Below are 57,671 nucleotides of genomic sequence, written 5' to 3'. Positions count from 1 at the left end.
ATAGACCGTGATTTTGTACTTAGCCCCGCATACGACCTAATTTGTACCCGTTTGCATCTTAGCGATTCGGACATGGCATTAAATGAAGGACTGTTCAGCGACGATTACGAGACCGACAGCTTTATAGCCAATGCTTTTTACGCTTTTGATGACTTTGTTGTTTTTGGACAACGCATTGGTATTCCCCAAAAAAGAGTTCAGACTCAACTGAGCCTTTTCCAAACAAACTACGAAAATGTACGAACCTTGATCAAAAACTCTTGGTTAAGTAGCAATGTTCAAGAAGCGTACTTGGCCTGCTACGAAGACCGATTGAAAAGGTTGAACTACGCTTTCAAGCAATAGACTTTATCTCATTTTTGCTCGTTTGGCCAAGTAAGCCGTCAAAATTTGATCTAAGCCTTTGGCAACATCGGCTTCGATGAAATCAATTTTATATTGTCCGCACTTGAGTCGAAGCTCTTGGTAGTATTTTTTGGCGGCTTCTTGGTATTGCTTTTTAACTTGTCCAGGCTGGATTCTCACCCGCTCACCCGATTCCAAATCAATAAACTCATACGGGCGGTCATCAAAAGCAAACTCCTCTTCGGTACGACGGTCCGTAACGTGAAACAGCAATACTTCGTGCATGTTGTGACGTAAATGCTGCATGGCCGAAAAAATTCTTTCGGCTTGATTTATGTCTTCAAACATATCACTGAAAATCACCACCAACGAGCGTTTGTGAATTTTCTCGGCGATTTCGTGCAGTACGTCTGCTACAGCCGTTTTACGGAGTTCTTTGGGCTTTTTGAGAACGTTTTCCAAATCCAAAAACACCTTATGAACGTGCGATGGAGTGGACTTTATTGGGGTTTGAACTTCTATTTTATCCGAAAACGTACACAAGCTTACCGCATCTTTTTGGCGCTGGAGCAAATTGGCGATACTTGCTGCCGCCAACACGCTGAACGTAATTTTATCGTGATTTGGCTCAGGATAATACATCGACGACGACGTATCGACCAGCAAATGACAACGTAGGTTCGTTTCTTCTTCGTAGCGTTTTACAAACAAGCGATCGCTTTTGGCAAAAACCTTCCAGTCGATATGACGGGTGCTTTCTCCCGTATTATACAGGCGGTGTTCAGCAAACTCAACCGAAAAACCGTGAAAGGGCGATTTGTGTAATCCCGTGATAAACCCTTCGACGAGCTGCCTCGCCAAAAACTCTAAATTTCCGTACTGTCTTACCGTTGCAATGTCAAATTTGCGAGCGCTCATGTCGTTAAAAGGTTTTTGGGGTGTGAAGCCAAGCAAGGATGTTTTAAGTTTACAGCCGTTGCAAGCACAAATATCGTGCTAATAAACTACATTATTTGGAGACTGTAAACTTAAAACGGAAGAAGGAAGAAATTTTACTTTAATTGGACAAAGCCCGCTCAATAATGTCACCTGTATCGGTGATCATTTCATTCTGACCCAGCAGCACCATTCCTTCCATCCCAACCACACGGAGGGTAACATTGGCAACGCCAGAGCCCAGAATTCCCAAATATTGTGCTGCCGAACGACTCAAATCAATCAGGCGAGTACGGTGGTACGGCCCACGGTCGTTGATGCGCACAATCACTGTGCGCTTATTGGAGAGATTTGTTACCTCCACCATGGTATTGAAAGGCAATGTACGATGCGCGGCAGTATATTCTTTCTGATTGAATGGCTCACCTAATGAAGTTTTCCGCCCGTTAAACATTTGTGCATAAAATGATGCTCTTCCTTGCTCTTCCTTCCCCAACAATTGGGCTGATGCTGGATTGACTTTGATCAGCGACAACAATACAAGTACATAAAAAGTGGTAGAATACATAGATTTGTTCGGGTTATTTTTCACCAAAAATGACAATTTGACTAGGAGTCCCCTTGAACGCATACTCAAAAAAATGCAACCTTTTTTGAGTTTAAGGGCTGAAAATTAAGCAAAAAACAAATACGAACTACGTTTTTTACAAATTGACATACAAACCCCAGCCTATAACAACGTAAAAACCAACAACTTTATTTTGAAAATATTTTGACTACCAACAACAAAAGACGTACTTTAGCGTTTGGTATAACTCTAAACCTCAAAAGGATAGTGGAAGACAAAGACAGAGAAAAAATCTACTCGAAACGCGTAAAGGCAGGGAAAAGAACTTACTTTTTTGATGTGCGTTCAACTCGTTCAAATGATTACTACTTGACGATTACAGAAAGTCGCCGTTTTCCGCAAGGAGATGGGTTTGCTTACGAAAAACACAAAATGTTTCTCTACAAAGAAGACTTCGATAAGTTTGTAGATGCCCTTCAAGAAACCGTAGCCCACATTAAAACCGAATTGATGCCCGACATAGATTTTTCTCAGTACGCCGTACGTGAAGAAGAAGACTATACAGGTAGCGATTTGAAGTGGGATTAATCACCCTTTCCTGACCTATCCTATGCCCTGCCTCTGGTTGCCCAGAGGCTTTTGGTTTTGTAGCCACCACAAAAAGCACTAATTTTGCTACCATTACTTATAATCGCCAATTAGTATTGTACGAATTACAACGAAAGGCTATCATCCGCCCGCACTAACATTCGTCAATCAATAATCGTAAATCAACTAATGTCTCTCCAATGTGGTATTGTCGGATTGCCCAACGTAGGTAAATCCACTCTTTTTAGCGCATTATCAAGTGCCAAAGCCGAAGCTGCCAACTATCCTTTTTGTACCATTGAGCCCAACGTCGGAGTAGTTGAAGTACCCGACGAGCGCATCACTGTCCTCGAACGCCTCATTAATCCACAACGTACCGTTCCAACCATCGTAGAGATTGTTGACATCGCAGGTTTGGTTCGAGGTGCCAGCAAAGGTCAGGGGCTTGGTAACCAATTTTTGGCCAATATTCGTGAGGTGGACGCGATTATTCACGTGGTTCGTTGTTTTTCGGACGACAACATTGTTCACGTAGAAGGCCGCGTCAACCCCGTCAGTGATAAAGAAATTATCGACCTAGAGCTTCAACTCAAAGACCTTGATTCTATTGAGAAAAAATTTGCTCGGGTAGAAAAAGCAGCCCGCGTAGGTGATGCTAAAGCCAAAGTAGAGCTCGAAATTCTGACACGCGTCAAAAATGCGCTTTTTCAAGGAAAAAGCGTACGTGCAGTCGGTTTGACGGACGATGAAAAAGCAGCTATTTCGGATCTTCAACTGCTCACCATCAAGCCCGTTATTTATGTGGCCAACGTGGATGAAACATCCATTCAGACGGGCAATGAGTACGTAGATCAGCTTAAAGCAGCAGTGGCCGAAGAAAATGCCGAAGTAATTGTACTTTGCGCCGCCATCGAATCCCAAATCGCTGAAATGGAAGATGCCGAAGAACGTGAAATGTTTTTGGGCGAATACGGTCTTACGGAATCAGGGCTTTACAAACTCATCCGTGCTTCATACGCTATTTTGAACTTGATTACCTACTTTACCGCAGGTGTCAAAGAAGTACGGGCTTGGACGATTCAGCGCGGCTGGAAAGCCCCTCAAGCAGCAGGAGTGATTCACACTGACTTTGAGCGTGGTTTTATCCGTGCGGAGGTTATCAAACTTCCCGATTACGAAAAATACAAAACCGAAGCAGGTTGCCGCGATGCGGGCAAAATCTCCGTAGAAGGCAAAGAATACATTGTACAAGACGGCGACATCATGCACTTCCGCTTCAATGTGTAGTCGGACTTGCTCATTTCATACAAAACCCCGACGAACTTGTGTCCGTCGGGGTTTTGTTTTTTAGTACTGTTGATGCTTGATTCGCTACGTACACGTAGCACCTAATCGACGACTTCTTTTTTTCTAAACAACGCCCGAAAAGTACCCGCCATGTGTATCACGTGATCAACCCGATTTTTGGCTTGACTGAGTACATGAATATTTACTTCTTGTTCGAGCAATTTGCCAAATGATGCCGATAACATATACATTTCTTCGACATTCACTGAAAAGTCATTCACCACAAACTTTTGAAATCCTCGGTCTTGTAAGTTGGCAAAGTAAAGGACAAGGCAAAAATTTTCACCCTCGAAGTACGAAATCACTTTGTCAACGTCAAACTTCTTGGGCATTTCGTGATGGTCAACCAGTGCATCAATAATTTCTTCTTCCTCATTGGTTATGTACAAATGAGGCGTTAGATAAACAGGTGGTTGATAGTTCATTTTACTTAATCTGATTATTGGAATACTTAGCTTTTCTACTTAGAAAACTATTGGAATGCGACAAAAATGGCACACACAAATCTATTTTCATAACTTTTTAAATATTTTATTGAATTATTTATATTTTATACTTAGTTGCGTTTTAATCTAATCCAAAGAAAAAAACGCCTATTTTCATTACTATTTCCTTTGACGACATCCAAGTTTAAAGGTATTTTCAAAAAAATGCCTTTTTATCTCCCTTTTTACAACTCATTTTTAGCAAAAAAATATTTTCACAAAAAGACAAAAAAGGACGCGTCGCCGCGTCCCTTATTCTATATATGATGTCTTATTGGTAAAAAATTACCGAGAAATATCAAGTACTTCAAATTCCATTGCCCCAGCTGGTACTTGGATTTGGGCTTTTTCGCCTACTTTCTTCCCCATCAAGCCCTTCCCAATGGGTGAGCCTGCTGAGATTTTTCCTTGTTTAAGATCTGCCTCTTCCTCTGCCACCAATGTATAGGTTACAACTGCATTGTTACGGCAGTTTTTAATTTTTACTTTTGATAATATGCTCACTTGCGATGTATCAATCGACGATTCATCCAAGACCCGCGCATTGCCTACTATTTCTTCTAATTTAGCGATTTTTGCTTCGTGTAAGCCTTGCGCATCTTTGGCTGCATCGTACTCGGCATTTTCGCTCAAATCACCTTTATCACGGGCCTCGGCTATTGCACGAGCTATTTCCTGACGGCCGCGTGTTTTTAAGTCCTGCAATTCAGCCTTGAGCTTATTGAGACCTTCTTCGGTGTAATATTGTAACTTAGCCATAGTGCTGTTGTGTACGTTAATTGTTTAGTATTATATATCTGTCCTATCAATTATTTCTTCCACTAAAGACAAAAAAAAAGAACGGTGAAATGACCGCTCTACTACAAATGGGGTAGCTCTGTCACTTCTTCCTAAAAGACCGAAAAGAATTGGTTGTGTCGGTTCATGGTCGAAATTTGAACCACAAAATTAGCAATATTTGCAACGGGAATCAAGACTACATCAGTTTGAATCCAAAAAATTACTCTAAAAATCATATCTAATAATCGACAAAACGATTTTCTCAGTGTATATGTCAAAGCTTCGAATCATTTTTATGGGAACTCCTGAGTTTGCAGTGAGTAGCCTTCAAAAACTTGTAGAAAGCGGGTGCAACGTGGTAGCCGTTGTTACCGCCCCCGACAAGCCTGCTGGGCGTGGGCTACAACTCACTCCTTCTCCCGTCAAACACTATGCGGTTTCTCAAGGTATCCCTGTTTTACAGCCTGAAAAGCTAAAAAGCCCTTCTTTTTTGGAAGAATTACGTAGCTACCAAGCCGATTTACAGGTTGTTGTGGCATTTCGTATGCTGCCAGAAGTTGTTTGGAACATGCCCCCCAAAGGCACATTCAACCTACACGCCTCTCTCCTACCTCAGTTTCGCGGTGCAGCGCCTATCAACTGGGCGATTATCAACGGAGAAACCGAAACGGGCGTTACTACCTTTTTTCTTGAACACGAAATTGACACAGGAAACATCATTTTTCAAGAAACCGAGCCTATTCACTACGAAGATAACGTGGGATCTTTGTACGAACGATTGATGCACAAAGGAGCGGAATTGATCGTTCGGACTGTCAATGCCGTAGAAGCAGGTAACTATCCGCAGTTACCCCAATCGCAAAGCGATGTACTCAAAGCTGCCCCTAAAATTTTTAAAGAAACTTGCGAAATCAATTGGAATCAGCCCACCGAAGCCGTTCGGAATTTTATCAGGGGGCTATCGCCTTATCCTGCCGCTTGGACTACCTTAAATGGCAAATTGTGTAAGATTTACAAAAGCTCAGTAGCAACACAGGAACCAACCGACAACGGTAGCCACTTATTTACGGACAACAAACACCTACTGCTTTTCAAAACTGCCGATGGTTGGTTATCCATTGACGAACTACAATTGGAAGGAAAGAAAAGAATGGGAATTGAAGAGTTTTTAAGGGGCACCAAAGTAACGATTGCCTGAGCTCTTTCCAAGAATATCGACTTCCCAAAATGACAAAAGCCGCTACTTGACAGAGCGGCTTTTGTCGTTGATAAACGCAACTGATATAAAAACGCCGCTCAGGTAGAAAAAGTTTTAGCTTTGAAAAATAATCTCACTATTTTTCATATTATTGCATAAAATCAACAAATGTTGATTTTCCTCGAAAAAAGTGGCAGATATATGCTCCAACAAACCATCTACGAAGTACGAATTACCTACATCGGTAGCCTTACAGGTCTGCGCGAACGAGAGCCATTTGTTTGCTATTTTTCAAACTTAAAGAAGACTGTAGAGAATTTGACAGCCCAACTCGCCCTCAACGGTTGGCCCCTAAAAATCAATTACACGGCAGTCTATCGCGGGCTTAAAATGAAGAATAAATACCACTGCGATTTTGAAGTAGCAGGGTATAAAGTGTTTAGGATTTCGATTACTCCTTGCGTACTTAATCCTGTTCTCACAACCCTGGGGATCGACGAAATGCCTGCTTATAAGAAGTGATTTGTTCTTATCTATGATGTCACGCATTAAAAAAGTAGCCTCAGCGAGGCTAAATCTTAGTAGGAAAAAAGGGGTAAAGGCCATCCCAAAGCCCCATCGGGGTGACATCTTTCACCGAACGTCGGCCACCCCGATGGGGCTTTGGGGAGACATGGAGCATTCTTTCTACTAAGATGTAGCTCCTCTGGAGAAATAAAAAGTAAAGCTATATTTTAATGCATTCAACCTGATTAGGCAATGACTTTGAGTTCGAGGCCAAGTTTTTTCCCCTCTTCCACCATCAAACCAAACGCTTGTTCGTACTGATTAGGAATGATTCCATCAAGAATTGCCTCTCGAACGGCCGTTTTGATAATCCCCACTTCTGCCGAAGGTTTGAGGGCAAAGGCTTGCATGATGACCTCACCCGTAATGACGGGCTGGAAGTTCCGAATCTTGTCTCGTTCTTCGAGGTCGTATAATTTTTGCTCAACCTTGTCAAAATTGGCCAAATGCTTACGAACTTTATCGGGATTCTTTGACGTAATATCGGCGCGGCAAAGCGTCATTAATGCCTCTAAATCATCGCCTGCATCAAACAACAATCGACGTAAAGCTGAATCGGTAATTTCTTCTTTTGACAAGGCAATAGGACGTAGGTGAAGGCGAACGAGTTTTTGCACAAAGCGCATACTTTCGTTCATTGGCAATTTCATTTGGCGAAAAATGCGTGGGGTCATTCTGGCGCCCAATTCTTCGTGACCGTGAAACGTCCAGCCTACTTTTTTATCAAATCGCTTGGTAGCTGGTTTGGCAATATCGTGCATAATTGCCGCCCAACGCAACCATAGGTCGTTGGTATGTTTTGAAATATTATCAAGTACCTGAAGCGTATGATAGAAATTATCTTTGTGCCCCTTACCATCTTGGTATTCAGCCCCTTGCAGCTCTACAAACTCAGGAAAAATCAATTTTAAAATTCCCGCCTGATGCAGCAATTTAAAGCCATAAGAAGGGGTTTTAGCTAAAATAATTTTGTTGAGCTCGTCATTGATACGCTCCTTTGAAATGATGGAAATACGCTCAGCCATTTGCACAAGGCCGTCAAAGGTATCTGGCTCAATGTCGAAATTGAGTTGGGTTGCAAAACGGGCGGCTCGCATCATTCGTAGCGGGTCGTCAGAAAAGGTAATGCCAGGTTCGAGGGGGGTACGGATGAGTTTTTTCCGCAAATCACTCATCCCATTGAATGGGTCGATGAGGTCGCCATAGTTCGCTATATTTAAGCTGATACCCATGGCATTGATGGTAAAGTCACGGCGATTTTGGTCGTCTTGCAAAGTACCATCTTCTACAATCGGCTTTCGAGATTCACTGCGATAGGACTCGCGGCGCGCTCCTACAAACTCCACCTCAAGATCGTTGGTTTTCAGTTGAGCAGTACCAAAATTTTTGAATACAATTACCTGTACTCCAAGCCGTTCTGCCACTTTCTCGGCCAACTCCACGCCACTTCCAACACTTACTATATCAATGTCCTTGGAAGGACGATTCAGTATTAAATCACGCACGTATCCCCCAATAACATAAGCTTCAACACCCAGTTCACGGGCGCTATCGGCAATGACCTTAAAAAGGGAATTGGAGGCTAAAACTTCACTAAAATTCATTCGGATTGCTTTTGCAAACTGCAAAGATACTATTTCTTTAAACTTTCGCCCGTGAGTTGGTGTTCATTCAGGAAGAAAAAAAGTACCAATGGAAGAAATAATTAATAAAGTAGCCAATAGTGGGCTTGTTACCTTAGACTTAGAAGATTATTACCACCAAGGCGAGCGTGTAGTGTATGACCTCAAAGACAATCTTTTTATGGGGATGATTCTCAAGGAAAAAGATTTTCGTGAGTTTCTCAAAGGTCACGATTGGGCACAGTACGCAGGCAAAAACGTGGCCATCACTTGCACCGAAGATGCCATCATCCCAACTTGGGCCTACATGTTGTTGACGCTGCAATTGGAGCCTCATGCCAACACTGTCGTGTATGGAACACTCAACGACCTCGAAGAGAAGCTTTATTTTGATGCCATTACCCGCATTGATGTGGAGGCTTATCGCGGTGTTCGCGTGGTGGTAAAAGGTTGCAGCAAACACCCCGTTCCGACGGCGGCTTACGTAGAATTGACGCGAAAATTACAACCTGTGGTACAATCGCTTATGTTTGGTGAGCCTTGTAGTACGGTTCCTCTTTTCAAAAAACCGAAAAACAAATAACACACGTTCTACAAAGGTCGGGCCTCTCCGAGGCAAAATTGCGAAAAAACAGCTTCGGAGAAGCTCAACCTTTGTAGCCAAAAAAGTTACACCTCTCCGAGGCAAATTATCAAAAACAGCTTCAGAGAAGCTCAACCTTTGTAGCCAAAAAAGTTACGCCTTTCCGAGGCAAAATTGTCAAAAAACAGCTTCGGAGAAGCTCAACCTTTGTAGCCAAAAAAGTTACGCCTTTCCGAGGCAAATTATCAAAAACAGCTTCGGAGAAGCTCAACCTTTGTAGCCAAAAAAGTTACGCCTTTCCGAGGCAAAATTGTCAAAAAACAGCTTCGGAGAAGCTCAACCTTTGTAGCCAAAAAAGTTACGCCTCTCCGAGGCAAAATTGTCAAAAACAGCTTCGGAGAAGCTCAACCTTTGTGACATTTGTAACATTTACCCAAAAACATACTGTGAAGCCAGCATGGCTTGGGCGAGTTTTAGGTCATCAATGGGCAAATTGACACCAAGCTGTGTTAATTCACTCACTACCAACTCAGTTGCCAAGTTACCAACAAGTTTATTGTCGGCCAAAGGGCAGCCCCCAAAACCACGCACCGTACTGTCAATTCTCCTCACTCCTGCTTTATAAGCTGCTTTCACTTTTTTAGGGGTATGCGACGATTTTGCGTGCAAATGAGCCCCAAATTCCACATTTGGGAATTTTTTCACCAAAAGTCCAAACAACGTCTTAATTTCATCGGTAGTACTTGAGCCTATCGTATCAGAAGGGGCAATGATGTTAATCCCTTGTTGAACCAACTTTTCGGTAAACGCCTCTACGATTTCGGGGCTGTAAGCATCGCCATACGGGTTTCCAAAGCCCATCGAAAGGTAAACCACCAATTCTTTACCATTTTTTTGGCATATATTCTGAATTTCTGCCACTTCGCCAAAAGCCTCAGCAATGGTTTTGTTCGTATTTTTTTGTTGAAACGTTTCAGAAACCGACAACGGAAAACCCAAATACTGAATTTGCCCAAATTGTGCCGCATCTTCTGCTCCACGAACATTGGCGACAATAGCCAGCAACTTGGTGGAAGTTGTCGATAAGTCTAATTTATCAATCACCTCAGCCGTATCACGCATCTGAGGTATCGCTTTGGGAGAAACAAAACTTCCAAAATCGAGCGTATCAAAACCTACCTGAAGGAGTTTATTTAAGTAATTTATTTTAGCGTCGGTCGGTACGAAGTCTCTTAACCCTTGCATCGCATCGCGTGGACATTCAATGAGTTTCATTTGATTTCTAGTAAATTATATGATAAAAAAACAGGTTGTAAGCAACCAACACCACAAATTTGCACGCTAAATTCGGACTTCCTTTTAGCCTCCACTCACGGGAGGAATCAGTACAATTTCATCGTTGGAATGGAGCGGTTGGGTATCGTCGGCATAGTCGGTATTGACAGCTACGCGCAGTGAAGCCAGTTTTTGAAAATCGGGGAATTGACCCACCAAATGGCTTTTCAAATCCGCCACTGTTGCTTCCTCTGGCAGTTGCAAGGTCAGTTCGAGTTGGCCAATGATCTCCTTGGCAATCCCAAACGCTAATACAGTTATTTTCATATTCAAGTTTTATTCCTAACGTAATTGCTCAATGACTCGTTTCAAACTCTCCAAATTGTGCGCAGGGGCATGTAAATCTAAATAGGGCAAAACCGCTTTTAACGCTTTCACTTCGGGGCGAAAATCGGGCGAACCAGCCAAAGGATTTAACCAAATCACCCTCCTCGCCTTTCGCCGAATTCGCTCCATATTTTTGGCCAAATCGTCCCCGTCACCCGTATCCATGCCATCGCTGACAATTAACACAATCGTCCGTGAATTTAGCTTTCGCATCGCATATTCGTCCACAAATTGCTGCAACATGGTTCCAATATCCGTCCCACCCGACCAATTGGGAACGCGTTCCGACAGATTTTCAAGGGCTTGGGTATAGTCCATTTCCTTTAAATCCTCCGTAATTCGTACCAATTTTGTACTAAATACAAAAGTTTCGATGGACTGATACAACGTCTGAAAGGCATACATAAATTGCACCCAAAAGCGACTGTATAAATCCATTGATTTACTAACGTCGCAAAGCAACACCAAACGAATTTTATTTCGGGCGGGTTTTCGGTGAAAAAGATCGATGATTTCCTCTCCTTTTCGAAAATTATTCCGCAAGACACGCCGCAGGTCCAACTGCCCACCGTTTTTGGTAATTTCATACCGCCGACTCATGGTTTTGGCCATTCGCTGTACCATTTGGCGCACCAAACGGCGAGCTTCGTGGAGGTCTTCGTCGGTATAAGATCCAAAATCTTTCAGCGTCAGAGGTTCTCCCAAACTATACGACGCCAACTCTTCGGTTTGCGATTGTTTATTGCCGTTTAACCAATTTTTGAGTGCCTCAAAAGCAGCTTCACCATTTTGTTTCGGTTTCTTCTTTTTCTGCTCACTTTCTTGGGCCTCGTCCTTAATTTTCGAATCAACTGCCTTGGATAATTCTTTCCAATACTTCGTGTATAATTCATCAAATTCGCGTAATTGCTTTCGGTTTTGGGGAAAGACGCTCCGCATCGCCAAGTAAAATTGTTCTTCTTCTCCCAACTGAATTTCGGCCAATGCTTTTAGGGCATCGGCTTCGCGTTCAGGGCCGACGGGTAAGCCTTTTCCCCTCAAAAAGCGGCTAAACGCCACCACGTGGGCCGACAGCTCAACTTGACGCTGAATGAGGTTATCTTTCATAAATTCGGCGGAACATATCTCGGGGTAATTCATCAAAACGCCCTTCCGTGAGCATCGGATTGAGTTGATAAGTCACTACAGCATCCGCATTGTCGAGGTCTTCACCAAAAAGCTCTTGCTCCATTCGTGTACTGTACTGCATTTTCACTTGAATGAGTTTGGCATCTAGCGGCTTACCCCATGCTTCATTATCTCCCAAAACCAATTGAATTTTTCGCCAGTCGTCGTAAAAATATTCTTGCAACAGCGGAATCACCTGAAAACGAAACAGTTCACACAAGCCCTCAAAAGTTTCTACGTTCAAAAAATACGCGTGGCCGATGACGTGATCACGATCGTGCAAAAACTCTATTCGTTCGTTGAGCGTCGTCAAAAGTTTTCCCACATTGGCATTTTCAATCACCTTTTCACTGAGGGCACCCACATCGGGCAAACATTCGTTAAAATAAAAACGACGACGTAGGGCGGTGTCCAACAAAGCAATCGAACGGTCGGCGGTATTCATCGTCCCGACAATGTACAAGTTGGCAGGAACCCCAAATTTTTCTTGCGAATACGGCAACGTAAGCCAAAGCTCATCGGTCGCCCCCAGTCGTTTTGAAGGCTCAATGAGCGTAATCAATTCTCCAAGCACTTTTGAGACGTTGGCACGGTTGATTTCATCCATCACCATAAGCACGGCGGGCGCTTGAGCAAACCGTTTTTGACGGCTTGCGGCCGAGTCAGCAATACAGCCTTCAAAACTTTGATAATCAGCGGCCCTCAACGCCTCCAAACATGCTTCGTAAAAAACGCCTTTGCGAACTTTGTACGTGATTTTATCACCAATTGTTTCGGGTCGAATCCCTTCTACAAACTCCTCATAACCAAACGATTGATGAAACGTCACTATCTTGTGCGGATACGACTGACACAATCGCTGTACTTCGTAGGTTTTCCCTGTTCCAGGCGCTCCGTAATAAATGTAATTGAGGGGAATGGTGGGGCGTTCGTTTCGCTTTTGATAAATTTCCGTCGGTTCAGCAACCACTCGCCCCATTGACGTATTTTTGGCGAACAATTCCGAACGAAACGCCTCATCCTCAGCAGCTTGATAAACTGCTCGATTGTGCGACTCACGGTGATTGGTTGCAGAGGCAATTTGTTTCAAATCCTGTAACGAATCAATCCAATATTGGACAATAGAATCGTTTTGAAGCAGATGTTTGTCTTGGTACTTGATTTTCCCCAACGCATAGTCTGCACTTCCCTTTTCTTCAAATTCTACATTTTTGTGTTGAAGTGCTGGTTTTGAGAGGTATTCTTTCTTAAAAAGCAGGCTTAACGTAACATTATTTTTCTTACCGCTAATTTGTAAAGCGGTGAAATTGTTCAAATTAGCAGTGATTTTGGGAAATTTTTCGCTTACCGTAAATGCAATTTGAGGTGAGTTTTTGGGAATATCCAAACTCTGTATCATTTCATTTAATAAGTAAAAAAAAAGCCGTACCGCATCGTCTTGGTGTATGCGTTTGATTTGCTTTACGACAATTTCCCGCTCCGTTAAGGTACTTTGCATAATATCAATTGAATTCTTACCCATTTGTTTATCCAAGTTGTACCTCCATTATCTCCATTTCTATAACACATAGTACACAATAGAATAGACACCTAGAAAACATAAGATGAATCTATGTAACCTATTGTGAAAAACCTAAATATTCTATGTGTTTAAGTACCGTGTTTGGTACAACCCTTTCTCCCTGCAAATTACAAAAGTCTCGAAATTTTGTCTAATGTGATGGTTTTATGAAGCAAATGTTAAAATAAACCCTGTGTGAGTCCGTTAAGGTATGCGAACGAAAGTTCTTATGTACAATTAGTCTCAATCCCGCTTGTAAACTTACTAGCGGGATTTTTGTTTTCGTTGAGAGGGTTAACTGGTTATTAAAAATCAGCAGGAAGTAGTTCTTTTAGCAACTGATTAATCGAAGATAATGAAGTCAAATCATCTTCTTCCAATTCGGCCATATCGAGGGTAAAAATGTTTGTACCAGGGGCTCTCCAAAGTCGATCCAACAACAACGACAGGTGTTCGGAGTTGCCATCACTGTACAAAATGCAGGCATCAGCTTCAAGAGAAGCTATCCACGTTTTTCGCCATTCATCGGCTTCTTGTTCGGGCGATAAATTTTCGAGCCTAAACAGGACGAAATGGGGCAAAAGCTGCGTTAATGCCAGTAAAACGGTTTCTTTGTAAGGCGAGATTCCAATAAAATTGATGATATGACGCATAAAATACTTGTTTTCCTTGGTTTGTGGGAATTATTAAACCTTGTTTCGGTAAATGTAAAAGCGCAGACAATAAAAAAAGACCGCTTTATTGCCAATCAAGGCGTAGTGACTTGGGTCGAAACCGTTGAAATTAAAGACATGGACACTCCCATTATCGTGGAAGCCATGGCCGAATCGCTACAAAAAAAGGGATTTATTCAGTTAGAAAGTACTAGAACCAACAATGTATTAACAGGCACACTTCTTAATGCGCCGTCGCTTGGTTTGGCAAAGGCAACTTTTCGCGTAGATATTTTATACGAAAGCTACATTGTCTCAGTAACAGCCATTACATTACTGCCTTCTACGCCCATTGAAAAGCTCATTTTAACACCTCAAAAACAGTTTGTTGAGACATTCTTACCCATTATTTCAAAGCTAGATGAAGCGTTAATTCAAACGTTTAGTATTAAGTTTTAGGCAAATAAAAACCCCGATAACTGACGCTATCGGGGTTTTTTGGTGACGAAGGCGAGATTCGAACTCGCACAGGCTAACGCCCACTACCCCCTCAAAGTAGCGTGTCTACCAATTCCACCACTTCGCCGTTCCCGTTGTTTGGGGATGCAAAAGTAGTGGTCTAAAATGATAATTGCAAATAGTTTTTTCAAAGAAATTATTTTTTTCAAATCAATTTCTTTCCCTCCCCAAAAGTTGTTCAATTAAGCATAGTCGCTTATATTGGGCTAAAATGAACCTTTTTTCCTCCATGCAACGTCGTAATTTCCTCCAAACCATCGCCGCTACTCCCGCCCTAATTCCTTCTTTGTCAAACCGTAATAAACCCACACTCAAACCGCCTCGGCTCAAAGCAGGCGATACCGTGGGGCTCGTTTGTCCAGCGGCTCCCGCTTACAGCAAACAAACGGTTCAAGTCATCGTCGAGTCCATGCAAGCCTTGGGTTTTAAGGTAAAGTTTGGCAAACGAATGTGGGAAAGGTACGGTTACTTGGCAGGAAAAGATGCCGACCGAGCAGCTGACCTCAACGACATGTTTGCCGATTCATCGGTACAAGCAATTGTTTGTGTCCATGGCGGCTGGGGATGTGCCCGATTGTTGCCTTTGCTGGACTATGACACCATCAAGAAAAACCCCAAAGTGTTGTTAGGTTATTCCGATGTGACCGCCCTACTGTTGGGCATCTATAGCCAAACGGGCTTGGTTACATTTCATGGGCCAGTAGGGGCAGTTAGTTGGAACGAATTTACCGTAGGCTACCTCAAAAAAGTCCTCATAGAAGGCGAAGCTGTACGATACGAAAACCCAAAAGTAGTAGGCGATAACCTCACGCAAGTCGCCGACCGAATTGACACCATCGTTGCAGGAAAAGCAAAAGGCCGATTGTTGGGGGGAAACCTAACGGTATTAAGTCATTTGTTAGGCTCTCCGTACGTACCCGACTGGAAAGGAAGCCTATTTTTCTGCGAAGACGTGGACGAAGCCCCCTACCGCGTTGACCGAATGTTGACCCAACTCAAACTGAGTGGTATCTTCGACGAAATGAGCGGTTTTATTTTTGGAAAATGTACCGAATGTGAACCTGGCAACGGAAGCTATGGCTCACTTACGCTCGAAGACCTGTGGTCAGACCATCTCCAACCTGCTCAGAAACCTGCCTTTTCTGGGTCGATGATTGGGCACATTCGCCAAAAATTCACCATTCCCGTTGGCATTGAAGCCGAAATAGACGCCACTACGGGAGTCATTCAGTTTTTAGAAAAAGCCGTGGTTTAAAAAAACATTTTTTATGCCGACAGGTAAGTACAGGATAAGTAAACAATTGCTTTACAAAAAATTTGCTAGGCAACCCATTCTATATCAAGCTATTTTTTATAAACCAACACCTTGAGGTACGCAACCGATTCGGAGCTATGGCAAGCCTTTAAAGAAGGCGATAGAGCCGCTTTTACCCAACTTTACAACCTTCATATCGAAGATTTGTTGAGTTATGGCTACCGCGTCACGTCCGATAGGCAACTCATCAAAGACAGCATCCAAGACCTTTTTTTACACCTTTGGCGCAGTCGTCAGAACTTAGCCGATACAGATAGTATCCGATTTTACCTCTACCGCTCGCTTCGAAACAGAATTGTACGAAATAGCGAAAAAAACAACCATTCCCCCATTGATTCCGCAGGGTTATTTGAAAATATCATTGGAGAATTGTCTTTTGAGGACGATTTGATTGCCAATGAGCAACTTAGCGAACAACACCAGCGGCTCAAACGCGCCATTCACCAACTTCCTCGTCGGCAGCAAGAAATCATCCAGCTCCGCTATTACCACGATTTCGGTTTAGATGAAATCGGTGACATGATGCACATCAACCCCCAATCGGTTCGCAACCTCCTCCACCGAGCCATCACCGAACTGCGGGAATGTTTTTCGGTCTGAAACAGCGTTTTTTTGAGGTTTCAAAAAAATAAATAAAAATATTTCAAGAAAAATGAGTACAAAACTAAACTACGCCGATTTAGGGGGTGAATGAAGAACTTATGAACACATCATACGCTTCCTATACCATTGAAGATTTTATCGCTGATGACTATTTCATTCAGTCGGTAAAACACCCTACGCCAGATTCTGAAGCCTATTGGGCCAATGTAATAAAGGAATATCCCCATTTGAATGAAAATATCCACAGAGCCAAATTGGGCGTGGAACAACTTTCCGTGGCAGCAAAGCACGAAGTTCCGTTCCACGAAACCCCTGCAATATGGTCGCAAATCGCTGAGGAACTGGAAGAACCGCCAAAACGTATAGTTGAAATCGTTCTAAATTTTTGGAAACCAGCCCTTGCGGCAGCGTCTGTTATTATAGCACTTGGTTTGGGCTGGGGATGGTACAAAAATGCCCACAAAGGCAAGTATGACCAGCTCATTTCAGCGGCACAAAGTCCACTTGAAGAAGTAGTGAATACTACCTCCACAAACCTGACAGTTAATATGCCCGACGGGAGTCACGCTATTCTAAAACCTGAAAGTAAACTGAGTTATACCAAATCATTCACGGGCAATATCCGCGAAGTATATCTTTCGGGCGAAGCTTTTTTTGACGTAATCAAAAACCCCAACAAGCCCTTCTTTGTTTACGCCAATGGACTGATTACCAAAGTATTGGGCACAAGCTTTTGGGTAAAAGCCTACGAGGCTGACAAACAAGTGACCGTACTGGTAAAAACAGGCAGAGTCTCGGTTTTTGCCCAAAAAAATACCCAAAACCCTGACCCCGAAACCAATGGGCTGGTCTTAACGCCTAATCAGCAGGTAGTTTTTGGTAAAGCAGATGAGCGATTGACCCGTAAATTGATTGAAAGGCCCGTGATTTTGTTGTCGCCCCAAGAACTTAAACAATTCTCTTTTACGAATGCCTCTGTCACCGACATTTTCACGGCCCTGGAGAAAGCTTACGGCGTTGACATTGTCATTGATGAAGAATTAATGGCCAACTGTACCCTCACCACCACCTTGTCCAACGAAACCCTTTTCGAGAAACTAGATATCATTTGTGAAGCACTTGAAGCCACCTACAAAGTAGTTGATGCTCAGGTTATTATCACAAGCAAAGGCTGTAACTAAACCAACTATCCGCTCATTTCAAACCCTTATCGCATGAATATAAAACTTGACTTGGTACACTAAAAAAAGCCGATAACGATTCCAGCGTTACCGGCTTTCAAAAGCCCTTTTGATGGTCTTCCAAACCACATCCGATTCCAGCGGATGTGAAAGGGTTGTTTTTGCTTTTCCTAATCACAAAAACCTTAGTAAACTAATGAAGAAAAGATTACAAATCCAAAAAAACCTGATTCGCCTTATGAAGTTCTCGCTAATACAATGCTGCATTGCGATGATTTTTGTGGGTGTCTCGCTCGCACGAGATGTGGTAGCTCAAGAATTATTGAGCCGTAAAATCAGCATTCAAATCGACAACCAAAGCATGTCCTCGGCGCTGGTTCTGATTGAAAAACAGGCAAATGTCAAATTTACCTACCGTCCTAAAATTGTTGAATCAACACAAAAAATTTCGTTAAATGCCACCAATGAGCCCCTCGCTCAGTTGTTGGACAGGCTATTTATTCCGTACAAAATCAAGTACAAAGTCATCAGTAATCAAATCATCTTGTCGAGGTTATCGGCCTCCTCTTCCAGTGAACTCAATACACCCACCGAAGAAAAGAACTTCGAGCCAAACCCGTCGTTAGAAGCGCTTGCTGATATTTCGGTTTCAGGGACAGTCGTGGATGATAAAGGCGGGGTACTTCCTGGCGTAAATATCTTTATAAAAGGTACGCAGAAAGGCGCAACTACCGACGAAAACGGCAAGTTTTCGATTGCCGTGCCCAGTGCACAAGCCGTATTGGTATTTAGTTTTGTGGGTTACAAACCTCAAGAAGTGATTGTGGGCAACCGTTCTTCTATCAATGTCACTCTTTTGACCGATGAAAAAGCCTTGGGCGAAGTCGTGGTTGTAGGGTACGGTTCTCAACGCAAACAAGACATTACCTCGGCCATTTCGGTCATCAATATGAAAGACATCGGCGAGCAACCTGCCAACAACATGAATCAGATGATTCAGGGACGGGCAGCGGGGGTCGTTGTCAAACAAAAAAGTGGTACACCTGGCGGTGCTTTTGAAGTGCGCGTGCGGGGTATCGGATCATTGGGTGCTGGTAGCGACCCACTGTACGTTATCGACGGATTTGCGGTGGGTACGTCGGTTGGTCAAAACCTCAACCCCAACGACATTGAAAGTATTTCTATCCTAAAAGATGCTGCCTCTACCGCGATTTATGGAGCGCGTGGCTCAAACGGGGTAGTGCTTATTACCACCAAAAATGCCAAAGAAGGCAAAGTTGACGTCAATCTTTCGCTTGATTACGGCATCCAAAACGTTCCCTCAACGCGCCGCGTAAAAATGCTTAACGGGGTGGAATTTGCCCAATTTAAGAAAGAAGTCTTTGAAGACGGCATCCGCTATTTTCAGAAAAGAGAACCAACACTTGAAGAAGTTCCCATTGGTTTCCGTTATCCTGAGCAAACCCAATATTCAACCGATTGGTTTGGAGCCATCATGCACAACAACGCACCCTATACCGATGCCAACTTAACCATTTCATCGGGAAAAGGGCCGCTTCGCTCCATGCTTTCTGTAGGTTACTATAAGGAAGAAGGCACCATCATCAATACCAACTACGACCGTTTGTCATTGCGTAGTAATATTGGTGGGCAAGTCAACAAATTCCTCAACGTGGGCGTGAACGTCAACGGAAGTTATACCAAACAAAACATTGCCAATACCGACGGCCGTAGCGCATTGGTGGGAGGGGCTTTGTTGATGGACCCGCGCGAACCTATCTATAATACAGATGGCTCGCTTCGTCCGTACATTGGCGGGGTAGATGGCGTTTTTGGCTTCCCTAACCCACTGTATGTGCTGAAAAATGTGCTTCGCCGACGCAACATCGCCGACATTTTGACCAGTGCCTTTGCTGAAGTTTCAATCATGAAAAACCTCAAGTTTCGGACATCGGCCAACATAAAACTCAATTATAACACCTTTAAAGAATACGTACCTTCGACCATCGGTTTGTCGGTGGCATCGGGTACGGCGGGGGCTCCTCCGCGCATTGCAACCGCCCAGGAAGTAGTAGAACAGTTGCAAAATTTATCTTTTGATCAGCTTCTGACGTATTCACCCCAAATTGGAAACAACCAAACCCTTGAAGCCATGGCTGGTTTTACGAGCCAACGCGAAATCTTGCGCGGAACTTCGGGTAGTGCTAACACTTTTCCAGATGATTTGGTGCAGTATTTGGGCGCAGGCTCAATCCGTGCTTCTAATTCTTACGAAAATGGTTGGTCACTGCTTGCTTACTTTGCGCGGGTCAACTATGCCTTCAAAGATAAATACCTATTATCAGCCTCATTTCGTCGTGAAGGAAGCTCTCGTTTTGGTGCTCAAAACAAATACGGAGATTTCCCTGCGGCTTCGGTGGGTTGGCGCTTGAGCGAAGAATCATTTATGCCTAAATTCTCTTGGTTGAGCGACGTAAAACTACGGGCAAGCTGGGGTGTAACGGGTAATAACAACATCGGTAACTACCCAAGTTTGGCTTTCGTGGGTGCCAACAACTATATTTTAGGCAATGCCTTCGCCCCTGGTAAAGTGATTAGCTCTTTTGCTAACTCTGGCCTAAAATGGGAAAAATCAAACCAATTGGACATCGGTTTGGATGTTTCGACTTTCAACAACAAGTTACTTTTTACCTTTGAGTATTATAACAAACTCACCAACGACATGTTGTTGCCAGTGTCTATCCCAGCGGTTTCGGGCTTTACAACGAGTTTGGATAACATCGGGAAAGTGCGTAACCGTGGCGTAGAAATTGGAGTGGACTTTCGCACCAGCCTTGGCGCTGTTAATTTCCGCACCAACGGGAACATCACCTTCAACCGCAGCCAAATCTTAGCCATCAAAGGCGTCAACGACATGCTTTGGTACGGTAGCTTCTACGGCGGCTACAACGTACAAAAAGTGGGTCGCCCCATCGGGATGATTTATGGCTACAAAAAATTAGGCATTTTCAATACCCAAGCAGAAATCGACGCGTGGGCAAAACAAGACGGGGTGATTCCTGGCGGAATGAAGTTTGCCGACACCAACGGTGACGGCGTAATTACCTACGATACCCAAGACATGGTAGAAATCGGCAACCCTAACCCTGCCTTCACATGGGCATGGACAGGCGCAGCAGATTACCGCAATTTCGACTTAAACGTATTGTTTGTAGGCGCTTATGACTTTGACATTTATCGCAACATCGAGGCTTCAACAATGAACATGGACGGCGTATTCAACGTGTTGGACAAAGCCAAAGACCGTTGGCGCTCGCCATCAAACCCAGGCTCTAATCCTGACGCCAAAAACTCACAAGGAGGTACCAACTACTTCAAATGGTCACGCGAGAGTAGCGAACGCTACGTCTATGACGGAACATATACGTGGCTGAAAAGTGTCACCTTGGGTTATACGTTGCCTAAGTTTAAGTCAGTGCTAAGTGGCGCACGGGTATTTGTGACGGCCAACAACTTGCTTTTGTTCTCTAAATACCCAGGCAACAACCCCGACGCTGGGGTACGCGGTGGTACTGAGCTCAACAACGACGATGAGTCGTATCCAGTGCCAAGAACGTGGGCAGTAGGCGCTAAGTTTAACTTCTAATCTTCACGACAATGAAAAAAATAACTTCTTTCTGTATTCTCTTTCTTGGTTTGGTGCAATGGTCGTGTAAGGATGATTTCTTGGTAACCACTGACCCTACCCGTATCGGAACGGACATTTTTTACAAAACCCAACCGCAGTTTGAGCAAGCCCTCAATGGGGTTTATGGCCAATTGCAAGGCATTACTAGCACGGCGTATATTTTTCAAGAATTTACTTCCGACAACACTACACTCGATTTTAACCCCCTCGACCGTGGGGGGGCTGCGGGTTGGGAAGCGTTTGAGTTTTCGACCGTCAACCCAGGCAATGGTGAAATCGCCAACCTGTGGAATATCCACTATGCGGCCATGTATAATATCAATTATGCGTTGGAAAAGCTAGAACCTGCCACCATCGACGCCACCGCGAAAAAGGAAATAGAAGGCCAGCTCAAGTTCATCCGAGCCTTCCACTATTTTAACCTAACGCGCTATTTTGGGGATGTTATTTTGGCAACCAAAACCCTCAGCAACCCCAACGAAGCGTTTGATTTGGTTCGTACTCCCCAAGCTGAAGTGTATAAGCAAATCGAAACCGACCTTAAAGATGCGGTAAATCTTCTTCCTGTTAAATATCCTGCTACGGGCTTGGGCCGTGTGACCAAGGGCGCTGCTTTGAGTTTATTAGGCAAAGTTTATTTGACCCTCAAACGCTACCCAGAAGCGGTAAGCACCTTGAAACAAGTGCTGCCGTTGGGTTATTCACTTTATGCCAACTACAAAGACAACTTTGACCCTGCCAAGAAAAACGGCGTTGAATCGGTATTTGAAGTACAGTATCAAGGCGGCAACGACTTGGGCGAACAAAGTAACTTTGTGTATGTGTTTGCGCCACGTTTGTCGCAAGGTGCCGTGACGGGCTTTGCCAATACAGCCCCAGCAGGTCGTAATATTCCAACCAACGACATGATTGCGGCCTACGAGACGGGAGACTTACGCAAAGATATTTCGCTTCAATTGGGCTATACCCTTAGCGGAAATTTTGTCGCAATTCCATTTGTAAACAAATACCGCTACCCACACACCATTACGGGTCGTTCGGACAACAACTGGCCTGTTCTCCGCTATTCGGATGTATTGTTGATGTTGGCTGAGTCTATTAATGAAGCCACTGGCCCTGACGCCGAGTCATTGGGTTACCTCAACCAAGTGCGTAAACGGGCAGGATTGGGCGAGTTAACTGGTCTTACCAAAGACGCTTTACGGGCGGCTATTCTCAAAGAACGCCGCGTAGAGTTGGCTTTTGAAAACCATCGCTGGTTTGACCTCCAACGCACCAAAACTCCCGCCGAATTGGCCGCTTTTATGAACGCCTATGCCGCCAAAGAAAAAGCCAATCCGACCGTATCGCGTGGAGGAATTGCCTTCAATGCGTTGGATTATGTTTACAGTGACTTTGAGTATTATTTCCCGATTCCAGCTCCGCAAATTTTGATTAACAGTAAGCTGACTCAAAATCCTGGTTATTAGGCAGCAGTACGTGGTGGTGTCGGTTACTCTTAACCGACACCAGAGTTTTCAGATTTGAGAATCTGAAAACACATAGTTGACGTATCAGATTTAAGAATCTGATGCCCTTAGTGATTAGATTTTTATTGTGTGTGAGTTTTTAAGTAGTACATAATTACTCCCCCATCGTATGTTGGGAAAACCCTTCATCGGTGGGGAGAGTACTCAGGTTCCACCCCCCTCTTTTCTAAATTAATATCGTGCAAGAAACAACAGAAACCTTCTGGCTTTGGCTTTTTTTAGGACGACTACACCCCTTGGTTGTCCACTTCCCAATCGGCCTACTCTGCGTGGCTTTTATACTAGAGCTTTTCGATTGGCGACGCAAATCCAACGAGCTTCAAGCAGGCATCAAAGCCTTGGTCTGGATTGGTGCAGGCAGTGCCGTCTTAGCCGCTATCTTTGGGCTATTTTTGGTCAATTTTGAAGATTACGGTGGCGACACAGTAAGCCTCCACCAATGGACAGGGCTGACAACCATGGCTTTATCACTGGCAGCAGTGTGGGCCTTGCGTACCCAAAAACAACAGCTTTTCCGTGGACTTTTAGGGGTAACTGTACTGGGGGTTACCGTGGCAGGGCATTACGGTGCGCTATTGACCCACGGCGAAACCTACCTTACCGAAGTGCTACCTTTTAATAAATCCTCAGAAAACGAACCTTCTGGCGGTACAAACTTTACGTTCGCCAGCAATGGTCAACCTTTGAACGAACAGCAACTTAGCGAACTCAACGTGGAAGTGCGTTCAATTTTGGCACACAATTGCTACAGTTGCCACGGCGAAGCCAAAACCAAAGGCGAGTTACGCCTTGACAAAAAAGAATTTATCTTCAAAGGTGGCGAACACGGCCCCATCATCGTGGCGGGAAAACCCGAAAAAAGCGAAATTATTCGCCGTATTACGCTTCCTGCTGGCCATAAAGAAGCCATGCCAACCAAAGGCAAACGCCTTTCTGAAAAAGAAGTGGCTACCTTGGAATTTTGGATAAAACAAGGCGCCCCTTGGCCCGACGGCCCTGAAAAAAGTATTTATCGCGTAGCGGAATTGGCTCCTCGTTTGCCTGCCCTTCCTCCCGCCACAGCCGACGCCACACAGCCCATCGACCGCTTTGTAAATGCGTATTTTCAACAAAATAAAATTTCTTGGAAAGGCGTGGTCGATGATCGTACTTATATTCGTCGGGTGTATTTGGATGTGGTAGGTTTGCTACCTACGCCCGAGGCCATTAAAGCCTTTGAAACCGACGCTCGCCCAAACAAACGTGAGCTTTTGGTAACGTCTTTGCTCAACCGAAATGAAGATTATGCCCAACATTGGCTGACGTTCTGGAATGATGCCCTCCGCAACGATTATTCAGGAACAGGTTACATTACAGGTGGGCGTTTTGATATAACAAAATGGCTATATGCTTCCCTCAAAAGCAACAAACCTTATAATCAGTTTGTCAAAGAGCTGATTAGCCCCACCAAAGAATCGGAAGGATTTATCAAAGGTATTAAATGGCGCGGAACAATTAACGCAAGCCAACGCACCGAAATGCAGGCAGCCCAAAACGTAGCACAGGTATTTTTGGGCCTCAACCTCAAATGCGCTTCGTGCCACGACAGCTTTATTAGCGACTGGAAACTGGAAGATGCCTACGCTTTTGCCAATATTTTTGCCGATTCTACCCTCGAAATCCACCGTTGCGACAAGCCTACGGGCAAAATGGCAGGGCGTCGGTTGTTGTTCAAAGAGCTAGGCGAAATCAAAGAATCGCCCGTTACGGCGGAGCGTTTGAAAGAACTTGCCGACTTTTTGGTACAACCCAAAGACGGCCGTTTGTACCGTACGTTGGTCAATAGGGTGTGGGCGCAGTTGATGGGGCGTGGTATTGTGGAGCCCGTTGACATGATGGATAACGCTCCTTGGAGTCAAGATTTATTGGATTATCTCGCCTACGATTTTGACCAAAATGGCCACGACATCAAAAAACTTTTGTACAACATCCTGACCTCCAAAACCTACCAACTCCCTTCCATTGGAATAAAAGATGCAGGTTTGCTTACGTCAAACGATTTTGTTTTCCAAGGGATGGTTCGTCGTCGGATGAGTGCGGAGCAGTTTGCCGATGCCATCAGTGTGGCTTTTAATCCAATGTATGCCGATTCGGTAATGGCTTTAAAACGCTTGCCCGAAACCATCAAATCGGAGATACCTTTTCCACGGGCTTCATTGGTCATCAACGACCCATTTATGACGGCCTTAGGTCGCCCCAACCGCGAAACCGTAAGTACCAGCCGAAATTCGCAAGCCAATTTGCTGCAAGCATTGGAACTCACTAACGGTACCAAATTTAACTCTACCCTCAAAAACGGTGCGATAAAATGGCAGGCAAAATACCCAACTTCTGATTTGTTGGTAAAAGAATTATATCGAAAATCACTGGGACGCGAACCCCAACCCAAGGAGTTGAGCGTTGCGCAAAAAATCGTTGGTACAAAACCAAGCGTAGAAGGGATTCAAGATTTGGTCTGGGCCATTGCTTTACATCCTGAATTTCAGTTAATTTATTGATGGATATTAGTTATCGGTTACCAGTTATCAGGAAACCCAAAACTGGAAACAAGAAACCCGAAACAGAAAACCCAAAACAGAGAACAGAAAATGACAAATAGATGGAATAGAAGGGAGTTTCTCCAAAAAACGAGTGCAGCTACCTTGGCAGCAATGGCAGCAAGTGCCCCCATTCCAAGTTTATTATCGGGCTGTACCAAAAAAATAGGCCAAACCAACGGTACTGCCGATACCGTCATTCTATTGTGGATGGCAGGAGGAATGGCGCATACCGAGACTTTTGACCCCAAAAGATATACTCCTTTTGAAAAAGGCATGGAGGGTAATCGGGTGTTGAGTACTTTTAAATCACACCCAACGGTACTCGATGGCATTCATTTTTCGGAAGGATTGCAATCTATTGGTAAAGTGATGGACAAAGGAACCCTGATTCGGTCGTACGTCGCGGCCGACTTGGGGCATATCTTGCACTCTCGTCACCAATACAACTGGCACACCTGTTACGAACCCCCACAAACGGTAGCAGCACCACACATTGGGGCTTGGATTGCCAAAGAACTAGGCCCCAAAAACCCCGTCATTCCTGCTTTTATTGACATCGGTCAACGTTTTACCGTAGGTGAAGCCGAAGAGTTAAAGGCATTTCATACCGCAGGATTTTTGGGCAACGAATACGGGCCATTTTTTATTCCCGACCCAAGCCAAGGGCTTGAAAGTGTTCGTCCGCCCGTTGGGATGGATGCCAAACGTTTTGAGCGTCGAAATCAGTTGTACAACGACCTCATTAGCAACAGTGCTTTTGGTGAATTTGGCAGCGACTACCAAAAAGAATCGCTTCGTCGCTCGATGGAGCAAGCTTATATGCTACTCAATTCGCCCGAGTCTAAAGCCTTCAATCTCAGCACAGAACCCAAAGAAAGCTTTGATATTTATAATACAGGGCGGTTTGGATTGGGTTGCTTGTTGGCACGCCGCTTAACCGAACAAGGCGCTCGCTTCATCAGCGTGACAACTGAGTACGAACCGTTTTTTGGTTGGGATACCCACGAAAATGGCCATACACGTTTGGTGGATATGAAAAAGATGATTGATGGCCCTATCGCACAGTTGATTAAAGACCTTGACAAATCGGGTCACCTCGACCGTACGCTCATCATTTTGGCTAGCGAATTTAGCCGCGACATGATGGTGGAAGGCCGCCCCGATGCGAAGGTGCAAGAGCAGGTGAATCAACCCGAGATTTTGACGGACATGAAGTTCTACGGAATGCACCGCCACTTTACGGACGGCTGTTCGGTTTTGATGTTTGGTGGAGGAATCAAACGCGGGTTTGCCTACGGAAAAACCGCCGATGAGCGCCCTTGCAAAACCATTGAAAATCCTATCAAAATTGATGGTCTTCACCAAACGATTTACCACGCACTTGGTATTGCTCCTGATACTCAATACGAAATTGAAAAGCGTCCGTTCTACACTACCCCCGATGGAAAAGGAAAAGCTGTAATGGATTTGTTTGCGTAACGTGTTTCCGTATGAAAAAAGAAACGTTTTTCTTGACCTTCGTTGTGGCTGGTATGCTTACGTACCTGCAAGCCTGCAAGGGTAGTTCGAGTCCCACCGAGGAAGAACTACCCGATGAGATAAGCTACAACTTTGACATTCGGCCTATTCTCTCCGACAAGTGCTTGGCTTGCCACGGCCCCGACGCCAACAAACGCCAAGCAGGACTTCGTCTGGACGACCCCGTAAGTGCTTTTGCCGCCTTGAAGGAAAACCCGTCGGCCCACGCACTTGTGGCAGGAAAGCCCAATATGTCAGAAGTATTTTTGCGGATTACCACCAAAGATACCTCCAAAGTGATGCCGCCGAAAGAGTCAAATTTGACACTCAGCCCTCGCGAAGTTTCTCTCATCGAACGCTGGATTGAACAAGGTGCTAAGTACGAAAAACACTGGGCGTTTGTGGCTCCCAAAAAAGCAGCACTCCCCGAGGTGGACAATGAAAAATGGGTCAAAAACGAAATTGATTACTTTGTTCTTCAAAAACAAGAACAAAAAGGGCTGACACCCAACGACGAAGCCGACAAAGAACGCTTGTTGAAACGTGTTAGCCTTGATTTAGTGGGGCTTCCTCCTACCCTAAAAATGATGGAGGGTTTCTTAGCCGACAACAGTTCAAACGCCTACGAAAAAGTCGTGGACGAGTTGTTGAAAAATCCTTCTTACGGCGAAAAAATGGCCATTTATTGGCTCGATTTAGCCCGCTACGCCGATTCGCACGGCTACCAAGACGACGGCTACCGCACCCAATGGCCTTGGCGCGACTGGGTGATTCATGCGCTGAACAAAAACATGCCTTACGACCAGTTTGTTACGTGGCAGCTCGCGGGTGATTTTCTGCCAAGTCCCGCCAACGACCCTGAAAACAAAGAGCATTTACTGGCAACGGGTTTTAACCGCAACCACAAAATCACGGAAGAAGGCGGGGTGATTCCTGAAGAATATCGGATTAGCTACGTCACCGACCGAAATGATTTATTTGGGAAAGCATTTTTAGGGCTTACCATGGAATGTGCCCACTGCCACGACCATAAGTACGACCCTTTCTCCCAAAAAGATTATTACCAGTTGTTTGCCTTTTTTAATAACGTCAATGAGGTGGGTATTGAATCGGTGATTGGAGGCCCCGAAACTTACGCCAAAAAACCGTTGATGCAAATCAGCAATCAAGACGTTAAGAGCATCCTGAAATTTATTAACAAACCCGATACCAACGGGCTGATTGTGTCGGTAATGACGGACTTGGACACGGTACGAAAAACCCACATTTTGCGGCGGGGGTCGTACGATGCCCCAGGCGATGTAGTAGAGCCCAATGCGCCCAATATCATTTTGCCTTTTAACAAAAATTACCCCAAAAACCGCCTTGGATTAGCCAAATGGCTATTTGATAAAAAGAACCCACTGACCGCTCGGGTTTTTGTCAACCAAATCTGGCAAGAGTTTTTCGGAAAAGGTATCGTAAAAACAACGGGGGATTTTGGAATGCAGGGCGAACTTCCCTCCAACCCTGCTTTGCTCGACTGGCTGGCGGTGGATTTGATGGAACATAATTGGAATATCAAACGCCTCGTAAAACAAATCGTCATGTCGGCTACCTATCGTCAATCGGCCGTGGTTTCTGCTGAAAAATTGGCCGCCGACCCCGATAATATTTACCTTGCGCGCGCCCCCCGCTATCGGATTCATGCCGAGTTTGTACGGGACGTTGTTTTATCGAGCAGCGGTTTGTTGGTTCGCACCATCGGTGGGCCGAGTGTTAAGCCTTACCAGCCACCTGGGCTGTGGGAAGGAGCAACATCGGGCCGTGGGCTGCTGTCAATGTATGTGCAAGACCATGGTAATCAGCTTTACCGTAGAGGTATGTACACCTTGATAAAACGCACTGTTCCCCCGCCGATGCTGACCATTTTCGATGCCAGTACCCGCGACATGTGCGAAGTGAAGCGATTGAGAACCAACACGCCACTTCAAGCCCTCATCATGCTCAACGACCCCACGGTATTGGAAGCGTCAAGGGTGTTGGCCGCCAAGCTTCTGGAAGAAAAATCGGTAACTAAAGAGAAAATCACCAAGGCTTTCCGCCTCATTGTGTGCCGCAAACCTACGGACAAGGAAGTCGAAATTTTGGAAAGTTATTACCAAAAAGAGCTAAAAAAACTCAACCCAACACGGGCAGAAAAGGCGCTTGCAGTCGGCGAATACCCTATTCCTGTACAGATGGACAAAGTGCAATTGGCGGCGTTGATGCGGATTGTGAATACCATTTATAATTTGGAAGAAACATTGATGAAGACATAATATCATCTTTTACCTGTTTGAATTTATCCTTTGAGATATATGAGCAAAATTGACAAACAAATCCTTGAACACGGCCTGACCTTCAATCGCCGTCGCTTTTTGTCCACCATGAGTTTGGGGCTAGGAAGCGTGGCGCTAGGTTCGTTGATGATTCCTAATTTATTGAACGGCGGCGACCAAGACGGGGCAAATTTTGTTCCAGGTATTCCTCACTTTGCACCCAAAGCCAAGAGGGTCATTTATTTGTTTCAAAACGGAGCTCCTTCTCAAATGGAAACGTTTGATTACAAACCCAAACTGCGCGAAATGGTGGGGCAGGAATTACCGCCATCAGTACGGGGTATGCAGCGACTGACGGGTATGACGGCCAACCAAGCATCGTTTCCGTTGGCAGGCTCATTCACCAACTTTAAACAATACGGACAATCGGGCGCGTGGATAAGTGATTTATTGCCCTATACTTCCAAAATCGTCGATGACCTTTGTATCGTGCGTTCGATGTACACTGAGGCCATCAACCACGACCCTGCGCTGACCTTTTTGCAAACAGGCTCGCAGCAAGGAAATCGCCCGAGTATGGGGGCTTGGTTGAGTTATGGATTGGGCAACGAAAACAAAAATTTACCCGATTTTGCGGTGTTGCTCTCACGTGGAATTGGCAACGGGCAAGGGGTCTATTCCAAACTTTGGACCAACGGCTTTTTGGATTCTATTCACCAAGGAGTTCAATTTAGTAAAGGTGAAGACCCCGTTTTGTACTTGCGCGACCCCGAAGGCATGAACCGCGAAGAACGTCGGGATATGTTAGACAATTTAGCATCACTCAACGACCTGTCTTACAAGGAGTTTGGCGACCCCGAAATCACTGCAAAAATCAAACAATACGAAATGGCTTATCGGATGCAAACGGCCGTGCCCGAGGTCATGGACGTATCTAAAGAACCCGATGATGTTGTCAAACTCTACGGCCCCGATTGTTTGGTTCCAGGTACGTATGCGGCCAATTGCTTGTTGGCCAGAAAATTATCCGAAAACGGCGTTCGTTTTGTGCAACTGTACCACCAAGGTTGGGACCAACACGGCAATCTTCCCTTTGAAATAACTAGCCAAGCCAAAGACGTGGACCAAGCCTCGGCGGCGTTGGTGACAGACCTCAAACAACGAGGGCTACTCGACGAAACCCTGGTTATTTGGGGCGGAGAGTTTGGCCGCACAAGCTATAGCCAAGGCAAACTAACGGCTGACAATTATGGCCGCGACCACCACCCTCGTTGCTTTAGTATTTGGATGGCAGGAGGTGGTATCAAGCCTGGTACCGTTTATGGTGAAACCGACGAGCTGGGATACAACATTAGCCGTAATCCCGTTCACGTACACGATTTTCACGCCACGGTACTGCACCTTCTTGGCCTTAATCACGAACAACTGACCTTCAAACATCTGGGTCGCCGCTACCGCCTCACCGACGTGGCAGGCAGAGTAGTGCGCGACATTATCAGCTAATCATTCAAGCAATTTCACACAAGTAGCATGGGCAATAAGGTCAAAGGCATAGCAGAGCAATTATTGATTGTTGCGAATATTTTCATTTTATTCTTACTTTTTTTTGAGAGTCAATGGGTTGTTCCCCTCTGGATTCAGCCAATTGGGAGAATGCACCCACTGCTTTTGCACTTTCCGATTGTCCTACTGTTGTTGGCGCTTGGGATGGAAGTATTTCGGTTTAAAACCGAAAACTCCACTAATGATTTTTATGAAAAATTTCTATCGTCGTTTTGGTTAGCAGGTACATTTACCGCTGCAATCACCATCGTTATGGGGCTGTTTTTGGCCAAAGAAGATGGCTACGCAGGAAACACCCTTATTACACATAAATGGCTGGGAATAGGCACGTTGTGGACAGGTACGGCTATTTATTTTTTCCGTAAAGCACCTTGGTACACCCCCATCCTTGCCCGTATTGGTGCGGCTTCAGTGGCCATTGCACTACTGGTTGGTGGGCATTACGGAGCGACCCTGACCCACGGCGAAAACTTTGTATCAGAACCTCTTACGCGGAGCGAAGGCGTACCTTTGGACAAAGCCTTGGTATTTGACCACGTCATTCGGCCCATTTTAGAACAAAAATGTGTGAGTTGCCATAATCCTGAAAAATTGAAAGGTGAGTTATCGCTGGTCAACGAAGCAGCCTTGTTAAAAGGCGGCAAATCGGGTAAGCTTTTTGTGGCGGGCAAGCCCGAAATCAGTTTGTTGCTCCAGCGCATTCATTTACCCAACGATGACAAAAAGCACATGCCTCCCGTGGGCAAAGCCCAGTTGACTGATTCGGAACAGCTGTTGCTGGCGCTTTGGATAAAATCAAACGCCGTATTTAACAAAAAAGTAATCGATCTCCCCGCGCGGGACTCTTTGCGCTTGGTGGCGGCAACTCTCTTTCAAACCACCGAAACGCCCGAAGATAAGTTTAATTTTGGGGCAGCCGACGAAGAAACCATCAAAAAATTGAGCAACAACGACCGTACCATTGCGCCGTTATCGCTTTCGTCGCCCGCACTGTCGGTCAATTTATATAACAAAGCCGCCTATTCTCCCGAAAAAATCCAAGAATTGAGCGAGCTTAAAACCCAAGTGGTTTCTCTCAATCTGAACAAATTGCCCGTCAAAGATGGTGACCTAAAAGCGGTAACTCAGTTTGAAAATTTGCAAAAGCTAGACTTAAACTTTACTGACATTTCGGGCAAAGGGCTTTCAGAACTCACTGGTTTAAAACAGCTTAAAACCTTAAATATCTCAGGCACTAAAATTACGTTGACAGAACTTCAAGCGTCGATTGGGAAACTGAAAAGCCTCAAAAGTATGTCGGTTTGGAATACAGGCTTGACGCCTACGGAAGTTCAGCAATTACAGAAAACGTACAAAAACATTGAATTTATTGCTGGTTTTAAAGACGACGGCAGTAACCCCATCAAGTTGAACACCCCGCAAGTCAAAAACAGCTCTATGGTGTTTAATCAGGAACTTTCGGTGAAACTCCACCACCCCATCCGAGGCGTAGAAATTCGTTATACCACCGACGGAACGGCGCCCGATAGCCTTCATTCGCCAGTTTTCACCAACCAAACGGTCTTAAAAAACAGTACAAAAATCCGCGCAAAAGCGTTTAAAAAAGGCTGGTTTGGCAGCGATGAAGTGGTTTTTGATTTTTACAAAAACACCTACCAACCCGACAGCATCAGCTTATTACTCCCACTTAATCGAGTTCACCAAGCAGCGGGTGCTAAATCTTATTTTGACGGGATTTTAGGAACATTCAATGCCAACAGCCCCGCTTGGGCCAACAACTGGACGGGAGTTCGGAACAACGATTTGGCCATCTATTCGGAGTTTAAAAAACCCATTTTGCTCTCGTCCGTAGGGTTGCGTATTATGGAAGAAACCGAAACGGGTATTTTTCCCCCCGAATCAATTGAAGTGTGGGGCGGCACTAGCCCTACCCAACTGAAACTCATCGGCAAATTGAAACCGACGATGCCGACGCAAGTCAGAACGCATTCTTTATTGAGTGTTACCTGTCCAGTAAAACCCCAAAACATTACTTATCTAAAAATAATAGCCAAGCCCCTGCAAAAAATCCCTGATTGGCACGGAAGCAAGGGACGTACTGCGTTGCTGTTGGTTGATGAACTGCTTTTGAATTAATAGCGGCTCGTTACGAGTAGGTTTTGAACTTCATTTTATTTTGTGTTTGGAGGAATAATACAACCTTTGACGTAAGTACTGCGTCTTTGTTGAATACGCCTCATTATCAACCCGTTTTGTTATCCAAACACCAAAATCATGCTACGTTCTACCCTACTTTTCGGAGTCTTATTACTGCTATTTTGTAGTATAAATGGACAAGCTCAAAAGGTTGAGTTTTATATGGACGAGAACAATCGTTTTACCTTTAAGCCAATTGAAAACCCACAAGCCCGAGCTGTGGCTTCTTCTCAAGTAAAAATCACCACTTCATTAGACAACCTTTTTCCAGAAAGCAAGGTACACGTTCAGGTCTCGTTTGACCCATCCCTTAACTTAAATGAGGTACGTTTTTTCTCAATATACGTTTTTAAAACCAACGAAATAAATACTCGATTTTCTAAGTATATCATTTATAATAACAAAGCCATTAATACCGATACAAGAACTTTAACAACCACACTAGGTGGTCTCAAACCGAATGAAACATATAGTATAAAAGTAAATTATAATAGTCCCACGCCTGATTATAGTTGTTCTGGTGAAACTTCAAATACATACTATTTTACCACTGCAAGAGAACCGCTGAATCGTCCTAAAAAACTCCTGTTCATTATTGATAAAGATCTTGAAGGAGATTCGGAAATAGACCAAGCACTTTCGACTTACAAAAAAGATGTATCTACCTATTATCCAATTACTTTTGAAAAAATTTATCTTGAAAACCAAAATCAAAAAAAGCAGGACCTAGTCAATAAAATCAGGCAAGACTATGAAGACATCGGGCAACCGCTTCGTTATTTATTTTTCATAGGTTCTAACGCTGCCACGACCATTCAACGTCGATTTTTAAATCCAACAAACAATACGCCCATCAATACTTATTCTGATTTGAGCATTAATTTTTACACCCAAGTTTACAATCCAGAATACATTTATAATCCCGAAGAAGATCAATTTGTATTACGCACATATAGCTATTGTTCATTCAATGGATTGCCTGCCAATGACATAGGAAATACGACCACTCAATCTAACTCGTATGAGATTGCGTATGGTGCTTTACTGCCCAATGGCCCTACACCAAAAAAAGACTATATTCTAAACTATTTCTCTAAACTGCACCGTTTTAAAATAGGAAAAATTACGTTCAATAAGTCTGTTCTTTTTGCTGACACCCAACTAAACGATGGCGCTTCTCCTGCTACTTTGTCACAGACTATTTCCCGTTGGCAGTCCAATGACACCATTCAAGTTCCTCAAAAATACGGCTTAGACTATCATGGCTATGACCCAGTTTGGCACCAAGATTATACCTCTAAACTTGCCAACAAATCCTACGAAATTGCGCTTTACATGGGACACGGCGCTCCTACCTACCACTACTACGGCATTGCAAATCAGACGATTCGCGACCTACCACAGCTAAATACAATGCTTTTTGATTTTCACTCCTGTTCGGTTGGAGCATTCAACACCTATGACTATGTGGCAGGGGCTTACCTTGAAAAAGGGAATACCTTGTTTGTGAAAGCATTTACTACCCCTATTTTTCTTGCTATCATCAACTATCGCTCACCCTTGATTGATTACTTCCACGAAAAGTCATTGTTTTGGGACATCAGTACGAGGGTATTTTTTGGCGACGCTTATTTACACGGTTCTAGCACTGCCATGGTACAAATACAATTAGGCGATCCTTTGCTCCAACTAGACCCTCCGTGCAGCAGCACTAACTTGAGCGTCACGACCAACACCAATACCCAGGTATTTGCAGGTGCAAAAGAACACATCAACGCTCGGAATAAACTGTATTCGCCTGCCCGAGGTGTTTATCAGGCAGGCAATTCCATCACATTAGAACGAGGTTTTGAAGCAAACAAAGGCACTACATTTGAAGCAAAAATCCAAGGATGCCCGCAGTAAATAGCTTTCTATTTCAACAATGCCAATAATTCCTTTACCATCGTTTCGGCGCCAATATAGAGCGGTACGCGCTGATGAAGGGAATCAGGTTTGATGTCAAGCACGCGCTGCGTACCGTCGGAGGCTTTGGCACCTGCTTGTTCGGCAATCATCGCCAAGGGGTAACATTCGTATAAAAGGCGTAGTTTTCCGTTGGCGTCTTTGTGCGTCGGTGGATAGAGATATACGCCACCTTTGAGCAAATTTCGGTGAAAATCAGCCACTAACGAGCCAATGTAACGCGACGAATAGCCTCGGTCGCGACAGTGGTTGAGGTAGGTTTTAATCGGTTCGGCGTACTGATTGTAATTCCCTTCATTGTACGAAAAAATCTTCCCGTCTTTGGGGCTTTTGATGTTTTGATGCGACAAAATAAATTCTCCTAACGACGAATCATACGTAAAGCCTGCGACACCATTGCCCGTTGTATATACCAAAATAGTGGACGAACCATACAAAATATAGCCTGCTGCCACCTGTTCTTCACCACCCTGCATAAAATCATCCATCGAAGGTTGCGTTCCTAGCGGTGTTATGCGGCGGTAAATGGAGAAAATCGTCCCGATTGACACGTTGACGTCGATATTCGATGAGCCATCAAGCGGATCCATCGCCACCACGTATTTGGCGTTGTTGTTGCCCGTATAAATGATATCATCGTCTTCTTCCGAAATAATGGCGCATACTTCTCCGCCATTGATGAGCGCACGGATAAAACGAATGTTAGCTACGACATCGAGCTTCTGTTGGGCCTCCCCTTGAACGTTGTTCGTCCCGAAGCCCCCCGTAATGTCAATCAATCCCGCACGATTGATTTCGCGGTTAATAATTTTTCCTGCCAAAGCAATGTCCCGAAGAAGTTGGGAAAGCTCTCCCGTAGCAAAAGCGAAGGAATTTTGGTTGTGCATGATGTAACGGTCGAGCGTCACACCCACAGGCACGGCGAGGTGGTGGTCCATCTTGGTTTCCATTCTAAACTGATGTGTAAATTTTTGGTAAAATAGAGATTAACAAAGCTAAACCTGAACTTTGTAAAATACAATACTTTAGGTACTTTTTAAATTCATTTCTTTGTTTTTTTATAAACTCACATTGTATTAAAGAAATATTTTATTGAAGACAAAAAGTAAAATTTTGAGGAGAAATTTTAAGCGTTTTTGCTCAATCATAAATGTTTGTATCTAAGTTTGCGGCAAACTATCCCACGAAAAACGAAAAATGAAACAATTTTTCACTCCCATTTTACTAAGTTTAAGTGCCATTAAATTTTCGTTTGCGCAAGTTCCAACCAAGAAAAAAAACCTCGAATTAGACACCCTTTATTTAAAAGAGGTGATTGTATCGGCCTCCCGCACCGCCGAGCCACTCATGGAAACTCCCGTTTCGGTCGAACGCCTCACTGCTGCTCAACTCAAGCGTCTGCCTTCTACCGAATTTATTTCGTCGCTCGCACGGCTGAAAGGCATTGATGTAAGCCAGTCGAGCTGGTTAATCACCAGTTTTAGTACCCGTGGTTTCAACAGTTCAAAAGCCGAGCGAGTCGTTCAGCTCGCCGACTACGTCGATGTAGCGTCTCCAACGGCCTCGCTTTACTACGGAAACTGGGTAGGCGTTTCGGAACTGGATATGGAAAGCGTGGACGTGGTATTTGGTGCCAACTCCGCTTTGTATGGTTCCAATGCCTTCAACGGCGTACTGCTCATGCACTCCAAAGACCCGTTCAAATACCAAGGGCTTTCGGCTTCGTTGCGAGGCGGGAATCGCAGCATGATTGACGGCCAACTCCGCTACGCCAAAGTGTTTGGTGAGCGTTTTGCGTTTAAAATCAGTGCCAACTACTTTGAAGCCGACGAATTTTTGGCTTCTAACAGTGCGGCTATCAAACGCGTCACTTCGGGAGGTTTGGCGGGTTCTGACCCTCTAAACAACGCCGAAGGAAGCAATACAGGCTGGAATGCCATCAACCGTTATGGTGAGGTTGGCAGCACCATCACCACACCCGCACTCACGGCTTTGAACAACAATCAAAGCTATCGCATTTACACACGAGGCTATACCGAAGCCGAAATGGCTAACTGGCCTGAGTCGTCGGGAAATCCGTTTAAATTGTTCAACAATGGCAATTATAAAGCAGGAAATTACCGTATCAACCCATCGTTTCATTGGCAAATTACCCCCAAAATCCGCGCAGTCTATGAATACCGCTTGTCGGTCAGCAATGGTATCTTCCAAAGTACCAGTCGCTACGCACAGCGCGGAATGAAATACGACGTCCATCGGGTCGAACTTAAAACCGACAAATGGTTTTTGCGGGCTTACACGGTATTCGATTACGGCGGTAAAGCTTACGACTTGGGTTCGTTGGCCAGCGGTTTGATGAACGCTCCCATGGCCGCAGGCAACCAGCCCAACGGCACACGCTATCCTACTTTTGCCCAAAACTATTTTTCAGTTTGGAACCAAGTCTTTACTGCTGCACGTAGCAATGGCTTAAACGCAGGAGCAGCTTTAAACGCCTTTGCACCAAATTCAGCGGGAGGAACGCCCAATCCTTACGTTCTTTCGCAATCCATTGCAGGAAACCAAAGCATAGAAGCCGCCCAAGCCTTGGCAACTCAGCTTGCTGCTGGCGTCCAGCTACCCGTTGGAAGTCCACTTTTCCAACAACTTAGAGAGCAAGTGGTGGCGGGAATTGGCCTGATTGATGTCAACGGAACCAAAACGGTGCGCGGAGCGGCTTTTGCCAACACTGCTCGTTTTTGGGATATTAGCGGCCAACGCGAATGGAATATTGGCAAACTCAACGCCATCGCTGGGGCGTCGTACCGTACCCATTTGTTGCAATCGGCAGGGACGTTATTTTCCGACGGCCCTAATTCGCCCATTGCCGCCAATACCAACGAGGTTCAGTACCGCGACCGCATCGTGAACTGGGACGGAGGCGCCTATGGACAGCTTCGATATAGCCTGTGGAAAAACCGCTTAAAACTAGCCGCCGCAGGACGTTTCGACCAATTCCGCAATTTTGGAGGGCGTTTTTCACCACGCGTTTCGGCCGTACTTTCGCTGGGTGACAACCGCCAACATAACTTCCGCGTCAACTACGCCCAAGCCTTTCGCCAACCTGCGCAGTTAGACCAGTTTATTTATCTCGATTTTGGTACGTTGTTGGTAGCAGGAAACGTCACCAACGGCTACCAAGGCTTAAACGCGGTTTCGGCTTCGCCCAATGGACAAGCGAATCCCGATTTCTTGAAACCCGTCACGATTCAGAAAATTGCCCCCGAACAAATGAATACTTGGGAAATTGGCTATAAAGGTCAGATTGTCAAAGGCTTGTACGTGGACGCCAGTTATTATCGTTCGGTTTATAACAATTTTATCGGAACCTTACGTTTTTATGGGCGCGAAGATGGGCTGGCTCCAACGGGCGTTCCACTGCCTTCGGCCACGGGTGATTTTGCCAAACCTTCCACCGACCGTACGCGTGGACGTTTGATGCAAACTTGGGCCAATGCCGATAAAGAAGTGCATACGCAGGGAGCCATCGTGAGTCTTGAGTATTTCTTCTCCAAAAAATTAAACATTAATTCTAACTACACTTGGTCGAATATCAACGAAAACGATGTCCCAGGCTTGATTTTAGGATTTAATACCCCTACCCACAAATTCAACGTAGGAGTACAAGGAGAGCCTTTGAAAAACGCTTCGTACGCATTTAACTATCGCCACACCAGTGGATACACCTATTTTATGCCCGTTGATGAGGGTTACATCCAAGCTTTTGGAACGTTGGACGGACAAGTGAGTTACCGTTTACCAAAAATCAAAAGTACCCTTCGCCTTGGTGGCACCAATTTACTGAACACCAACGCCGTACAAGTCTATGGAGCTGCACCCATCGGCCGAATTGTTTATTTAGGTTGGGTATTCGAGTAAATTATTTTATTCACTTGCAAGACGAGCGAGTTTTACGATATTTATATCCTAAAACTCGCTCTTTTTATTCACACTAACCGCTGCCAACTATGGAATCTTACGTAGCCCGCTGGGCCTCTCAACACGCTCGGCCAGCCATTTTGGTCATTGTACTCTGTGAACTAACCAATGCTTGTATTGGAATCACGGTAGGCAGCGCGCTGTTAGTGGGGTTATTGTCTTCGCAACTATTCATACTTATTGGGAGTGCGCTTCTGGTTCGAACCTTAGTTTTACAGTATCAAAAAATAGAATTTCAGCACCTTCATTCAACCACTCGGTTTTTGTTTCAAAAGCGAATTTTTGTCAGTCTTTTTTGTCTCAATTTGTGGATTTACACCTTGGGGGGAGCTGTACTTGGCGGCCTGGTGCAATCGCCACAGCCAACCACCAGTCTCCATGGAAGTATGACCGTGGTAACAAGCGAGCAACGTCCCCATTTTTCTAAAAAACTTTCCCAAATAAAAGAAGATGATAAGAAAGCTAAATCGTCGAATGAGGGACTGTTACGTCTTGGTTATATTTTGCTGTTTGTGGCGGGTATAGTACTCGCTTACATCAGTGCTGCATTAGCCTGCAACCTTGCCTGTGCTGGCATTGGTTGGGCGGCGGTGGCTATGATTTTGTTGGGTTTAGGTATCTTGGCAGGTGGTTTTTATTTTTTGGGGCGGGCCATTGATAAACACATGAAACCCTTCAAAGAAATGACACTCGACGAACGAAAACGAGAAAAACGGCGCTATTGGCGCACAGCCTTAGGGACTGTTTTAGCAACTGTTTTTTTAATGTTGATTTCCGCACTTTCATAAAGTTCTCGTTAGCTATCCACCTTCTCCTCCCCTTTGAAAATGAAAAATTATCTACTCGCACTATTATTAGCCGTAGGAGGTTATTGTCGGGCACAACCCTCCAAATTAACTTATACGAATCCAAATCAGTTGGTCGAAATTGGAGGTACTGCTGGGTATTTTGTGGACAGTAGTAATCAACTATCTCACTTGGAGGTGGCAAAGATTCCCGATACCCAATTTGTAAATATTCCTGATAAAATCATCAACTTGGGTTTTTCACCTTCTCGGATATGGTTCAAGTTCGATTTACAGAACCGCACTAGCGAAACCCTTTATGCGCTTTTTCTAGCGCAAGACATTGATTATATTGATGCTTATGTGGTAAGTGAAGACACTACTTATTATCTGGAAACGGGGGCATTGCGTCCTTTTGAAAACCGCTATTTCCCCTTCAATAGCATTGTACTCAACTTAGGGAAGCACCCAAAATACCTATTTGTAGGTCTTAAAGATATGAATGGCTTAGTATCTCAAATCGAACTGGGAGCAATTAGGCCATTGGTAGCACGGGTCTATCGTGAAACACGCGTCAATTTTTTTGTGTTGGGGGTCATGGTGTTAGTAGCATTACTGAGTTTCTTCATGTACGCTACCCTAAAAGAACGCACTTACTTATTCTACGGACTTCATGTCGTTTTTTCGGCACTTACTTTTCTTAGCTTTGAAGGTTATCTGTTTGATTTTTTATGGCGAGAAATGCCTTTTATGAACAATGGTATCAATTCGAGCCTGATACGTTTATGTGCGCTTCTGACCAGTATTGGGTTTTCTGTTTCGTTTCTTAATATCCCCAAAGTATTGCCACACCTGCATCGGCTATTTCAAGGACTGGGGACGTTGGCAACGCTTATTATTTTAGCAAAACTCTTTGGTGTTCAAAAAGCCGAAATGGTTTTTAACATTGTGGTTTTGATTACTTTTTTGTCGTATTTAATTGTAGGTTTTTGGCTTTATCAGCGTGGTTTTAGCCCAGCACGGTTCTATTTGTTAGGATGGGGTATTTATATTATTGAAATATTGCTAATCGTATTGACTTTGTTCAATATCCTTTCTTTTGAGCATGTTTTTACTTATTACGGCTACCACATTGGCATCTTAATTCAAGCAACTTTTCTAACTTTTGCCCTGATGGACCGAGTCAACACCCTGCGTAAAGAAGGAAAAGAAGCCCAAGAGTTGGCCATTCAACGCCTTACTGAAAACGAACGATTGATTGCCGAACAAAACCAAATGATGGAAAAAGAGCTCACGCAGCAGCCTACCGCTGGAGAAGATTTGCAGCGGTTTCTAAGAATGATGCGTGACGAACGAGAAAAGGTCAAGAAAATCCCAATTGCAACTTTGGAAGGAGTGCTTCTTTTTCCTGTAGCAGACATTGTACGTATAGAAGCAATGGGCAGTTATACCAACGTTTATTTCTTCAATCGTCAAAAAATGGTAGCATCTCGCTCATTGGCAGAATTTGAACAGCAACTGAAAGAGTACGACAATTTCTTCAAAGTGCATAAATCGCACATCATTAATCTCAACTTCGTGACCAAGTATGTTAGGGGCGATGGCGGGGTTGTGTTTATGGAAGATGGCAGCGAAGTGGACGTAGCACGTCGCGTAAAACCCGATTTTTTACGGGCAATGGGGCTGGAAAGTTGACGATTTTCTGCCGAAGATAAACCGATTACTGCCGTTGGAAAACAGATGGTGGCTTCGTAAGAGAAAGAAAGTGATTTTTGATTCGAGTTTTACCAACCTAAACCAACGAATCTTATGTCCCGACTCTTTCGCTTCACTTTGGGTCTATATACCCGAGATGTAACCACTCGTTCCGAAAATGTTGCTGCCCGAATCTCATTCGTGGCAGGGATATTCAGTGCCACCTTAGTCGCTATTAGTTTTATTTTCTCATCCTCTTCTTCTTTTGTTTTTGCCGCAGTATTGGGCGGGGTTGCCGTAGGCTTTGGAATAAGCGGATTGATTCACCGAAAAGAGCTATTGGCTTCTAAATACGTTAATCACCCCAATATAGGCTCGTTACGGTTGGGGTATAAGAAATCCTATACGGGGATTGTACTAGGGACAATTGGCGTTGGGACAGGCATTTATTTTTACTAAACCTTACGAACATGGAACAAATCACTTTTTCCACCCAAAACATTTACACCCTTCTTACCCCGCTGGCGTTGTTTTTTATTGTCATTGAGGTAGGTCTGTGTCTTTATTACAAACGGAATTATATTTCCTTCGCCGAAGCCATTGCCAACTTCGGAACGGCACTGGGCAATCAGACAATCAATGTTTTAGTAGCGGCGGGAGTATATGTAGTTTATGGCTATCTGTGGGACAACTATCGGTTGATTGATGACCTTCCGATGAACGTTCCAAACTTTCTGCTTTTGCTCCTTGGCATTGATTTTATCTTTTATTGGGTACATCGTTGGGGACATGAAATCAACATTATGTGGGCGGCACATTCACCGCATCATAGTGCCCAAGAAATGAATTTTTTTGTAGCATTACGAGCAAGTGTTACCCAACGTTTATTTTCTTTTGTGTTTTTTTGGCCACTCACCCTCATTGGTTTTAAGCCGTTTGATATTTACATGATGACGGGGATTCACTTGTTTATCTCGTTTTTGCACCATACCGAATTGATTCCTAAACTCTGGCGTTGGATTGAATTTATTTTTACCACACCTTCGCATCATCGGGTACATCACGGGGTAAACTTTAAGTATTTAGACAAAAACTACGGGGAGTTTCTCATCATTTGGGACCGCTTGTTTGGTTCTTTTGAAGAAGAGACCGACAAAGTGATTTATGGTATGTACGGGCAAGCCCAAACTTGGAATCCGATTGTGATTAACTTTCATTATTACAATATTCTCTGGAAAGATGCGGTAGCGGCTACAAACTGGTGGGATAAAATCAGGATTTGGTTTATGCCCTTGGGCTGGCGTCCTTCCAATTTGCCACCTAAACCGCCATTGGAGGAGATTACGCTTCAAAATCAACGACGCATTGCCCTTAACCCTTTCCCACAATCAAAACTGTATCTGATACTGAGTGCCGTTTTTGGTATTGTGTTGATGTTGCTCATTATTAGTCCTAATTCTTCCTGGTCAACAGTAGAAAAAATCATAGGTAGCGGCTTACTTTGGCATTTAATTGTCAATTGGAGCGGCATTTTAGAATCAAAACGCTGGCTTTTTACCTCCGAAATCATTCGAATTGTGATGACTGTACCAATTTTAATCATGTTTGGAAACATGGCAGACAAACCCGTTGGATTGAGTATTTGCTTGGTATATCACATGTATTGTTTGGTGTGGACAGGAATGTTTTTTAGAGGCAATTCAAACTAAAATCATGAAATATTTACCCCTTTTGCTCCTGAGTTTGTTTTTGCTCGTGGTTCCCCAAGCACAATCGGCAAATCACAACCCATCGGATAGTATATTCTATCCTAAAAATAGCACAGATTCTATCGTAGTGAAGAGAGAAAAAAAACACGCTCCAGCAAAAGTAATAGCCATCAGTGGCATCATACTTATCGTCGCAGGCGGTTTACTTGGAAGTAGTCTATTTGCTATTTTCGGAGCAATAGCCATTATCATTTCCATCATCATCGCTAAGATGAGGTCTAAAAATATGCCCCCGAAAACACCAAAATCAGTACATGATGCTTCCCCAAAAAAGGGAATTGTCTCAATATGGAGAGCATTATTGATTACATTAGTTGGAATTGGGGTTGGAATTTTATTGTTCTGGGGATTAATGTATCTGACGCTATCTAGGGGCATCTGACGTAGCAATCGTTTTTTCAACTGTAGATTTTCCATCATTGTTTCTAAATTACCTTACTATGAAAACCCTACTTTTATCCGCGTTTCTTTTATTAGTTACTCTTTCCACTTTCGCCCAACCCACCCAAACCGTTCGTGGAAAAATTGTCGATAAAGAATCCAAATTTCCATTGATAGGCGTGACAGCTCTTTTGCTCAATAATGCAGCCCAGCCCGTAGGAACAGTGACGGACGTTGACGGTAATTTTCGGTTACCCAGTGTCCCCGTAGGCCGACAAACTTTGCGTTTTTCGTTGGTAGGTTACAAAGAAATTTTACTCAACAACATCGTCGTAGAAGCAGGCCGCGAAACGGTTTTGAACCTCGAAATGGAAGAATCTGTGACAGAACTCAATACGATAGTCGTGAAAGTCAAACGCAACGGCGAAGCCGCCAACGAAATGGCTACGGTCAGCGCGCGTCAGTTTTCGGTGGAAGAAACAGGACGCTATGCGGGAAGTCGCGGAGAACCTGCTCGGATGGCATCTAACTTTGCGGGCGTACAAGGGGCGGATGACTCGCGCAACGACATTGTCATTCGCGGAAACTCGCCATCGGGGGTGCTTTGGCGACTGGAAGGTATCAACATTCCGAATCCCAACCACTTTGCCATTTCGGGGACGTCGGGCGGGCCTGTGGGAATTATCAACAACAAGTATTTGGCTAATTCTGACTTTTTCACTGGCGCATTTCCTGCCGAATTTGGCAACACAACATCAGGCGTTTTTGACCTAAAACTGCGCAACGGCAACGACGAAAAGCACCAGCTTTCGGCCCAATTTGGGTTTCTGGGTACGGAATTTTTGGCCGAAGGGCCGTTGTCGAAAAAAAGCAAAGCTTCCTACTTGGTGACAGGCCGCTACGCCAACTTATGGCTGTTCAAAAAAGCGGGTATCGACATCGGCACTGAAGCTACCCCAACCTACGCCGACGGCTTTGCACGTTTTAATTTTCCATTGAAAAAAGGCGGTAATGTTGCGGTTTGGGGCGTAGGCGGCGCCAGCACGATTGATATTTTAATTAGCGAACAAGAAGCGTCCGACCGCAATATTTTTGGGCAAAACGACCGCGACCAATACTTCTCTACCAACATGGCAGTAGGCGGAATCACGCTGAATAAACCTATCAATAAGAGCACATTTTTTAAAGCAACTGTAGCCGTTTCTGCCAACAGCCAAGACGCTAACCACGATTTTTTGTTTTTACGTAAAAATGCCCAAGGAGAGCCATTCATCGAGAATAAACGCTTTGTGATCGACTCACTTCGGCCATTATTGGATTACAAGTTTACCGAAAACAAATATTCGTTGGCTACTTATTTGAACAGAAAATGGGGAGCAAAAAGCACATTAAAAGTAGGATTAACGGCTGATTTATATAGCTTTACGGCTTTTGACCAAGCCCGCTCTTTTAATGAAACCACCCAAAAATGGAACGATTGGGTGACCCGCTGGAACACCAATAATGCGACGTATGTGTTACTACAGCCTTACGTTCAGTTCAAACATTACCTCACCGAAAACTTTTCGTTCAACGCGGGACTTAGTAGCCTTTACAGTTCTATCAATACCAATAGTTACTCCATTGTCGAACCAAGACTAGGGTTTGCCTTGGAACTTCCCCAACGTCAAAAACTCACATTTGCTACGGGCTTACATAGCCAGGGGCTGCCTTCATACCTTTATTTTTATGACCAAGGAGGTGCAAATAGCAGTACGCGATTCCCCGTCAAAAACGTAGGTTTCTCCAAAAGTTGGCATTTTGTGGCTGGGTATAGTAAAATGCTCGCGGATAATTTGCGCTTGCTAGTAGAAGCGTATTACCAAAATCTCTTCGATATTCCCGTTGAAAAAACCATTTCTTCGTATTCCTTGGTCAACTCGGGGGCGGGCTTTTCTCGGTTATTCCCCAACCAACTTCAAAATGGCGGCATCGGTCGGAACTACGGAGTTGAAATGACCTTGGAAAAGTTTTTCAGCAACAGCTATTATTTTTTGGTAACGGCGTCGTTGTTTGATGCCAAATACCAAGGCTCGGATAAGATTTGGAGAAATACTGATTTTAACGGAAAATATGCCTTCAACGCGCTGTTTTCTAAAGAGTTTACGTTCAAAAAACGAAAAAGTCTTAACATCGGCGCAAAGCTCACGGCCACGGGTGGTCGCTGGTACGGCCCTGTTGATGCAACGCAATCGCGGTTAGCCCAAGAAATTATTTATGCCGATGCCACACGTAATTCACTACAATTCAACCCTTACAAGCGTTTTGACCTAAAAACAGAATACAAAATCAATAAAAACCGCTTGACGCATACCATTGCGGTGGACATTGTGAATGTACTGGGTAGCAAAAATCAACTGAGTCTAAGCTATATCCCGCAAGCGCCGTACTTTAAACAAGAATATCAGCTTGGGTTCTTACCTGTGTTCTTTTATCGGATTGATTTTTAAGAAATTAGCCTTGATTCGGTGTTTGGGTCGGGTTTTGAGAAACCCTCAGCACACGGTGGCGCAGGTTTTGTTCGGGTTTTGAGAAACCCTTCACACTGTTATTCGGGTTTTGAGAAACCCTCAGCACACGGTGGGTCGGGTTTCTCAAAACCCGACCACTACGCCGAGTACCAGCGCCAAGGGTTTCTCAAAACCCCGCCCGCGATAAACGATATTTAGCAGAAATAAAAATGCCTGAAGTCTGAAGTCTAATTTTCCCAAAGCCCACTTCGGCCATGGGAATTTTCCAAAATGGCTCTACTTGGAGAGAAAAATTACGACCTATTTGTTGTTCCACTCCTACCGAAGCATTCAACACCCCCAACCAATAACTGCCCGTTGAGCCTTCCCAGTTCATCCATTTTGGATAGGAATGCAGTGGGTAGGTATAATCATACCTTTCATTCATCATCTTGTAACTCGATACACCCGACGATACAAACCACCGACTTCGACGACCTTCCAAAACATCAAAACGGACGTTGATAGGAATATCAAGTACCTTACAATTGGCCGCCACTTCGGTTGGTCTGGCTTTTTGCGAGTTCCAAATTTCAGGCCATTTGTACTGCTCACCCGTGGCAGTATAGACCTTATCACTTTTTATAACACCTAATTGAATGCTCCAGCGGCGTGCAAAACGGTACTCCAACGTCATACCCAACGCCAAACGGGGATTTTTAAGCATTTCGCTCGACGAGATAAAACTCAAATCTGGCGTCGCTAACACACGCGTGCTCAGTCCTTTCTGAAAAGCGGTGGGAGGGTCAGCCGATTCTTTTTTCTTTACAACAGGTGTCGGAGCGGGTGGCAAATACGCTACCGTTGGCTCTGCAACAGGTACGGCAAGCAACTTCCAGTTTTTTGCCATAAGTTCGTTCAAGGTGACATTGAGATGTGTAGGCCCATAAGGTTCATTGGAAAAATCCTGTGACACACCCTCATCTGGCTCGGTATCCTTTGCAACTGAAACCGTCATATCTCTCTTTTTATCTTGCTTTCTTTCTGAGGAAAAAACATCCGACGGAGACGTCGAACTTACCTTTGCAGCCGTAACTCGTTTGTTTTTTGAATCCTTTATCCAACGAGCCGTTTGCCCCGTTTCAGCGGTTTGTTTTAAAACAGGCTCTTGCGTATTTTTAAGAGGAAGTAATTTTTTACGGGTTACACCTACTGCATCAGAACGCTCTTTTATAGACACAATGGACTGACTTTTACCTTGTTGAATTTGGGTAATCTGCTCTTTTTCTTTTTTGTCCAACGCTAGGCGCGGTTTTTCATCCAGCAAAGGAGCTTCTTCTTGCGCTGCTTCGGGGTTGGCTTTTTCCATTTCAGAAGCATTGATTTCTTTGGCAACTTTTTGAGATTGGCTTGGCTCACTTACCTTCGGAGCATTTAGTTTGGTCGCTTCTGTCTTTGTTTCAATTTCCGTAGAAACGGCCTCCCTTTTACTTGTATTAGGCCAAAACCAATAACTTCCCAAACCTAAAAGCAACACAATACCTCCAATGACCCCTGCGCGGCGCCACCACCAAGCTCCTGGCTTTTTGTCCTCGTCGTCCAACTTACGGCGCATGGCTTCCCATGCTTTTGGGTCAAACGTTGGCTCAAACTCCTCAGACGATTTTCTGAAGAGTTCGTCCAGCCTGTCATCTGGTAACTCTTGCATACTCATCGTTTCCCTTTTTCAATAACATACTTCTTAAATTTTCGCGGGCCCGTGCCAAGTTTGACTTGGAAGTTCCCTCACTAATACCCAGTTTTTGGGCAATTTCTTCGTGTGAATAACCGTCGATTACGTATAAGTTAAACACGGCTCGGTACGAAGGTGTCAGTTGTTGAACCAACCCAATCAATTCTTCATATTCCAATTGGCTATGGGCAGAATGACTCTCCGACGCTGTGGCCGTGTTTTCGATGCTACTAATGTCATCGTGATTTTGAAATTTCACGTTTTGACGATAAAAATCCAAAGCAGTATTGATCATGACCTTTTTGAGCCACACTTTGAAAGGCTTATCGGCATCGTACATCTGCACTTTTTGGAAAATTTTTAAAAAACCATCGTTGACAACCTCCAGCGCCTCATCTCGATTGGGCACATAACGCATACACACTCCCATAGCGTAGCCATAAAATTGCTTGTAAAGCAATTCTTGACACTTACGGTCATTGCGCAAGCAGCCCTCAAGAAGTTCCGGTAATGTTTTCAACGCACGAGAAAATAACATTCAATATAGCGTTACGGATAGGAAGTCAGAAAGGTTGCGTCAGGATTGAAAAAAACAAAGTTTTCATCTTTGGTCAAGTTAAGGCATTTTTAGGTAAATTCCCACAAAACCGTTGGATAATTTTCAATGGTTTGGCGTGCAAGCTGACTAAACTATTGATACCTTACATTGATTTTTAACAAACAGTCCTTTCCATGAAAACAAGGAGGCTATTACTACTATTTATGCTCTTGGGAGCTTTTACGCATTTACGAGCACAGGAAGAGGCGAAGATCATGTTTTTGACGTTTAAAATCTCCAAAGTGAAAAACGGGGATGATTTTCAAATTCAACTTCTGGACAAAAAAATCGTAAATGGAAAAATCAAAAACGAAAAGGTGCATTCGCATACTCCCGACAAGCTTGTCTTTTCCATTCTGGATGCGCAACAGCAATTGGCCAAAAGCCTTGAAATTGATAACCCACTGAGCACGTCCATAGAATCGTTTGAACCTGATGGCACCATTCATCGGCACGTTGCTACGCAAGAATCTTCCGAGTTTATAGTACGTTTTCAATACGCCAGCCAGATGAAAAAACTCACCTTGCAGCCCCAAAACAAACGAGCAAGGCTACAAAATTTTTCCACTTTTAGCATGGACTTGTAAAATGAAAAGATTTATACTCCTATTTGGGTGGCTGGTAGGTGCTAGTTTCTCATTTGCCCAAACTTTTCCGAAAGAATCTTTGCTCAACAACGGCGACCGAAGTAAACTGATAAACATTGTTGTATTAGGTGACGGATATACCGCAGCGCAACAAGACCAATTTAAAGGCGATGCCCAAAACATCACCAATTACTTATTCTCAGTTACCCCGTTTAAAGAGTACAAAAACTACTTTAACGTCGATATTGTCAAGGTGCCTTCCAATCAATCGGGGGCCAAACACCCTGCGACCGCCACCGATGTGAATGAGCCAGTCATTCCTGCGTCAAACCCAGACAATTATTTTGGTTCAACTTTTGACTATGGCAACATTCACCGACTTTTGGTTCCTACCAAATACGCCGCTATTTCTTCAGTATTGGCCAGTAATTTCCCTGATTATGACCAAGTTTTAATCATTGTCAACTCCACCGAATACGGAGGTTCGGGAGGCGCTTATGCCACTACTTCCATCAATGCTAGTGCTTTTGAAATTGCCGTACATGAGCTAGGCCACTCTTTTTCAGCTCTTTCTGACGAATATTGGGCAGGAGATGTTTACGCCCGCGAATCGGCCAACATGACCCAGCAAAGCAACTCTAGTTTGGTTAAATGGAAAAACTGGTACGGCATCAACAGCGTAGGAATTTTTCAACATGGGACAAGCGGGAACCAAGCCCTTTGGTATCGCCCCCACCAAAACTGTAAGATGCGATTTTTAGGCGTCAATTTTTGCTCGGTGTGTCGAGAAGCCATCGTTGAGCAAATCCACAACTTGGCCAGCCCCATCACAAGTTTTAGCCCCGCCAACAGTGCCACCCTTACGGCCAATTCAAACCTCACCTTTGCATTATCAACTTTAAAACCAGTCCCAAATACGCTCGAAATCACTTGGACGCTCAACGGCAATTCGTTGATAACCAATAGTGACACCTATCTTTTAAACACCAGCAACCTCGCGTCAGGTAATAATACCTTGGTGGCAAAAGTGATTGATAAAACTACCTTATCTAAGTCTGACACTCACCCAACCACCCATCAGTACTTGGTTTCGTGGAATATTCAATACACACCCTGCCCCGATGCCATCGTGATGGCAAGCCCTACCGACAACCTCACCGCAGGAAGCACCACCAAGAAAGCCAACAAAACAGTCAATGCCGCCAATAAAATCAGTGGAAATGCCACCAATGTCATTTACCGAGCAGGCCAAGCGATTACGTTAGAGCCAGGGTTCACGGCCGAAAACACCACTATTTTTACAGCCGAAGTCAAGGTAAATCCGTGTAATTAGGATTAAAGCCTCGGCGGGGCAGGCTTGTTTGGCGTGCCCCACGCAGTTGCTCCTTTTACTTTCACTTTGCGTTTGTAAACCTTATCGCCGCAAGTGGCGTACAATACATCAAAATTTTTGCCCCCAAAACAAAGATTAGAAACATCGCCATTGGGAGTCGGAATGATGGCATTCACCCGCCCCGCTTGGTCGCACACTTGAATGCCCAAGCGGGTAGCCACGTACAAGCGACCCTCTCGGTCGGTCTTCATTCCATCTGCTCCTGCATCATCGGCGGTGTCGGGCGCGTGTAGCCAATAGTATTTTTGTTTGTTGGCCAACGTACCATCGGGTAAAATCGAATAGCTATATACCCAATGAGAACGCGTATCAGAAACATACAGCAATGTTTGGTCAGGTGAAAGAGTAATCCCATTCGGAAATTTTAGTCCCTCGTCCACCACCAATTTTTGCCCATTTGGACGCACTAACCACACTTTACTTGGCACTTTTGGGTCGGGCGACGGACTCGTTACGTAGGTATTTCCGTTGCTAGCCACTACCAAATCGTTCCCTGCAAACCCTTCTGTGATTTTTGTACGTTTTCCGCCCGAATCGTACGCATTGATTATTTTGGTTGACAAAGTGGAAGAATACATTTTCCCATCGGGATTGAAAGCTAACCCATAAGAGTTTCCTGAATTTTTGGCAAATAACCCCACTTGGTTGTTATCACCCACTTTCCAAAGTGTAGCTGCATTGCCATCGGCAAAAAACACCTCTCCTTTGGCATTTGCGGCGGGTCCTTCGGCAAATTTATACCCTTCGCCTACCAAATGCCAATCTTCGTTAGGGAGTAAAATATCGTTAAGCATGGGGTTCTTGGTTTGGCCGACTTTCGGAGTTTGTGGCCAGTCTTTCCATAAAAAACGCATGGCATCCGCAAAAATAGCCGTACCATGCTTGCCATTATGTGCTCCTTCGCCCCAGACGTGCTGCACTTCATAGCCCGAAAAAATCAACGCCCGCTCCATCGTCTGATTCGCCATCCACCAATCGCCCGCGTAGATATTTAAGTCATTCGTACCGTCTTGTAAAAAGATACGCAATGGTTTAGGTTCATATTTCCGAACTAGCGTCGCATAACGGTCTGCGCCACGCAAGCCCACATACGTACCAATTGCGCTAAAAACCCTTGAAAAGGCATCGGGGCGCTCCCAAGCAGCCGTAAACGCACAAACAGCTCCACTACTCGACCCACCAATGGCACGGTCATTGCCGTTTTTCGACAGTCGAATAACTCTTCCATCCGACGTTTTTTTGGTTTCTACTTCGGGAAGGAGTTCTTCTAGCAAAAAACGAGCATAAGTATCCCCAAGTCCATCGTATTCAAAACTGCGATTAAAACGGTCTAGCGCTTTCTCTGGTTGTTCGGCTTTCACTCGCCCGTGCATCACAAACACTCCGATAGTAACGGGCATTTCTTTTTGGTGAATAAGGTTATCAAAAACCGTAGGCGCTTGCCACTGAACCCCATCTTGGTTGACATAAACACAGGCAGGTTGTGAAGGCGTGTATTGAGCAGGAACGTACACCCAATATTCCCGCCAAGTTCCTGGGAAGAATTTCGAGTTTTCGAAAGTAAATTTAAGAATTTCCCCTTTAGGTACACCCTCTTTGACTTTTGCATCGGGATGAACGGGATATTCTTCGGGTACTTGGGAGTAAAGCGAAAAGCTTACGAGAAAGAGACTAATCGTCAAAAAGGCTTTCATATTGGTAACGTTTGTGAGTTACCTATGAAAGCCTTTTTTAAAGAACAATTACCTGTCGTTGAGGAGTTATCCCCAATGTTCTTGAATAACTTCTAGCAATTCGGTTTGGGCAGCGCAACCCGCAATGACGTCTCCGCCAAAAAGCCAATTTTGCCCGCCTGAGAAGTCAGTGATTTGCCCACCTGCTTCCAAAATTAGTAAAGCACCAGCGGCCATATCCCACGAATTGAGGTTATATTCATAAAAAGCTTCAAAACGCCCCGCCGCAACGTAGGCTAGATCAATGGCTGCCGCTCCCATTCGGCGCAAACCATGACAACGCTGCATGAGGGTTTCTAAGATTTTGAGGTAACGGTCTTGCTTTTCAAATTTATAATAGGGAAAACCCGTAGCTAGTAAGCTATCTCCAAGGGTTGACGCAGCCGACACTTTTAGACGAGTAGCCGTTTCCAAAAACGATTCATCGAGTGGCAATCCCCCTAAGATATACCGTAGGCTCAAACTCCACGCCCCCCCGCCTTGCCATCCATAAAAAAGCTCCTCCGTTCCTAGATGATAAATCACCCCTGCAATAGGGATGCGATTTTGCACCAATCCCACACTTACACAATATACGGGTAGGCCGTGGATAAAATTGGCCGTTCCGTCGAGCGGGTCAATCACCCAGTACAATTCATCGGGATTAGACTCCTCACCTGCCGTACCTTCTTCCGTAATAAATCCTGCTTCAGGTAAAATTTGACGCAAACCAGAAACCAGCATTTTTTCAGTTTCTTTGTCAACGTACGAAACGAGGTTATTGGCGGCTTTGTACTCGGTTTGTGAGCGGTCAAATTTGGCCGCTTCTTGTTTGATAAATCCTCCCGCTTGGCGGACAATTTCTATGGTTTGTAATGTAATATTTTCGAGGTTCATTACTCTAAATTTTCTAAGTTTTGTAGGTCATTCAAATCTTGGGGTCTCCCCAATGTTTTCTTGTTTTTTATCAATTCTCTCAAATTAATAAATTTGATTTTGACTCCTTGTACTTCCAACTCAATTTTGTTTTGATAACATTCTTCAAACGTCACCCCAACTGTAAAAGTCATTAAATCAATCCATCCATCGTATCGACTAAAAGACAAGTAGTTAGGCACTAAAATAAAATCCAAAACTTCAAACTCTCCATTAGTAAATCCGTATTTTTCCAATGCCAATACAATTTTTTGTGCATTTTCAGGTGTAGGATTCACAAAAATATCAATATCTCCCGTCGTTCTCAAATACCCATGAGCTATAACAGCATGACCACCTAGAACTACATACTCAACCTTTTCTTCGTTTAATAGGCGTACGAGATTTAAATATTCTGGTTCCATTATCTAATGGCGGATTTAAAGGATTAGCACTGTAAATTTCTTTGGCGTGAAGGATTAATTGCAAGGCCGCAGACAAACGTTCTTGTGGCGTTTTACTATGCCAATATCCCTTGTCATATTTAGGAATATTTTCTGGATTCTGTGATTTAAAAATTGCCATCTCTTAACGCTTTGTTTTAAGTAAAAAGAACAACCGATGGACAAGGCAGAAAATGAGTAACCAAGCCTCGACAGGCATCCCAACAAATGAGCCTTTGATGACACTGCCCACTGCCACTACCAACAAGTAAAGCCCCACCAGTCCAAAACTGATTTGTAGGTATTTTACGACCCAATTCCGTTGTTGAACGCCACTAAAGAAAAAAGCCAAAGGCAAATGAAGCGGTAACATCCAGAGAATGTGCGGATTCCAAGCCGTAACGCCGTGGTTGGTGGCGGTGGCTAGGCCAAACAAAATCCAGCCCATCAGCCCAACAATCGTAAAAAGTATTTTATCAAAGGTATAACCAATCTTTACTTTTTGTTGCTGTCGGCGGGTATGCCAAATGGTGCCTAACACCAACAAAATCAACAAAAACAGCGGACTCGCGTACCAAGGTTGCGACCGCTGGGCCATGTGCGAGAAATTGGTCACCACCAATGGTTGGGTAGCACTTACGAGCGGCTTGCCTCCGACTTTGGCTTTGTCAAAATGGTGCATCAAATTGTACGGCAAGTACATTTCCTGCATGGGTGTAGCTACATCGTCGGAAGGAAGTCCTAGGGCTAAATTCATTAAGAATCGTTCCCAAGGTTTTTCCACCAAGTAATCATTCATCCATTCCCGAAAACTTTTTGCTTCTCCTTCGATAGGTTTGTTATAATACACCAAGCTATCGCCGCAAGCCGCCGTGAGCGCGTCGCGCAAACGCGTGGAGCAGTTGTCAAAAAAGAAACGGTATTGGTATTCGCGATTTTGGGGCAAGGCGTTATTTTCCAGAAAATCGTACAGACGCTGTTTTTGCATTTGCGAAAGGTTCAGCACTTGCTCGGTCATGTCTCGGCGCTCGGCTTCGTAATGCGGCACCACGTACTCCATCGGAATCACAGACAGTGTGTAAGGCAACGTTCCTTGCACAAACTTCAACAAAAAGTTGCCCGTTTGAAACGTAAACGTCCCGTAGTTGTAGTTCTTATTAATCCCATTGGCAGGGTCAGACACCCACAACGAACTATGTCCAAAACCACTTCCTTCAAACACACTGTTACCAGGGGCAATGGTCACCAAGCTGATTTTAGCGTCTTTGGTAAGGGTTTGAGCAAAGAGAGAAGAGGCAAACAGCAGGGAGAAGAATGGAGCTAGATACCTCTTTCGTCGGTATGACAAAACAAGTAATTTCCGAACAGAAACCCCCAAACAGGAAACAGGAAACAGGAAACTTCTATTTCCCTGATACGACAATAACGATTTCACCTTTGATTGTTTTTTCGGTAAAGTAAGTAATAATTTCAGTTAAAGTACCTCTGACGGTTTCCTCAAACATTTTTGTCAATTCCCTCGAAACCGACGCCTGACGGTCGCCCCCAAAATACTCCGCAAATTGTTCCAACGATTTCAAAAGTCGATGCGGTGATTCGTAGAAAATCATGGTACGTTCTTCTTCTTTAAGTTCGGTCAAGCGCGTTTGTCGGCCTTTTTTGTGGGGTAAAAAACCCTCAAAAGTAAAGCGGTCAGAAGGTAGTCCCGAATTGACCAAGGCAGGAACAAAAGCCGTCGGGCCAGGGAGGCACTCTACTTCCACGCCGTTTTTGAGGCATTCGCGTACCAACAAAAACCCTGGGTCTGACACCGCAGGCGTTCCCGCATCCGACACCAAGGCCATGCTTTCCCCTTTTAAGATTCGGGCGATGATTTTTTGAACTGTTTGGTGTTCATTATGAATATGATAACTCTGCATGGGTTTTGAAATCCCAAGGTGCTTGAGCAGATTTCCTGAGGTACGGGTATCTTCTGCCAATACCACATCCACGCTTTTGAGGACATTAATGGCGCGCAGGGTGATGTCTTCTAGGTTGCCAATGGGCGTAGGTACAAGATATAATTTCGGACTTACCATAACTGAAGTTCAAATACTAAATTCAACTATTTCACATAAACAACTTTCTCTCGTTTTTCTACCAGTTTTCCAAAGGTTTGTAGTTCAAAGCCACGTTCTTCCATCAATGCCTCAAACTCCTCTTGGGCATCCACTTCTACCGCAATTAGCAATCCGCCACTGGTTTGTGGATCTGCCAAAATGAACTTTTGTAATTCGGATACCTCTCCTATCTTATGGCCGTAGCTATCCCAATTCCTAACCGTACCGCCTGGAAACGACTTTTGGGCCAAATAATCTTCAATAAAAGGCAATTTGGGTACTTTGTCAAAATCAATTTCAGCACTCAGCCCACTTCCTTCGGCTATTTCAATCAAATGCCCTAGCAACCCAAAACCAGTTACGTCAGTCAAGGCCGTCACGTAGGGTAACGTACCCAACACTGCTCCGATTTGGTTGAGTTGCATCATTTGCTGAGGCGCAATATCGGCGTGTTCGTCCTTGAGAATTCCTTTTTTTTGCGCCGTAGTCAGAATACCTACGCCTAGTTTTTTGGTCAAATACAAAAGGCAGCCCTCGGTGGCTGTATCGTTTTTTTTGAGGTTTGGAATTGCCACTTTACCCGTCACGGCCAAACCAAAGATGGGTTCAGGGCTGTCGATGCTATGCCCGCCCGCCAACGGAATCCCTGCTTGCGCACAAACCGCGCGACTCCCCTCTATTACCTGCGCAGCTACTTCGGGCGGGAGCTTATCGATAGGCCACCCCAAAATCGCAATGGCCAATAGCGGAGTACCCCCCATGGCATAGACATCCGAAATGGCATTGGCCGAGGCAATTCGACCAAAATCAAAGGCGTCATCGACGATGGGCATAAAAAAATCGGTCGTGCTAACAATCGCTTCCCCGTTGCCTAAATCCATCACAGCGGCATCATCGCGAGAAGCGTTTCCTACAAGAAGCGATTGATTCTTGGCGTTGGAAGGGTGTGGACTGCCAACTATGGACTGTTGACTTAAAATTACATCCAGCACTTTAGGGGATATTTTGCAGCCGCAGCCAGCTCCGTGGCTGTATTGGGTCAACTTGTACGATTTTAAGTCAGTTGTCATCAGTGATTCAAATCTTCGGTCTAAAAGAAGTGCAAGTAAACATTTTTTACGTGACACTGTTGTATGTACAAACAATTAGGTTTAGAAATAAATGGAAGGTAACAATTTTTTAACCTAGTTTTTTTGAAATTTTGAGCTAAAAAATTGTTTTATTCCAATAAATCAAGCAGTTCCCAATGTTAACTTGGTATTATATTAAGAATAGGCTTTTGTTTGTCAATCAATTTTCTTGTTTCTTTGCACCGCATTTCATTGCTTATCAGCAATTAAAAACCAAATCATAATTCTAACCAACTTCCCAAATTGTATGAACTTTCAATTTCTACGAAAGAGCAAAGCAGTAATTGGACTTTTCGCAGTCATTGCCGCTGTTTTTATGGGTTTATCTTCCGCCAACGCACAGGTGACGGCCTCTTCAATCAGAGGTATTGTCAAAGACACTAAAGGCGCTGAGTTGCCAGGTGCTACTGTCGTGGCTATCCACACACCATCTGGTTCTAAATACGGAACTGTTACCAACGACAAAGGACGCTTCGTTCTTCCGTCAGTTCGTGTAGGTGGTCCGTACAAAGTTATTGTTACGTTTGTCGGTTTCAAAGAGCAATCTAAAGACGATATTTACGCCAACTTAGGTGCTTCTGCCGATGCTAATTTTAACTTGACTGAGGACGGAAAAGAACTTCAAGAAGTAGTAGTAACAAGCGGTCGTTCGGACATCTTCTCATCTGGCCGTACGGGTGCTGCCACTACGTTAGGTTTGAATGCTGTTAACAGCTTGCCTACCATCGGTCGTACCATCAATGATATTACGAAATACAATGCTTACAGCAACGGTCGCTCATTTGGTGGTCAAGATAGCCGTTTGAACAACTTCACCATCGACGGTTCGGTGTTCAACAACGGTTTCGGTTTGGGTTCTTCAGCACAAGCAGGTGGACGTACAGGAACAACAGCCGTTTCTTTGGACGCCATTGAACAAGTTCAAATCAACATCGCTCCTTTCGACG

Annotated in this window: 48 protein-coding genes and 1 tRNA gene (2 of these 49 cut by a window edge); 28 read left to right on the top strand and 21 right to left on the bottom strand. The window is 44.4% G+C overall.

Annotated features, from left to right (window positions below; translation table 11 throughout):
• Nucleotides 1–345: the 3' portion of a HipA domain-containing protein gene (locus tag AC23P2_RS17255; protein ID WP_487774349.1), read on the top strand. It extends 663 nt beyond the left edge of the window; the window shows 345 of its 1,008 coding nt (coding positions 664–1,008); its start codon lies beyond the left edge, outside the window; it ends in the stop codon at nt 343–345.
• A gap of 3 nt (nt 346–348) precedes the next feature.
• Here AC23P2_RS17255 and AC23P2_RS17250 read toward each other — a convergent pair whose 3' ends face one another.
• Together AC23P2_RS17250 and AC23P2_RS17245 are read right to left on the bottom strand one after the other, a co-directional pair.
• A complete protein-coding gene (locus tag AC23P2_RS17250; RefSeq protein ID WP_487774348.1) occupies nt 349–1,263 on the bottom strand; it encodes a DUF58 domain-containing protein in 915 nt (304 codons plus the stop codon).
• 139 nt (nt 1,264–1,402) lie between these two features.
• Nucleotides 1,403–1,849, bottom strand: a complete 447-nt coding sequence (locus tag AC23P2_RS17245; protein ID WP_487774347.1) for a septal ring lytic transglycosylase RlpA family protein — start codon at nt 1,847–1,849, stop codon at nt 1,403–1,405.
• A 267-nt stretch (nt 1,850–2,116) separates the two neighbouring features.
• Between AC23P2_RS17245 and AC23P2_RS17240 the strand changes: the two genes are divergently transcribed.
• Together AC23P2_RS17240 and ychF are read left to right on the top strand one after the other, a co-directional pair.
• Complete coding sequence (locus AC23P2_RS17240; protein ID WP_028526164.1) at nt 2,117–2,437, top strand: DUF3276 family protein; 321 nt, start codon at nt 2,117–2,119, stop codon at nt 2,435–2,437.
• Between the two features lie 189 nt (nt 2,438–2,626).
• Complete coding sequence (gene ychF / locus AC23P2_RS17235; protein WP_487774346.1) at nt 2,627–3,724, top strand: redox-regulated ATPase YchF; 1,098 nt, start codon at nt 2,627–2,629, stop codon at nt 3,722–3,724.
• 101 nt (nt 3,725–3,825) lie between these two features.
• Here the strand turns inward: ychF and AC23P2_RS17230 are convergent, their stop codons facing one another.
• Together AC23P2_RS17230 and greA are read right to left on the bottom strand one after the other, a co-directional pair.
• Nucleotides 3,826–4,209 carry a hypothetical protein gene (locus AC23P2_RS17230; RefSeq protein WP_487774345.1) on the bottom strand — a complete coding sequence of 128 codons (384 nt, stop codon included), beginning with the start codon at nt 4,207–4,209 and terminating at the stop codon, nt 3,826–3,828.
• Nucleotides 4,210–4,554: 345 nt separating this feature from the next.
• Entirely contained in the window at nt 4,555–5,028 is a 474-nt protein-coding gene (gene greA, locus AC23P2_RS17225; protein ID WP_028526160.1) for a transcription elongation factor GreA, read from the bottom strand.
• Between the two features lie 292 nt (nt 5,029–5,320).
• On the opposite strand from greA, the gene fmt reads away from it, so the two are divergent.
• Nucleotides 5,321–6,247: a methionyl-tRNA formyltransferase gene (gene fmt, locus AC23P2_RS17220; RefSeq protein ID WP_487774344.1), complete on the top strand. Its 927-nt coding sequence runs from the start codon at nt 5,321–5,323 to the stop codon at nt 6,245–6,247.
• Nucleotides 6,248–6,415: 168 nt separating this feature from the next.
• Nucleotides 6,416–6,769 carry a hypothetical protein gene (locus AC23P2_RS17215; protein ID WP_487774343.1) on the top strand — a complete coding sequence of 118 codons (354 nt, stop codon included), beginning with the start codon at nt 6,416–6,418 and terminating at the stop codon, nt 6,767–6,769.
• A gap of 230 nt (nt 6,770–6,999) precedes the next feature.
• Here AC23P2_RS17215 and AC23P2_RS17210 read toward each other — a convergent pair whose 3' ends face one another.
• Entirely contained in the window at nt 7,000–8,418 is a 1,419-nt protein-coding gene (locus AC23P2_RS17210) for a CCA tRNA nucleotidyltransferase (protein ID WP_487774342.1), read from the bottom strand.
• An 88-nt stretch (nt 8,419–8,506) separates the two neighbouring features.
• On the opposite strand from AC23P2_RS17210, the gene AC23P2_RS17205 reads away from it, so the two are divergent.
• A complete protein-coding gene (locus tag AC23P2_RS17205; protein WP_487774341.1) occupies nt 8,507–9,019 on the top strand; it encodes a DUF2480 family protein in 513 nt (170 codons plus the stop codon).
• Between the two features lie 429 nt (nt 9,020–9,448).
• Here the strand turns inward: AC23P2_RS17205 and AC23P2_RS17200 are convergent, their stop codons facing one another.
• The 5 genes from AC23P2_RS17200 to AC23P2_RS17180 all read right to left on the bottom strand — a co-directional run bounded on the left by AC23P2_RS17200 (nt 9,449) and on the right by AC23P2_RS17180 (nt 14,062).
• The gene (locus AC23P2_RS17200) at nt 9,449–10,294 is read right to left on the bottom strand and encodes a hydroxymethylglutaryl-CoA lyase (protein WP_487774340.1); all 846 of its coding nucleotides are present in this window, start codon (nt 10,292–10,294) and stop codon (nt 9,449–9,451) included.
• 84 nt (nt 10,295–10,378) lie between these two features.
• The gene (gene moaD, locus AC23P2_RS17195) at nt 10,379–10,621 is read right to left on the bottom strand and encodes a molybdopterin converting factor subunit 1 (protein WP_028526154.1); all 243 of its coding nucleotides are present in this window, start codon (nt 10,619–10,621) and stop codon (nt 10,379–10,381) included.
• 15 nt (nt 10,622–10,636) lie between these two features.
• Entirely contained in the window at nt 10,637–11,788 is a 1,152-nt protein-coding gene (locus tag AC23P2_RS17190; protein ID WP_487774339.1) for a vWA domain-containing protein, read from the bottom strand.
• Nucleotides 11,778–13,346 (bottom strand): McrB family protein, encoded by a 1,569-nt coding sequence (locus AC23P2_RS17185; protein WP_487774338.1) that lies wholly within the window; start codon nt 13,344–13,346, stop codon nt 11,778–11,780. Before AC23P2_RS17185 ends, AC23P2_RS17190 begins: the two co-directional genes overlap by 11 nt.
• 368 nt (nt 13,347–13,714) lie before the next feature.
• Nucleotides 13,715–14,062 carry a hypothetical protein gene (locus AC23P2_RS17180; protein WP_487774337.1) on the bottom strand — a complete coding sequence of 116 codons (348 nt, stop codon included), beginning with the start codon at nt 14,060–14,062 and terminating at the stop codon, nt 13,715–13,717.
• Here AC23P2_RS17180 and AC23P2_RS17175 point away from each other — a divergent pair.
• Nucleotides 14,054–14,521, top strand: a complete 468-nt coding sequence (locus AC23P2_RS17175) for a hypothetical protein (protein WP_487774336.1) — start codon at nt 14,054–14,056, stop codon at nt 14,519–14,521. The genes AC23P2_RS17180 and AC23P2_RS17175 overlap by 9 nt on opposite strands.
• A 40-nt stretch (nt 14,522–14,561) precedes the next feature.
• On the opposite strand, the gene AC23P2_RS17170 is transcribed toward AC23P2_RS17175, so the two are convergent.
• Nucleotides 14,562–14,648 (bottom strand) — tRNA-Leu (locus AC23P2_RS17170).
• Nucleotides 14,649–14,810: 162 nt separating this feature from the next.
• Between AC23P2_RS17170 and AC23P2_RS17165 the strand changes: the two genes are divergently transcribed.
• The 11 genes from AC23P2_RS17165 to AC23P2_RS17115 all read left to right on the top strand — a co-directional run bounded on the left by AC23P2_RS17165 (nt 14,811) and on the right by AC23P2_RS17115 (nt 34,958).
• Nucleotides 14,811–15,836: a S66 peptidase family protein gene (locus tag AC23P2_RS17165; RefSeq protein ID WP_487774335.1), complete on the top strand. Its 1,026-nt coding sequence runs from the start codon at nt 14,811–14,813 to the stop codon at nt 15,834–15,836.
• 111 nt (nt 15,837–15,947) lie between these two features.
• Nucleotides 15,948–16,496, top strand: coding sequence for an RNA polymerase sigma factor (locus AC23P2_RS17160; RefSeq protein ID WP_487774334.1), 549 nt, complete (start codon nt 15,948–15,950; stop codon nt 16,494–16,496).
• 101 nt (nt 16,497–16,597) lie between these two features.
• A complete protein-coding gene (locus AC23P2_RS17155; RefSeq protein WP_487774333.1) occupies nt 16,598–17,680 on the top strand; it encodes a FecR family protein in 1,083 nt (360 codons plus the stop codon).
• Between the two features lie 196 nt (nt 17,681–17,876).
• Complete coding sequence (locus AC23P2_RS17150; protein ID WP_487774332.1) at nt 17,877–21,326, top strand: TonB-dependent receptor; 3,450 nt, start codon at nt 17,877–17,879, stop codon at nt 21,324–21,326.
• Between the two features lie 11 nt (nt 21,327–21,337).
• A complete protein-coding gene (locus tag AC23P2_RS17145) occupies nt 21,338–22,837 on the top strand; it encodes a RagB/SusD family nutrient uptake outer membrane protein (RefSeq protein WP_487774331.1) in 1,500 nt (499 codons plus the stop codon).
• Between the two features lie 239 nt (nt 22,838–23,076).
• Nucleotides 23,077–25,434 carry a DUF1549 domain-containing protein gene (locus AC23P2_RS17140; protein ID WP_487774330.1) on the top strand — a complete coding sequence of 786 codons (2,358 nt, stop codon included), beginning with the start codon at nt 23,077–23,079 and terminating at the stop codon, nt 25,432–25,434.
• Nucleotides 25,435–25,524: 90 nt separating this feature from the next.
• On the top strand, nt 25,525–26,955 hold the full coding sequence (locus tag AC23P2_RS17135) for a DUF1501 domain-containing protein (protein ID WP_472492268.1): 1,431 nt from the start codon (nt 25,525–25,527) through the stop codon (nt 26,953–26,955).
• Nucleotides 26,956–26,966: 11 nt separating this feature from the next.
• The gene (locus AC23P2_RS17130) at nt 26,967–29,294 is read left to right on the top strand and encodes a PSD1 and planctomycete cytochrome C domain-containing protein (protein ID WP_487774329.1); all 2,328 of its coding nucleotides are present in this window, start codon (nt 26,967–26,969) and stop codon (nt 29,292–29,294) included.
• A gap of 48 nt (nt 29,295–29,342) precedes the next feature.
• Nucleotides 29,343–30,797 (top strand): DUF1501 domain-containing protein, encoded by a 1,455-nt coding sequence (locus AC23P2_RS17125; RefSeq protein WP_028526110.1) that lies wholly within the window; start codon nt 29,343–29,345, stop codon nt 30,795–30,797.
• A 150-nt stretch (nt 30,798–30,947) separates the two neighbouring features.
• Nucleotides 30,948–32,993 carry a c-type cytochrome domain-containing protein gene (locus tag AC23P2_RS17120; RefSeq protein ID WP_487774328.1) on the top strand — a complete coding sequence of 682 codons (2,046 nt, stop codon included), beginning with the start codon at nt 30,948–30,950 and terminating at the stop codon, nt 32,991–32,993.
• A 138-nt stretch (nt 32,994–33,131) separates the two neighbouring features.
• Nucleotides 33,132–34,958, top strand: coding sequence for a 3-coathanger stack domain-containing protein (locus AC23P2_RS17115; protein WP_487774327.1), 1,827 nt, complete (start codon nt 33,132–33,134; stop codon nt 34,956–34,958).
• Nucleotides 34,959–34,966: 8 nt separating this feature from the next.
• Here AC23P2_RS17115 and fbp read toward each other — a convergent pair whose 3' ends face one another.
• Entirely contained in the window at nt 34,967–35,968 is a 1,002-nt protein-coding gene (fbp, locus tag AC23P2_RS17110) for a class 1 fructose-bisphosphatase (protein ID WP_487774326.1), read from the bottom strand.
• Nucleotides 35,969–36,215: 247 nt separating this feature from the next.
• Between fbp and AC23P2_RS17105 the strand changes: the two genes are divergently transcribed.
• The 7 genes from AC23P2_RS17105 to AC23P2_RS17075 all read left to right on the top strand — a co-directional run bounded on the left by AC23P2_RS17105 (nt 36,216) and on the right by AC23P2_RS17075 (nt 46,115).
• Nucleotides 36,216–38,936 (top strand): TonB-dependent receptor, encoded by a 2,721-nt coding sequence (locus tag AC23P2_RS17105; protein ID WP_487774325.1) that lies wholly within the window; start codon nt 36,216–36,218, stop codon nt 38,934–38,936.
• Between the two features lie 89 nt (nt 38,937–39,025).
• Complete coding sequence (locus AC23P2_RS17100) at nt 39,026–39,784, top strand: hypothetical protein (protein ID WP_487774324.1); 759 nt, start codon at nt 39,026–39,028, stop codon at nt 39,782–39,784.
• Between the two features lie 39 nt (nt 39,785–39,823).
• The gene (locus tag AC23P2_RS17095) at nt 39,824–41,476 is read left to right on the top strand and encodes a 7TM diverse intracellular signaling domain-containing protein (RefSeq protein ID WP_487774323.1); all 1,653 of its coding nucleotides are present in this window, start codon (nt 39,824–39,826) and stop codon (nt 41,474–41,476) included.
• Nucleotides 41,477–41,590: 114 nt separating this feature from the next.
• Complete coding sequence (locus AC23P2_RS17090; protein ID WP_487774322.1) at nt 41,591–41,935, top strand: hypothetical protein; 345 nt, start codon at nt 41,591–41,593, stop codon at nt 41,933–41,935.
• 11 nt (nt 41,936–41,946) lie between these two features.
• Nucleotides 41,947–43,185 carry a sterol desaturase family protein gene (locus AC23P2_RS17085; RefSeq protein WP_487774321.1) on the top strand — a complete coding sequence of 413 codons (1,239 nt, stop codon included), beginning with the start codon at nt 41,947–41,949 and terminating at the stop codon, nt 43,183–43,185.
• A 4-nt stretch (nt 43,186–43,189) separates the two neighbouring features.
• Nucleotides 43,190–43,627 (top strand): hypothetical protein, encoded by a 438-nt coding sequence (locus AC23P2_RS17080; protein ID WP_487774320.1) that lies wholly within the window; start codon nt 43,190–43,192, stop codon nt 43,625–43,627.
• A 58-nt stretch (nt 43,628–43,685) separates the two neighbouring features.
• Nucleotides 43,686–46,115 carry a carboxypeptidase-like regulatory domain-containing protein gene (locus AC23P2_RS17075; protein WP_487774319.1) on the top strand — a complete coding sequence of 810 codons (2,430 nt, stop codon included), beginning with the start codon at nt 43,686–43,688 and terminating at the stop codon, nt 46,113–46,115.
• 187 nt (nt 46,116–46,302) lie between these two features.
• Here AC23P2_RS17075 and AC23P2_RS17070 read toward each other — a convergent pair whose 3' ends face one another.
• Together AC23P2_RS17070 and AC23P2_RS17065 are read right to left on the bottom strand one after the other, a co-directional pair.
• Nucleotides 46,303–47,823, bottom strand: coding sequence for a porin family protein (locus AC23P2_RS17070; protein WP_487774318.1), 1,521 nt, complete (start codon nt 47,821–47,823; stop codon nt 46,303–46,305).
• Nucleotides 47,804–48,385 (bottom strand): RNA polymerase sigma factor, encoded by a 582-nt coding sequence (locus AC23P2_RS17065; RefSeq protein WP_487774317.1) that lies wholly within the window; start codon nt 48,383–48,385, stop codon nt 47,804–47,806. The genes AC23P2_RS17070 and AC23P2_RS17065 overlap by 20 nt, the downstream gene beginning before the upstream one ends.
• Nucleotides 48,386–48,579: 194 nt before the next feature.
• Here AC23P2_RS17065 and AC23P2_RS17060 point away from each other — a divergent pair, with 194 nt between their 5' ends.
• Together AC23P2_RS17060 and AC23P2_RS17055 are read left to right on the top strand one after the other, a co-directional pair.
• Nucleotides 48,580–49,032, top strand: coding sequence for a hypothetical protein (locus AC23P2_RS17060; RefSeq protein ID WP_487774316.1), 453 nt, complete (start codon nt 48,580–48,582; stop codon nt 49,030–49,032).
• 1 nt (nt 49,033) lies between these two features.
• Nucleotides 49,034–50,365, top strand: a complete 1,332-nt coding sequence (locus AC23P2_RS17055; protein WP_487774315.1) for a M64 family metallopeptidase — start codon at nt 49,034–49,036, stop codon at nt 50,363–50,365.
• Between the two features lie 2 nt (nt 50,366–50,367).
• On the opposite strand, the gene AC23P2_RS17050 is transcribed toward AC23P2_RS17055, so the two are convergent.
• From AC23P2_RS17050 to selD, 7 genes are all read right to left on the bottom strand, one after another.
• Entirely contained in the window at nt 50,368–52,119 is a 1,752-nt protein-coding gene (locus AC23P2_RS17050; protein WP_487774314.1) for an SMP-30/gluconolactonase/LRE family protein, read from the bottom strand.
• A 66-nt stretch (nt 52,120–52,185) separates the two neighbouring features.
• Nucleotides 52,186–53,034 carry an inositol monophosphatase family protein gene (locus tag AC23P2_RS17045; protein WP_487774313.1) on the bottom strand — a complete coding sequence of 283 codons (849 nt, stop codon included), beginning with the start codon at nt 53,032–53,034 and terminating at the stop codon, nt 52,186–52,188.
• Complete coding sequence (locus tag AC23P2_RS17040; protein WP_487774312.1) at nt 53,034–53,477, bottom strand: DUF6036 family nucleotidyltransferase; 444 nt, start codon at nt 53,475–53,477, stop codon at nt 53,034–53,036. Before AC23P2_RS17040 ends, AC23P2_RS17045 begins: the two co-directional genes overlap by 1 nt.
• On the bottom strand, nt 53,425–53,637 hold the full coding sequence (locus AC23P2_RS17035) for a hypothetical protein (RefSeq protein ID WP_084332311.1): 213 nt from the start codon (nt 53,635–53,637) through the stop codon (nt 53,425–53,427). The genes AC23P2_RS17040 and AC23P2_RS17035 overlap by 53 nt, the downstream gene beginning before the upstream one ends.
• A 3-nt stretch (nt 53,638–53,640) precedes the next feature.
• On the bottom strand, nt 53,641–54,930 hold the full coding sequence (locus AC23P2_RS17030) for a lipoprotein N-acyltransferase Lnb domain-containing protein (protein WP_487774311.1): 1,290 nt from the start codon (nt 54,928–54,930) through the stop codon (nt 53,641–53,643).
• The gene (gene rsmI / locus AC23P2_RS17025; protein ID WP_487774310.1) at nt 54,899–55,573 is read right to left on the bottom strand and encodes a 16S rRNA (cytidine(1402)-2'-O)-methyltransferase; all 675 of its coding nucleotides are present in this window, start codon (nt 55,571–55,573) and stop codon (nt 54,899–54,901) included. The genes AC23P2_RS17030 and rsmI overlap by 32 nt, the downstream gene beginning before the upstream one ends.
• Nucleotides 55,574–55,599: 26 nt before the next feature.
• Nucleotides 55,600–56,664, bottom strand: coding sequence for a selenide, water dikinase SelD (gene selD, locus AC23P2_RS17020; RefSeq protein ID WP_487774309.1), 1,065 nt, complete (start codon nt 56,662–56,664; stop codon nt 55,600–55,602).
• Nucleotides 56,665–56,971: 307 nt separating this feature from the next.
• Here selD and AC23P2_RS17015 point away from each other — a divergent pair, with 307 nt between their 5' ends.
• Nucleotides 56,972–57,671, top strand: partial view of a TonB-dependent receptor gene (locus tag AC23P2_RS17015; RefSeq protein WP_487774308.1) — the start only. It continues 2,657 nt past the right edge of the window; the window shows 700 of its 3,357 coding nt (coding positions 1–700); it begins with the start codon at nt 56,972–56,974; its stop codon lies off the right edge, out of view.

It is taken from the genome of Runella sp. R0.1_18, from assembly GCF_057652155.1.
This window is presented reverse-complemented; position numbering and strand designations above follow the sequence as displayed.

Bases quoted from the DNA above. Each gene is read 5' to 3' on its own strand.
- AC23P2_RS17250 (WP_487774348.1), bottom strand. From the start codon at position 1,263: ATGAGCGCTCGCAAATTTGACATTGCAACGGTAAGACAGTACGGAAAT.
- AC23P2_RS17245 (WP_487774347.1), bottom strand. From the start codon at position 1,849: ATGTATTCTACCACTTTTTATGTACTTGTATTGTTGTCGCTGATCAAA.
- ychF (WP_487774346.1), top strand. From the start codon at position 2,627: ATGTCTCTCCAATGTGGTATTGTCGGATTGCCCAACGTAGGTAAATCC.
- AC23P2_RS17230 (WP_487774345.1), bottom strand. From the start codon at position 4,209: ATGAACTATCAACCACCTGTTTATCTAACGCCTCATTTGTACATAACC.
- greA (WP_028526160.1), bottom strand. From the start codon at position 5,028: ATGGCTAAGTTACAATATTACACCGAAGAAGGTCTCAATAAGCTCAAG.
- fmt (WP_487774344.1), top strand. From the start codon at position 5,321: ATGTCAAAGCTTCGAATCATTTTTATGGGAACTCCTGAGTTTGCAGTG.
- AC23P2_RS17215 (WP_487774343.1), top strand. From the start codon at position 6,416: ATGTTGATTTTCCTCGAAAAAAGTGGCAGATATATGCTCCAACAAACC.
- AC23P2_RS17210 (WP_487774342.1), bottom strand. From the start codon at position 8,418: ATGAATTTTAGTGAAGTTTTAGCCTCCAATTCCCTTTTTAAGGTCATT.
- AC23P2_RS17205 (WP_487774341.1), top strand. From the start codon at position 8,507: ATGGAAGAAATAATTAATAAAGTAGCCAATAGTGGGCTTGTTACCTTA.
- AC23P2_RS17200 (WP_487774340.1), bottom strand. From the start codon at position 10,294: ATGAAACTCATTGAATGTCCACGCGATGCGATGCAAGGGTTAAGAGAC.
- moaD (WP_028526154.1), bottom strand. From the start codon at position 10,621: ATGAAAATAACTGTATTAGCGTTTGGGATTGCCAAGGAGATCATTGGC.
- AC23P2_RS17190 (WP_487774339.1), bottom strand. From the start codon at position 11,788: ATGAAAGATAACCTCATTCAGCGTCAAGTTGAGCTGTCGGCCCACGTG.
- AC23P2_RS17185 (WP_487774338.1), bottom strand. From the start codon at position 13,346: ATGCAAAGTACCTTAACGGAGCGGGAAATTGTCGTAAAGCAAATCAAA.
- AC23P2_RS17175 (WP_487774336.1), top strand. From the start codon at position 14,054: ATGACGCATAAAATACTTGTTTTCCTTGGTTTGTGGGAATTATTAAAC.
- AC23P2_RS17180 (WP_487774337.1), bottom strand. From the start codon at position 14,062: ATGCGTCATATCATCAATTTTATTGGAATCTCGCCTTACAAAGAAACC.
- AC23P2_RS17165 (WP_487774335.1), top strand. From the start codon at position 14,811: ATGCAACGTCGTAATTTCCTCCAAACCATCGCCGCTACTCCCGCCCTA.
- AC23P2_RS17155 (WP_487774333.1), top strand. From the start codon at position 16,598: ATGAACACATCATACGCTTCCTATACCATTGAAGATTTTATCGCTGAT.
- AC23P2_RS17150 (WP_487774332.1), top strand. From the start codon at position 17,877: ATGAAGAAAAGATTACAAATCCAAAAAAACCTGATTCGCCTTATGAAG.
- AC23P2_RS17145 (WP_487774331.1), top strand. From the start codon at position 21,338: ATGAAAAAAATAACTTCTTTCTGTATTCTCTTTCTTGGTTTGGTGCAA.
- AC23P2_RS17135 (WP_472492268.1), top strand. From the start codon at position 25,525: ATGACAAATAGATGGAATAGAAGGGAGTTTCTCCAAAAAACGAGTGCA.
- AC23P2_RS17130 (WP_487774329.1), top strand. From the start codon at position 26,967: ATGAAAAAAGAAACGTTTTTCTTGACCTTCGTTGTGGCTGGTATGCTT.
- AC23P2_RS17120 (WP_487774328.1), top strand. From the start codon at position 30,948: ATGCACCCACTGCTTTTGCACTTTCCGATTGTCCTACTGTTGTTGGCG.
- AC23P2_RS17115 (WP_487774327.1), top strand. From the start codon at position 33,132: ATGCTACGTTCTACCCTACTTTTCGGAGTCTTATTACTGCTATTTTGT.
- fbp (WP_487774326.1), bottom strand. From the start codon at position 35,968: ATGGAAACCAAGATGGACCACCACCTCGCCGTGCCTGTGGGTGTGACG.
- AC23P2_RS17105 (WP_487774325.1), top strand. From the start codon at position 36,216: ATGAAACAATTTTTCACTCCCATTTTACTAAGTTTAAGTGCCATTAAA.
- AC23P2_RS17100 (WP_487774324.1), top strand. From the start codon at position 39,026: ATGGAATCTTACGTAGCCCGCTGGGCCTCTCAACACGCTCGGCCAGCC.
- AC23P2_RS17095 (WP_487774323.1), top strand. From the start codon at position 39,824: ATGAAAAATTATCTACTCGCACTATTATTAGCCGTAGGAGGTTATTGT.
- AC23P2_RS17090 (WP_487774322.1), top strand. From the start codon at position 41,591: ATGTCCCGACTCTTTCGCTTCACTTTGGGTCTATATACCCGAGATGTA.
- AC23P2_RS17085 (WP_487774321.1), top strand. From the start codon at position 41,947: ATGGAACAAATCACTTTTTCCACCCAAAACATTTACACCCTTCTTACC.
- AC23P2_RS17080 (WP_487774320.1), top strand. From the start codon at position 43,190: ATGAAATATTTACCCCTTTTGCTCCTGAGTTTGTTTTTGCTCGTGGTT.
- AC23P2_RS17075 (WP_487774319.1), top strand. From the start codon at position 43,686: ATGAAAACCCTACTTTTATCCGCGTTTCTTTTATTAGTTACTCTTTCC.
- AC23P2_RS17070 (WP_487774318.1), bottom strand. From the start codon at position 47,823: ATGCAAGAGTTACCAGATGACAGGCTGGACGAACTCTTCAGAAAATCG.
- AC23P2_RS17065 (WP_487774317.1), bottom strand. From the start codon at position 48,385: ATGTTATTTTCTCGTGCGTTGAAAACATTACCGGAACTTCTTGAGGGC.
- AC23P2_RS17060 (WP_487774316.1), top strand. From the start codon at position 48,580: ATGAAAACAAGGAGGCTATTACTACTATTTATGCTCTTGGGAGCTTTT.
- AC23P2_RS17055 (WP_487774315.1), top strand. From the start codon at position 49,034: ATGAAAAGATTTATACTCCTATTTGGGTGGCTGGTAGGTGCTAGTTTC.
- AC23P2_RS17050 (WP_487774314.1), bottom strand. From the start codon at position 52,119: ATGAAAGCCTTTTTGACGATTAGTCTCTTTCTCGTAAGCTTTTCGCTT.
- AC23P2_RS17045 (WP_487774313.1), bottom strand. From the start codon at position 53,034: ATGAACCTCGAAAATATTACATTACAAACCATAGAAATTGTCCGCCAA.
- AC23P2_RS17040 (WP_487774312.1), bottom strand. From the start codon at position 53,477: ATGGAACCAGAATATTTAAATCTCGTACGCCTATTAAACGAAGAAAAG.
- AC23P2_RS17035 (WP_084332311.1), bottom strand. From the start codon at position 53,637: ATGGCAATTTTTAAATCACAGAATCCAGAAAATATTCCTAAATATGAC.
- rsmI (WP_487774310.1), bottom strand. From the start codon at position 55,573: ATGGTAAGTCCGAAATTATATCTTGTACCTACGCCCATTGGCAACCTA.
- selD (WP_487774309.1), bottom strand. From the start codon at position 56,664: ATGACAACTGACTTAAAATCGTACAAGTTGACCCAATACAGCCACGGA.